Origin of the sequence: Pseudoxanthomonas sp. Root630 (assembly GCF_001427585.1) — a bacterium.
Lineage (GTDB): Bacteria > Pseudomonadota > Gammaproteobacteria > Xanthomonadales > Xanthomonadaceae > Pseudoxanthomonas_A.
Genome location: NZ_LMGY01000018.1, coordinates 172,744 through 226,073, shown reverse-complemented (window position 1 = coordinate 226,073; position 53,330 = coordinate 172,744). Strand labels below are relative to the sequence as shown.

At 66.6% G+C, this 53,330-nt stretch carries 43 protein-coding genes (1 of these 43 running past the window's edge); 16 read left to right on the top strand and 27 right to left on the bottom strand.

The annotated features are described in order from the left end of the window. Positions 1–481: 481 nt before the first annotated feature. From ASD72_RS17710 to ASD72_RS17690, 5 genes are all read right to left on the bottom strand, one after another. Positions 482–1,105 (bottom strand): hypothetical protein, encoded by a 624-nt coding sequence (locus ASD72_RS17710; protein ID WP_056881275.1) that lies wholly within the window; start codon positions 1,103–1,105, stop codon positions 482–484. A 266-nt stretch (positions 1,106–1,371) separates the two neighbouring features. Continuing rightward, entirely contained in the window at positions 1,372–2,094 is a 723-nt protein-coding gene (locus ASD72_RS20715) for an SH3 domain-containing protein (RefSeq protein ID WP_081420442.1), read from the bottom strand. Between the two features lie 296 nt (positions 2,095–2,390). Then, complete coding sequence (locus tag ASD72_RS17700) at positions 2,391–2,978, bottom strand: methyltransferase domain-containing protein (RefSeq protein WP_056881273.1); 588 nt, start codon at positions 2,976–2,978, stop codon at positions 2,391–2,393. Between the two features lie 14 nt (positions 2,979–2,992). After that, positions 2,993–3,997, bottom strand: coding sequence for an AraC family transcriptional regulator (locus ASD72_RS17695; RefSeq protein WP_056881272.1), 1,005 nt, complete (start codon positions 3,995–3,997; stop codon positions 2,993–2,995). 1 nt (position 3,998) lies between these two features. Beyond that, positions 3,999–4,796 (bottom strand): oxidoreductase, encoded by a 798-nt coding sequence (locus ASD72_RS17690; RefSeq protein ID WP_056881271.1) that lies wholly within the window; start codon positions 4,794–4,796, stop codon positions 3,999–4,001. A gap of 402 nt (positions 4,797–5,198) precedes the next feature. Between ASD72_RS17690 and ASD72_RS17685 the strand changes: the two genes are divergently transcribed. Continuing rightward, positions 5,199–7,526 (top strand): arylsulfatase, encoded by a 2,328-nt coding sequence (locus ASD72_RS17685; RefSeq protein ID WP_056881270.1) that lies wholly within the window; start codon positions 5,199–5,201, stop codon positions 7,524–7,526. Positions 7,527–7,638: 112 nt separating this feature from the next. Beyond that, positions 7,639–8,469: a hypothetical protein gene (locus ASD72_RS17680; protein WP_081420441.1), complete on the top strand. Its 831-nt coding sequence runs from the start codon at positions 7,639–7,641 to the stop codon at positions 8,467–8,469. A 346-nt stretch (positions 8,470–8,815) separates the two neighbouring features. Here the strand turns inward: ASD72_RS17680 and ASD72_RS17675 are convergent, their stop codons facing one another. The 8 genes from ASD72_RS17675 to ASD72_RS17640 form a co-directional block, all read right to left on the bottom strand. Next, on the bottom strand, positions 8,816–10,339 hold the full coding sequence (locus tag ASD72_RS17675; protein WP_056881268.1) for a tryptophan halogenase family protein: 1,524 nt from the start codon (positions 10,337–10,339) through the stop codon (positions 8,816–8,818). A 44-nt stretch (positions 10,340–10,383) separates the two neighbouring features. Then, on the bottom strand, positions 10,384–11,367 hold the full coding sequence (locus tag ASD72_RS17670) for a carbohydrate kinase (RefSeq protein ID WP_056881267.1): 984 nt from the start codon (positions 11,365–11,367) through the stop codon (positions 10,384–10,386). Between the two features lie 180 nt (positions 11,368–11,547). Continuing rightward, a complete protein-coding gene (locus tag ASD72_RS17665; RefSeq protein ID WP_081420440.1) occupies positions 11,548–12,690 on the bottom strand; it encodes a LacI family DNA-binding transcriptional regulator in 1,143 nt (380 codons plus the stop codon). A gap of 75 nt (positions 12,691–12,765) precedes the next feature. After that, on the bottom strand, positions 12,766–15,186 hold the full coding sequence (locus tag ASD72_RS17660; protein ID WP_235578055.1) for a GH92 family glycosyl hydrolase: 2,421 nt from the start codon (positions 15,184–15,186) through the stop codon (positions 12,766–12,768). Positions 15,187–15,373: 187 nt separating this feature from the next. Then, a complete protein-coding gene (locus ASD72_RS17655; RefSeq protein WP_056881266.1) occupies positions 15,374–18,478 on the bottom strand; it encodes a TonB-dependent receptor in 3,105 nt (1,034 codons plus the stop codon). A 288-nt stretch (positions 18,479–18,766) separates the two neighbouring features. After that, positions 18,767–22,120, bottom strand: coding sequence for a GH92 family glycosyl hydrolase (locus tag ASD72_RS17650; protein WP_056881295.1), 3,354 nt, complete (start codon positions 22,118–22,120; stop codon positions 18,767–18,769). Next, entirely contained in the window at positions 22,113–23,393 is a 1,281-nt protein-coding gene (locus ASD72_RS17645; protein ID WP_056881265.1) for an AGE family epimerase/isomerase, read from the bottom strand. Before ASD72_RS17645 ends, ASD72_RS17650 begins: the two co-directional genes overlap by 8 nt. After that, positions 23,390–26,098 carry a glycoside hydrolase family 2 protein gene (locus ASD72_RS17640; RefSeq protein ID WP_081420439.1) on the bottom strand — a complete coding sequence of 903 codons (2,709 nt, stop codon included), beginning with the start codon at positions 26,096–26,098 and terminating at the stop codon, positions 23,390–23,392. The genes ASD72_RS17645 and ASD72_RS17640 overlap by 4 nt, the downstream gene beginning before the upstream one ends. 268 nt (positions 26,099–26,366) lie before the next feature. Here ASD72_RS17640 and ASD72_RS17635 point away from each other — a divergent pair, with 268 nt between their 5' ends. After that, positions 26,367–28,715 carry a GH92 family glycosyl hydrolase gene (locus tag ASD72_RS17635; RefSeq protein WP_235578052.1) on the top strand — a complete coding sequence of 783 codons (2,349 nt, stop codon included), beginning with the start codon at positions 26,367–26,369 and terminating at the stop codon, positions 28,713–28,715. 14 nt (positions 28,716–28,729) lie between these two features. Here the strand turns inward: ASD72_RS17635 and ASD72_RS17630 are convergent, their stop codons facing one another. The 3 genes from ASD72_RS17630 to ASD72_RS17620 are packed head-to-tail and all read right to left on the bottom strand — an operon-like array spanning position 28,730 to position 31,496. After that, a complete protein-coding gene (locus ASD72_RS17630) occupies positions 28,730–29,470 on the bottom strand; it encodes a copper homeostasis protein CutC (RefSeq protein ID WP_056881264.1) in 741 nt (246 codons plus the stop codon). 5 nt (positions 29,471–29,475) lie between these two features. After that, positions 29,476–30,489, bottom strand: a complete 1,014-nt coding sequence (locus tag ASD72_RS17625; protein WP_056881263.1) for a N(4)-(beta-N-acetylglucosaminyl)-L-asparaginase — start codon at positions 30,487–30,489, stop codon at positions 29,476–29,478. Then, a complete protein-coding gene (locus ASD72_RS17620; RefSeq protein WP_056881262.1) occupies positions 30,486–31,496 on the bottom strand; it encodes a glucokinase in 1,011 nt (336 codons plus the stop codon). Before ASD72_RS17620 ends, ASD72_RS17625 begins: the two co-directional genes overlap by 4 nt. A 1,035-nt stretch (positions 31,497–32,531) precedes the next feature. On the opposite strand from ASD72_RS17620, the gene ASD72_RS17615 reads away from it, so the two are divergent. From ASD72_RS17615 to ASD72_RS17600, 4 genes are all read left to right on the top strand, one after another. Beyond that, positions 32,532–33,659, top strand: coding sequence for an MBL fold metallo-hydrolase (locus ASD72_RS17615; protein WP_162250407.1), 1,128 nt, complete (start codon positions 32,532–32,534; stop codon positions 33,657–33,659). Position 33,660: 1 nt separating this feature from the next. Then, complete coding sequence (locus ASD72_RS17610) at positions 33,661–34,719, top strand: hypothetical protein (protein ID WP_056881260.1); 1,059 nt, start codon at positions 33,661–33,663, stop codon at positions 34,717–34,719. 139 nt (positions 34,720–34,858) lie between these two features. Beyond that, positions 34,859–35,122 carry a hypothetical protein gene (locus tag ASD72_RS17605; protein WP_056881259.1) on the top strand — a complete coding sequence of 88 codons (264 nt, stop codon included), beginning with the start codon at positions 34,859–34,861 and terminating at the stop codon, positions 35,120–35,122. 149 nt (positions 35,123–35,271) lie between these two features. Beyond that, positions 35,272–37,047: an EAL domain-containing protein gene (locus ASD72_RS17600; RefSeq protein ID WP_081420437.1), complete on the top strand. Its 1,776-nt coding sequence runs from the start codon at positions 35,272–35,274 to the stop codon at positions 37,045–37,047. Between the two features lie 27 nt (positions 37,048–37,074). Here ASD72_RS17600 and ASD72_RS17595 read toward each other — a convergent pair whose 3' ends face one another. Next, complete coding sequence (locus ASD72_RS17595) at positions 37,075–37,563, bottom strand: hypothetical protein (protein ID WP_056881258.1); 489 nt, start codon at positions 37,561–37,563, stop codon at positions 37,075–37,077. A 64-nt stretch (positions 37,564–37,627) separates the two neighbouring features. After that, complete coding sequence (locus tag ASD72_RS17590) at positions 37,628–38,551, bottom strand: LysR family transcriptional regulator (protein WP_056881257.1); 924 nt, start codon at positions 38,549–38,551, stop codon at positions 37,628–37,630. A gap of 104 nt (positions 38,552–38,655) precedes the next feature. On the opposite strand from ASD72_RS17590, the gene ASD72_RS17585 reads away from it, so the two are divergent. The 6 genes from ASD72_RS17585 to ASD72_RS17560 all read left to right on the top strand — a co-directional run bounded on the left by ASD72_RS17585 (position 38,656) and on the right by ASD72_RS17560 (position 44,370). Beyond that, positions 38,656–39,405, top strand: coding sequence for an SDR family oxidoreductase (locus tag ASD72_RS17585; protein WP_056881256.1), 750 nt, complete (start codon positions 38,656–38,658; stop codon positions 39,403–39,405). Positions 39,406–39,499: 94 nt separating this feature from the next. Beyond that, complete coding sequence (locus tag ASD72_RS17580; protein ID WP_056881255.1) at positions 39,500–40,429, top strand: alpha/beta hydrolase; 930 nt, start codon at positions 39,500–39,502, stop codon at positions 40,427–40,429. A 112-nt stretch (positions 40,430–40,541) separates the two neighbouring features. Beyond that, positions 40,542–42,779, top strand: a complete 2,238-nt coding sequence (locus ASD72_RS17575) for a CocE/NonD family hydrolase (RefSeq protein ID WP_056881254.1) — start codon at positions 40,542–40,544, stop codon at positions 42,777–42,779. Positions 42,780–42,934: 155 nt separating this feature from the next. After that, positions 42,935–43,159 carry a hypothetical protein gene (locus ASD72_RS17570; RefSeq protein ID WP_056881253.1) on the top strand — a complete coding sequence of 75 codons (225 nt, stop codon included), beginning with the start codon at positions 42,935–42,937 and terminating at the stop codon, positions 43,157–43,159. After that, positions 43,156–43,689, top strand: coding sequence for a nuclear transport factor 2 family protein (locus tag ASD72_RS17565; protein ID WP_235578051.1), 534 nt, complete (start codon positions 43,156–43,158; stop codon positions 43,687–43,689). The genes ASD72_RS17570 and ASD72_RS17565 overlap by 4 nt, the downstream gene beginning before the upstream one ends. Positions 43,690–43,851: 162 nt before the next feature. Beyond that, the gene (locus tag ASD72_RS17560) at positions 43,852–44,370 is read left to right on the top strand and encodes a hypothetical protein (protein ID WP_056881251.1); all 519 of its coding nucleotides are present in this window, start codon (positions 43,852–43,854) and stop codon (positions 44,368–44,370) included. A gap of 15 nt (positions 44,371–44,385) precedes the next feature. Here ASD72_RS17560 and ASD72_RS17555 read toward each other — a convergent pair whose 3' ends face one another. The 3 genes from ASD72_RS17555 to ASD72_RS17545 all read right to left on the bottom strand — a co-directional run bounded on the left by ASD72_RS17555 (position 44,386) and on the right by ASD72_RS17545 (position 46,641). Further along, the gene (locus ASD72_RS17555) at positions 44,386–44,817 is read right to left on the bottom strand and encodes a nuclear transport factor 2 family protein (protein ID WP_056881250.1); all 432 of its coding nucleotides are present in this window, start codon (positions 44,815–44,817) and stop codon (positions 44,386–44,388) included. A gap of 140 nt (positions 44,818–44,957) precedes the next feature. Then, positions 44,958–45,329 carry a YciI family protein gene (locus ASD72_RS17550; protein ID WP_056881249.1) on the bottom strand — a complete coding sequence of 124 codons (372 nt, stop codon included), beginning with the start codon at positions 45,327–45,329 and terminating at the stop codon, positions 44,958–44,960. A gap of 76 nt (positions 45,330–45,405) precedes the next feature. Beyond that, positions 45,406–46,641, bottom strand: a complete 1,236-nt coding sequence (locus tag ASD72_RS17545) for an HD-GYP domain-containing protein (protein ID WP_056881248.1) — start codon at positions 46,639–46,641, stop codon at positions 45,406–45,408. A 102-nt stretch (positions 46,642–46,743) separates the two neighbouring features. On the opposite strand from ASD72_RS17545, the gene ASD72_RS17540 reads away from it, so the two are divergent. From ASD72_RS17540 to ASD72_RS17530, 3 genes are all read left to right on the top strand, one after another. After that, positions 46,744–47,148: a GFA family protein gene (locus ASD72_RS17540; RefSeq protein ID WP_056881247.1), complete on the top strand. Its 405-nt coding sequence runs from the start codon at positions 46,744–46,746 to the stop codon at positions 47,146–47,148. A gap of 126 nt (positions 47,149–47,274) precedes the next feature. Next, the gene (locus ASD72_RS17535) at positions 47,275–47,970 is read left to right on the top strand and encodes a TetR/AcrR family transcriptional regulator (RefSeq protein ID WP_056881246.1); all 696 of its coding nucleotides are present in this window, start codon (positions 47,275–47,277) and stop codon (positions 47,968–47,970) included. 84 nt (positions 47,971–48,054) lie between these two features. Beyond that, positions 48,055–49,266: an FAD-dependent oxidoreductase gene (locus ASD72_RS17530; RefSeq protein WP_056881245.1), complete on the top strand. Its 1,212-nt coding sequence runs from the start codon at positions 48,055–48,057 to the stop codon at positions 49,264–49,266. Positions 49,267–49,491: 225 nt separating this feature from the next. Here ASD72_RS17530 and ASD72_RS17525 read toward each other — a convergent pair whose 3' ends face one another. The 6 genes from ASD72_RS17525 to pssA form a co-directional block, all read right to left on the bottom strand. Further along, positions 49,492–49,926 carry a hypothetical protein gene (locus tag ASD72_RS17525; protein ID WP_056881244.1) on the bottom strand — a complete coding sequence of 145 codons (435 nt, stop codon included), beginning with the start codon at positions 49,924–49,926 and terminating at the stop codon, positions 49,492–49,494. A gap of 4 nt (positions 49,927–49,930) precedes the next feature. Continuing rightward, the gene (locus ASD72_RS17520) at positions 49,931–50,134 is read right to left on the bottom strand and encodes a PspC domain-containing protein (protein ID WP_056881243.1); all 204 of its coding nucleotides are present in this window, start codon (positions 50,132–50,134) and stop codon (positions 49,931–49,933) included. 39 nt (positions 50,135–50,173) lie between these two features. Next, positions 50,174–50,545, bottom strand: coding sequence for a DUF5329 domain-containing protein (locus ASD72_RS17515; protein WP_235578050.1), 372 nt, complete (start codon positions 50,543–50,545; stop codon positions 50,174–50,176). 8 nt (positions 50,546–50,553) lie between these two features. Next, a complete protein-coding gene (locus ASD72_RS17510; protein ID WP_056881241.1) occupies positions 50,554–51,624 on the bottom strand; it encodes a class III poly(R)-hydroxyalkanoic acid synthase subunit PhaC in 1,071 nt (356 codons plus the stop codon). Continuing rightward, the gene (gene phaE, locus ASD72_RS17505; RefSeq protein ID WP_056881240.1) at positions 51,621–53,042 is read right to left on the bottom strand and encodes a class III poly(R)-hydroxyalkanoic acid synthase subunit PhaE; all 1,422 of its coding nucleotides are present in this window, start codon (positions 53,040–53,042) and stop codon (positions 51,621–51,623) included. The genes ASD72_RS17510 and phaE overlap by 4 nt, the downstream gene beginning before the upstream one ends. Positions 53,043–53,112: 70 nt before the next feature. Beyond that, a protein-coding gene (gene pssA, locus ASD72_RS17500) for a CDP-diacylglycerol--serine O-phosphatidyltransferase (RefSeq protein ID WP_056881239.1) crosses the window boundary here: on the bottom strand, positions 53,113–53,330 show its 3' portion. It continues 397 nt past the right edge of the window; 218 of the gene's 615 nt are visible here — the last part of the coding sequence; the start codon falls outside the window, past its right edge — the gene reads right to left on this strand; its stop codon occupies positions 53,113–53,115.

Sequence of the window (53,330 nt, the reverse complement as noted above, 5' to 3'; positions counted from 1 at the left end):
CTGGCTGTCGGTGAAGCGGGACTTCTTCATGGAACCTCCTCGGGAAAGCGTACGAGAAAATTCCACTTCTGGCGTCAGCTAATGGGCGGGGGGATTACCGACCATGGCCACCGCATTCGGGACATTTCTAAGAGGAGAGCGTCGAAGGAACGGCAGATTGCTCAATGCACTTCTCCAAACTTGGCGTGGTTGGGTCATGTTGAAATTCTCAGCACTTCATATAGGCATAGCTGGGCCAACGGAAGAATCAGGACTGGTGGCGCCATGGGAAAGGTAGCACCGGAGGGCGCCAAGGCGAACATTTCCAGATCATTTCCGTGGTGGCACCGGCCGTGCCGGGGAGCCTTGCGTTCCGCAATCAGGCCAGCTGCGGCCAGCTCACCCAAGGACTGGCAGGCGGGTGCGGGCACCATACTCCAGCGCTTTCTTGACCCTGATGTCTGCTATCGGCCAGAAGCGGACGTTGGCAATGAGAAAATCGCTAAGGCAACGTCTCCGCCGATCCGGCCTCATTGTCTTGGCGCAATGAAATAGATTCGGCCTTGGTCAAGGGCAACGCAGTCATCCACGACCATGTCTTCGCTAAGTACTCTCGCTCACAGTCGAACTTGTCACTAATAGTCGCCGAACTTCCGTTCGCTTCGTCAATGTCGAATTCGCCGGCGTAGGTGATCTCATCCGCCCTGATCTCAATGGTGAATCGCTTCTCTTCCTGAGGTTTGTGGTTCTTTCCGACTGACCAGATTGGCCCGATCGTGAGTACAGCGCCATCGATCTTCCAAGGCCCAAGTTCGTAAGTGCCAGGGGGAAGGGAAATCGCAGTGACGCTTCCCACGCGCCCACAGCCGATTTCGTAGAAGCCGTTGGGGAATCTCACCTCACGTCCTGCAAGATATCTATACTTCTCGCTAGGCCTTCCGAACTGAAAGCCCCACAGCAGGTCCTTCTTGTTCGCTTTGATCTGGGAGAACAACAGCACTCCGTTGCCGAAGGGGGACTCTCCACCATCTGGTATTCGACTGAAACGCTCGCCGGCGGCACAGGAGTCGACGAAGGATATTGCAGACAGACTCATGAGTAGCCACACGGCAACCAGGCACTTCATCAAACATCCCCGTGGCGATAGTGGCTTCAGTCCCAACGCTATCCGGTGCAAGGCCTTCCAGCAAGCAGAACACGGGGGGGGCATATGCAGCGTCATTCTGCGCATGAGCTTTGTCCGTTCTGGATCGTAAGCGGACCTCTTTACTGGCCTGCAGTCTTCGCGAGCGGGCGCGCGCCGTCGGTGACGTGAAAGATGTCCATGGAGGTACTGTGCGATAGTGACATTACCCCGTCGGGTGAATCGGACTTCATGTAAGTCGATCAAGCTTACTGCACCGACTCCAGCTGCTTCCTGCGTACATATCCGACCTGGCCATCCTCGGTACGCACCTGTACCCACCTCCCTTCATCGGACAGCACCTGGACGGTGGATCCGCTATCGATCTTAGCCACATTCCTCGAGCTCATCTTGGGACCAGACTGCAGCACGATGCGATCGCGCGAATCCACGATTCGTGCACGGGAACCGATCAAGCCAGGTGCAACTTCCGGCGCCGCGGACCGGCTTGCCGCGTCCGCTATGGACTGGGCCTGCTCCGCCGAGAGCTGCTGCCGTGCCGTCGTGCTCATGCCGATCAGGCTCTCTTCACGCGCTGCGCCCTGGGGGGCGCCCTCTTTCAAGTTGGCTTCTGGGATGGAGGTAGTCGCAGGAGAGGAACTGGGATTTCCGCCCTTGTCGGAGCACTGGCTAACGATCAGAAAAACGATCAGCAGACCGACCAGCGTGATGCAGCCTTTGAGGATGCCGCTGCATCCCAGTAGGTCATCGCCCGAGGATGTTGAGCCTGATGAGTTCGAGCCCGACGCAGATGGTTCCTTTATTTCTTTGACTGCGTTGAACTTCGTTTCGTAGTGAGGGTTTTGTGCCTTGGCACTATCTTCAGCTTGATATGGGAGGTTCGCAATGACGCGGACTTTAATCGTCTGAGGATAGCCCTTCGGTGCATGGAACTTTTTGTGCAGCTCAACCTGATAGATCTTCTCACCCATTTTGAAGTTGCCTGCTTCATGCGAGCTGACTTGGGCAGCCTCTTCCCCTGGGCGGAATCCACCTGCGCCCAATGTGCGAAGTGTACGGATTATTGTCTCCCGCGGGAGGTCCGCAAATCTTCGCCGCCGCGCTCCACGGCAAGCGTCAGGATCTGGTCGCGACGGTACTAAACCAGCCCTTGCGTTCGCCGGCTCCGCGAAGCCCCAGTCGACATTCCGCCGCGGCAAACTACCATATTAGAGGTCCGCTTCCGGCCAGGAGCGAACATCCACAGAAGTCGTTCTTCCACTTCTTCTTAGCCAGTGCGGGTAGTCCAAGCTTGCCGCGAGATCCGGTACACACGGGCAGGCGGAACATTGGCTAGAGTCTTCCCCAGGTAGCGAGCCCTTAGGCCGAGACGCTCCAGCAGGGGACGTGACACCGGGCAGCCGGGGCCGTAAGTGAATTGGTAAAGCACGCCATCACGACGAAGATGGCGGAATGCCCCCCGAAGAATCCGAGCGACCTGCAGCTCGGACATCGACAATAGTGGCAAGCCACTGATCACCGCACCAGCCAAATGCGCAGTTGGCATGCGAAGCCTCAACAGCCTCTGTGCATCGATGCGGTGTACATGCGCTTGGGAGTACTTGCGGGAAAGTTGCCGAGCGAAGTCTTCGCCAAGTTCGACCAGGACCAGTTCCGATTCAGGCACACCGCGCGCAATCAGCTGACGCGTGAAGCTGCCCGTTCCTGCACCCAACTCGATGATGGGGGCGTCTTCCGGGCCGATCTCCGAGGTGATGAGCTCTCCCAGCGCCTGACTGGAAGGAAGGACCGCGCCCACGCGCCGAGGTGCGGTGACCCATTGGCAGAGGAAGTCGAGTCGTTCGCTGTTGATCATGGGACTGCCACACCTCAATGGATCAGCTTTCGGAACGCTTCCGGCGTCTTGCCCGTCCACCCATGGAAAGACCGAAAGAACAAGTTGGGGTCCTCGAATCCGAGCAGGAAGCCGATCTCGCCTACAGACAGTTCCGTCCGCAAGAGATAGTGCTTGGCCAGGTCCTCACGCGTCTTGTTGACCAGCACCCGATAGTTGCCTCCCTCCTCTTCCAGTCGCCGCTGCAGTGTCCGCTTGCTCATGGACAAGCGTGCCGCAACGGCGTCTATGCCTGACTGACCCCCAGGCAGCAGTTCGAGCAGGGCCGAGCGAGCGCGCTGCAAGGTGCTGGCATCGGGGCTCAGTTCGCCAAGACGCTGGCGCAGTTCGGGCTCGAACATCTTCCACATCGCATCGTTGGCGGTGAGGAAGGGCCGGTTCGCATCGAGCGCAGAGAAGGTGATGCGAGGGGCATCCCCCTGTTGCGGAGCGCTTCCGAAGAACGTTGCGTAGGCCTTGGTTTGTGCGGCGGGGGGGCGGTGCTGCATGGTCACCCGCATCGCCTTGACGGGCTCCCTCGTGGCCATGCGTAACAGGCGCAGGAGGAACGCGAGTTCGCTGGCCACCACGACGAACGGCACCTCTGCCTGCGCCTCCAACCAGCACGGCGACAGGGTCAGCGCTCCATCGGGACCGACGTCGACCTGAAGGCTCATCGGTGCGATGAGTTTTTTGTACGTGGACAGGCGCTGACCCGCCTGCACCATGTTCGAGCTGCATAGGGCGGCGAAGATCGGCGGGATGAAGGATTCCGCCTGGATCGCCTCGACCAGCCTCAGCGGCAGCAAGGGGTCTCCGGCTTCCGCCTGGAGGCATTCCCAGAACCGGAAATATTCGGCCGTAGTCAGGCCGTTACCCGGTCGCGTGAAGAGTTCCTGCGGCAGACCGGCTCGCCGCAGCAGCGTGTCGCTGCGGATGCCAAGATCCTTCAGCAGAGGGCGCCAGCCGGCATCTACCGGGAAGGTCGAACTACGTGTCATGTCAGGTGAACTGGCTCATGATCAGGCGATCATAGACGCGGTCGCCGAAATATTTGCGCACGAACATCAGCGGTCGCGCCAGGTTGCCGGCCACGTAGCGCGTCTTCGGGCGCCGCGACTGCACCGCACGGGCGATTGCTTTGGCTACGACGGTTGGCTTCGACATCGGCGCCTTGGACGCGGCGATCGCATGCGCCAGTCTGCCATAAGGGCCATTCCCGGACCGATCCAGCATGGGCTTGGTCATCACATCGCCGAACTCTGTTGCGATGATCCCAGGCTCGATCACCACCACATTGATGCCGAAGGGCTTCAGTTCGATCCGCAGCGCGTCGCTCCAGCCTTCCAGCGCGTGCTTCGTCGCGTGGTACCAGGCGCCCAGCGGGGTGTAGATCTTGCCGCCCATGGAGGAGACGTTGATGATCGTCCCGCGCCTGCGCTCGCGCATTGCGGGAATCAGCTGCTGGGTCAAGCGTGCCAGGCCGAACATGTTGACCTCAAACTGCGCGCGCGCATCGTCCAGCGAGGTGTCTTCTACAGAGCCATAAATGGCATAGCCGGCGTTGTTCACCAGCACATCCAGGGCGCCATGGTCTTGGGTGATGCGCTCTACCACTCCAGCCACATCCTCCTCCTTCGTGATGTCCATGCGGAGTGGAATGGCTCCTTCTGCCACCAAGTCTTCCATGGCCTCGGTACGCCTTGCGGCCACATAGACTGTGTGTCCCTGCTGGAGCAGGTTGCGCGCAGTGGCCTTTCCAATACCGGAAGATGCGCCGGTGACGAGAATGACGCTCATGACTAGGACCTGGGGCAAAGCCCGTTTTGAATGTGGTGCCACTTTGTTCCCGAAGGGGTGCCAGGAAACTAGCAGATCACGCCAATTCTCTGGCCAATCGCGCCAATACACTGTGCCGCGGGATCCTGGCTGCTATGGCCGCTTTGGGTCGAGAGAAGACCTGACCTACCCCCGATAAACATCCCTAGTCCCCTGTCCGCTGATATCCGCTTCCGGCCAGAAGCGGACATCGCCACCCTGACGGCCGACGCAGCGAACACAGCGATCTCCGCGCGACCTGGCATTTGCACTGCGCACCGCAGACGAACCGTATTTTTACTGGTCCCCGTGCAGCAAAGTTCCTGATTCGCGACGGCGAGTATCGGCACAGACTGGTACTTCCACTGGGCGAGGCAGAACACCATGGCCACCACGTCGTTCAAAGGCGTCATCAAGCTCGATATCCGCGACTCCAAGGCAGATTGGGAACCCTTTCTTCCGCCCAGGGCACCCGAAGGCGCCCCCAATGTGCTGATCGTCCTCTATGACGACACTGGTCAGGCCGCATGGCAGCCCTATGGTGGCGCCATCAACATGCCGACCCTCCAGAAGCTGGCGGACAACGGCCTGACCTATACGCAGTGGCATACCACCGCATTGTGCTCTCCGACGCGCTCGTGCTTCCTCACGGGCCGCAATCACCACCTCAACGGAATGTCCTGCATCACCGAGGGCGCCAATGGCTTCCCCGGCTGGAGCGGGCGACTGCCGCACAACTGCATGACGATCGGGAGCGTGTTGCAGGAGAACGGCTACAGCACGTACTGGTTGGGCAAGGAGCACAACATCCCGGAGCAGGATATCTGCTCGGGCGGGCCACGTTCCGAGTGGCCGCTGCAACAGGGCTTCGACCGTTTCTACGGATTCCTCGGTGGCGAAACCAACCAGTGGTATCCGGACTTGACCGAGGACAACAAGTTCATCGAACAGCCCTACGGCCCGGAAGAGGGTTACCACCTGTCGAAGGACCTGGTGGACCAGGCCATGCAGATGATCCGCGACCAGAAGGCCTCCAATCCTTCCAAGCCATGGTTCATGTGGCTGTGTCCCGGTGCCAACCACGCACCCCACCACGCGCCGAAGGAGTATGCGGATCGCTACAAGGGCAAGTTCGACGACGGCTACGACGCCTACCGCAAATGGGTCGTGCCGCGGATGGTCCAGAAGGGCATGCTGCCAGCGGGAACCAGGCTCGAAGATTTCAATCCGATCCCCGAAGACCAGGCCAATCCGGGCGACTATGTGCGCCCGTGGGATGAGTTGAGCGCCGCGGAGCGCAAGCTGTTCTCCCGCATGGCCGAAGTGTACGCCGGCTTCTCCGAGTACACCGATGAGCAGATAGGCCGTTTGATCGACTACCTGGAACGCAGCGGCCAGCTGGACAACACCATCGTCATGTACTGCGCGGACAACGGCGCGTCCGGCGAAGGCGGCCCGAACGGCTCCGTCAACGAAAACAAGTTCTTCAACAACTATCCCGACGAACTCAGCGAGAACATGAAGTACCTCGACGTACTCGGCGGCCCGGAGACCTACAACCACTACCCCACCGGCTGGGCCGCAGCGTTCTCTGCGCCTTACAAGATGTTCAAGCGCTACTCCGAGTACGCCGGCGGCACGGCTTGCCCGATGGTGATCCACTGGCCCAAGGGCATCAAGGCGAAAGGCGAAGTCCGCAACCAGTACCACCACGCCGTGGATCTCGTGCCGACCCTGCTGGAGTGCATCGGGCTCGAGATGCCCGACACGTTCCGCGGCGTGAAGCAGCATCCGCTGTCCGGGGTCTCGATGAAGTACAGCTTCGCCGCCGACGGGGCGACGAAGAAGAAGCGGCAGTACTACGCCATGCTGGGCACCCGCGGCATGTGGATGGACGGCTGGAAGGCCGCCGCGATCCACGCTCCACTCACCAGCAAGGGCCATTTCGACAAGGACGAGTGGGAGCTGTACCACGTCGAGGAGGATCGTTCGGAATCCATCAATCTCGCGAAACAGCATCCCGACAAGTTGAAGGCGCTGATCGATGCCTGGTTCGAGGAGGCGGATGCCAACAACATTCTGCCGCTGGATGATCGCAGCGCAGCCGAGCTTCTCGGTGTCGAGCGCCCCAGCACGGAGCCGCCGCGCGAGCGCTACATCTACTACCCCGGCACGTCGCCCGTCCCCGAAGGCGTCGCGGTCAATGTGCGGGGGCGCTCCTACAAGATCATCGCCGATGTCGACATCAAGGACGCCGATGCCTCCGGCGTGCTCTTCGCCCACGGCTCCCGGTTCGGTGGCCACAGCCTCTTCATCAAGGACAGGAAGTTCCACTACGTCTACAACTTCCTCGGCATCAAACCGGAGCAGAAATTCGTCTCCACGACGGAACTCAAGCCTGGCAAGTACTCGCTCGGCATCGAGTTCGAGCGCACCGGCGCGGGCGAACACGGCGAATCGCTCGGCAGGACCAAGCTCTACGTCAACGACAAGATGGAGGCCGAGGGCGACATGAAAACCCAGCTCGGGAAGTTCACGCTCTCCGGCGATGGCCTGTGCATCGGTCGCGACAGCGGCGATGCGGTCAGCGAGAACTACACCACGCCCGGCGAGTTCAAGGGCGGCGAGATCCTGGCGGTCGGCGTGACCGTCGAGAAAACGCAATACCTGGATCTCGAAAAGCTGGCCGCTTCAGCGTTCGCAACGGATTGAAGCCGGAGTTCCGCAGCGGGCGGCGGTCCGACCGCCGCTTCCGCTCCACTCGCTTCAGATCGGAGTGGGTTGTTTCCAGATCACTTGCTTCCGAGCCCCGGGGAGATTCGCCATGAAAGAACCCGCATGCGCGCAGACAGGCAGGCATCGAGGAAGCCGGGTTTCGGCTGATCGCGTGATGTTGGCGCTGTTGATCCTTCCTTCGAGCGCGGCTGCGCAGGAATCCGATGCCGATGCGCTGGCCAAGCAGCTGTCGAATCCGGTGGCAGCGCTCATCAGTGTTCCTGTTCAGTACAACTACGACGAAACGTGGGGTGAGAAGGGGTATCGACACCAGGTCAATGTGCAGCCAGTCGTACCGATCTCCATCTCGGAACACTGGAACATGATCTCGCGAACCATCCTGCCCATCGTCTATCAGGAAGACATTGTTGCAGGCACGGATCAGGCTGGCGTCGGCGACATCACGCAAAGCCTCTTCTTCTCGCCCAAGGCATCCACGAAATCAGGGGTGGTCTGGGGCGTGGGCCCTGCTTTCCTGATTCCGGTGGGCACAGACGACCTTGGGGCTGACACCTGGGGCCTGGGTCCCACAGCCGTTGTGCTCAAACAGGATGGAACGCTGACCTACGGCGCGCTGATCAACCACATCACCGACGTGGCGGGTGGAAGTCGCCGCACCAACATCAACTCCACGTTCTTCCAGCCGTTTGTTGCCAAGGGACTGGGCCAGGGTCGAACGTTGTCTTTCAATATCGAGTCTTCGTACGACTGGGAGAATGAACAATGGACCGTGCCGGTCAATGTCGGCTACAGCAAAGTCTCCAAGCTCGGAAACCAGATGATCAGCTATCAGGGTGGCGTACGCGCCTACCTCGACAAGCCGCGCGGCGGCCCTGATTGGGGCATTCGATTTGCAGTGACGCTTCTTTTCCCGAAGTAGTTCCCTGCTGGCGACGATAGTGGCCGGGTACCGTCCGCCCTGACGATCTCGTCGCCCTGCCTTCGTCCGTTGTGCAAGTCAAAGAATGCCGATACGTGCTTCCGGGAACGGGCACCGTCCCGATCGCCGGCGCTGTCGGCATCACTCTCCCACAACCGTTGGCCGCGCGTCGGCCCCAGGTCATCGAGGAAGGGGCCGCTCGTGGCTGCACCGGATGAACGGGACGCCGCGTGTTTCCGCCGCGGTGCCGTCGGCGACGGCCACTCGCCGACTACCGAGCCCCCGCCAACCGCTCCGGAGTATCTGAACCCGCAAGGCCGCTTTCGGCGAGCGGCAAACGCCTGCGTCACATCGCCGATGCCCTGCAATGACGGTCGATGAAAGCCTGGTGCGGGGGCATCGCTCCCACACTGTTTGCGATGGACTGGTGCACCCGCGCGACGTGTTCGATCAAGGCCTGTTCGGGCATGTCGTCGACGATGGGATGGTACCCGGTCGGCACGATGCCCTGGCCAAGCATCACCTGGACCCAGCTCGGCAGCGCGAAGAACTCGTCCCCCGTGCGGAAGTACCGGCCCCCATGACGGAACATCTCGATCTTGCGCTGCAAGGTGTCGGGGATCGGCATCGTGCGGCAATAGTCCCAGAACGCGCTGTCGCTGCGACGGGTGGCGCAGTAGTGGAGGATGAGGAAATCGCGCGTGCTCTCGTATTCGAACGCAGACTCCTCGTTGAACTGTCGCTCGAGCATGGGATCGAAGTCGCGATCCGGGAACAGGCCCAGCAGGCGCTGGATGCCCGATTGCACCAGATAGATGCTGGTCGATTCCAGCGGCTCCATGAAGCCGCTGGCCAGGCCGAGCGCGACGACGTTCTTGTTCCACAGCTTCCTGCGCATGCCGGTGGTGAACCGTAGCGGGCGTGGATCGGCGAGTGCGCGGCCGTCGAGGTTCGCCAGCAGCGTGGCGGCGGCTTCGTCGTCGCTGATGTACTCGCTGGAATAGACATAGCCGTTGCCGACCCGGCTCTGCAGGGGGATGCGCCATTGCCATCCCGCCGCGCGGGCGGTGGACCGGGTGTACGGTGTCGGCGGCTCCACGGTGGCGCATGGCACGGCCATGGCGCGGTTGCAGGGCAACCAGTGGGTCCAGTCGACATAACCGGTCTTCAGCGTCTGCTCGATCAGCAGGCCGCGGAAGCCGGAGCAATCGATGAACAGGTCTCCCGTGACCTGCTCCCCGCTGTCGAGGACGACGGCTTCGATGAAGCCGTCTTCGCTCCGCTGCTGCACGCCGGTGATCTTTCCTTCGATCCGCTGGACGCCCCTGCGCTCCGACACCTCGCGCAGGAAGCCCGCATACAGCGCAGCATCGAAGTGGTAGGCGTAGGCGATGTCGGCCAGAGGCGAATCCGGCGGGGCATTGGCCGGGCTGGCCATGAACTTCCCCAGAGGGGCCGCCAGTGTCGGCAGCGAGTACTCCCCGATCGGCCGCGCACGGCCGGCCAGGAAGAGCTTGAGCCAGAACTGGTGGAAAGGCAGCGGACCGATGCCCTGGCCGATCTTGCCGAAGCCGTGGACGTAACTCTCGCCGATGCTGCCCCAGTCGTTGAACTGGATGCCGAGCTTGAAGGTTCCCTGCGTGCGTGCGACGAACTCGAACTCGTCGATACCGAGCAGGCCGCTGTTGAACTGCTTCATGTAAGGCACGCTGGCCTCACCGACCCCGACGATCCCGATCTCTTCGGACTCGACGAGGCGGATCGATGCCTGCTTGCCGAGGTAGGTCGCCAACGCGGCGGCGGTCATCCAGCCCGCGCTGCCGCCACCGACGACGACGACGGACCTGATCCGGTTGGGGTGATCCGTCATGACGGCCCGTTCTCCTTGCTTCGACAAGCGTCTGTCGGGAGGTTCTAGGACAACAATGCGTTCACTTCATCGACGCTCGGCATGGCGGCGAATGCGCCTTTGCGCGTGACGGCCAGTGCACCCACGGCGGCGGCGAAGCGGATGGCGGCGGCGACATCGTCGGGACGGGAGATGAAGCGCGCGAAACTCTCGCGGTCCATATCGGCCTTGCTGAGGTGGAAAAGCAGGCCGCCCACGAAAGCATCCCCTGCCGCCGTGGTATCCAGCGCCGTGACGCGGAAGGTGTCCACCGTGCCCTGTGCCGAAGGCGTGTGCCAGGTGATCGGCTTGTCTCCGTCCGTCACCACCAGGATCTTCGCGTGGTGTTGCCAGAGGCGTTCCATCGCCGCCTTCTCTCCGCCCAGCGGACGCGCCAGATATTCCAGCTCTTCGCGCGACAGCTTCACCAGATCGGCCTCGGCCAGCGCCTGCCACAACCGCGGCGAGGGATCTTCGCCTTGCGGCCACAACGCAGGCCGCAGGTTCAGGTCCATGCTGACGATGGCCCCGCCGGCACGTGCGCGACGCATGCCCTCGTACGTGGCCTCGGCCACGCCGGCCTCGGTCAGGCTGTTGGAGCAGACGTGGAAAACGCGGGTGCCTTCGAAACACGCCGGTGTGAAATGCGCGGCGCGGAACAGCAGGTCGGCCGCAGGCGGGCGATAGAAACTGAAGCTGCGCTCGCCGTGCTCGTCCAGCGCCACGAAAGCCAGCGCGGTCTTCGCCTCGCTCGTGCGCACGATGCAGTCCGTGGCGACACCCGCCGATGCCAGGCTGTCGAACAGGAAATCGCCGAACATGTCTTCGCCCAGCATGCCCGCGAAATGCGTGTCTGCGCCCAACCGCGCCGCTGCCACCGCGACGTTCGCCGGCGCTCCCCCTGCGTACTGCAGGAAACTGCGTGGCGCGTCGGCCGAGGCTGGCGGTTGCGCCAGCATGTCGATCAGCGCCTCGCCGAAGCAGACGATCTTGCGCGCCGGAGAATTCATGCGGCGCCCCCTCGCGGACAGGCGTGCGAAGGCGCCGTGATGTCGGCGCGGCAAGGGAGTGAGGCGTATGGAGCGATCGGATTCATGGGGATCAGGACGATGGAAAGAGGGTCGGGGCGGGTCGTCGTCGTCCAGCGTCGCGTCGCAACGACGTGGAGGCGGAAGTGGGCGGACATGGATTCATTTCAGCCGTGCTCCACTGCTCTCTCGCACGGACAACGTCACCGGCGCGATGGTCTTCTGGGGCGAGGCGCCGTCTTCCAATTGCCTGAGCACCAGGTGCGCCGCCTGCCGTCCGCGCTCGCGCGGATGGGCGGCCAGCGTGGTCAGCGGCGGGGTCGTCACGGCGGCCTCGGGAATATCGTCGAAGCCGGTGACCGCGAAGCCCTTGCCGGGCTGGATGCCGCGTGCAAGCAGGCCCAGCATCAGGCCCAGTGCGACGGTATCGTTGTAGCAGACCGCCGCGGTGGGCACCGCATGCTCGCCGAACAGCTCGCCGGTCCGCGCGGCCGCTTCGAGGCGATTGGGCGCCGATTCGATCAGCCATGCCGCATCGACCGGCAGGCCCGCCTTCTTCATCGCCAGCGCATGCCCAGCGCGCCGCTGGCGGCACGAGCTCGAGTCGGCATGGCCGCCATAGAACGCGATGCGCCGGTGCCCAAGGGAAATCAGGTGTTCGGTGGCCAGTTGCGCGCCGTTCTGGTTGTCCAATCCCAGGAAGCCCCAATCGTCCGCGCCGGAGAGTTCGCGATTGAAGAGCAGCACATTGGCGCGCGCGTCCAGCGCCTTGTGGAGCTGTGCAGCATTGCTGCCCTCGGCCGGGGAAAGGATCACGCCTGCCGGTGTGTGCTCCATCAGCGACGTGAGCACCGCCTGCTGACGCTCGGGTGATTCGCCCGTGCTGCCGAGCAGCGTCACGTAGCCTTTCTCTCCTAGCGCTTCGTCGACGCCCGCCGCGAACTCGGCGAAGAAGGGGTTCGCCAGGTCGTTGATGACCAGCGCCACGCTGGACGACGTGCGTCGGCGCAGGTTCGCCGCGCCACGGTTGTAGACGTAGCGTTGCCGCTTGAGCTCGGCCTCCACCCTCGCCCGTGTGTCCACGTGCACGAGCGGGCTGCCGCGCAGTACCAGCGACACCGTCGCGCGCGAGACGCCGATGGCATTGGCGATATCGGTGACCGTGACCACGCGCTGCGGATCGCGCTTGCGCTCGGCCTCGGCCGGCGCGCCCCCCTTGGTCCGGGATGGCGTGCCTTTCGCCTTGGGCGCAGCGGCCTTGGGGGCACGTGCGGACCCTGGCCGGGGCGGGCGTTTCTGGCTCATATGGATCGATCCATCGCGATGGTGCGCCCAGCGTAAACCATCACGTTGGCCTCCACGCCATCGCGCCGCGCAGGCTCAACGGTTCGCCCCCGCTGCCGCGGCGGCCGTGGCCGTATCGGCGGCGCACGGCGACATCGGGAGGTCTTCCGGGCGCGTGCCCCACCCTTGCGGTTGCGGCGCATCGGCCAGATCGAAGCGCAGGCGACCACCCTGGCGCAGGCGTTCCCAGTCCAGCCACACCGCCGCATGGGCGGTGCCGTCCAGCGACACGCCGGTGACGTACCGGGCCTTGCCATCGCCTGCCTGCGGCGCCTCGATGCGCAAGGTGCGCCCCGGCGCCACGTCCACATCGACACGCGGGAAGCGGGGCGCGTGCAGCACGAACTGTCCCGTGCCGGGCACCACGGGATACAGGCCCATCGCACTGAACAGATACCAGGCCGACATGGTGCCCAGGTCGTCATTGCCGGTGACGCCGTTCGGCGCATTGGTGAACAACTGTTGCGCGGCATGCAGGACCGTGGAGGTTTTCCACGGCTGGCCGATCAACGTGTACATCCAGGGCACATGCAGGTCGGGCTCGTTGTTCGGGTTGTAGCGGAACTGGTTGTAGTAGCTGTAGGGCCCCACGACCCATTCCTTGCGGGCCGCGCCGACCGGGTCTGCCAGCAACGCGTCGTAGGCGAAGAAATCGTCCAGCCGGCGCGCGGCTTCCTCCGGCCCGTGCATGGCCTGCACCAGGCCCGGCACGTCCTGCTGCGCGAGCCACTGGTACTGCCACGCGGTGCCTTCGTGGAAGCCGTGGTGCGAACGCGGGCTGTAGTGGCCATCGGAGGGGGTGTACCACGCACCGTCGCCGGTGCGCGGGCGCGGGAAACCGCTGAAACCGGCATCCTCGTCACGCACCGAGGCGTCCCACAGCGTGCGCCAGTTCCGCCCACGGCGCTTCAACACGGCCGCATCGTCGCCATGCCCCAAGGCACCCGCCATCACCGACAACGAGCAATCCGCCAATGCGTACTCCAGCGTCGCCGAGCCGCCATGGTGCGGATCCACGTCCATCCCCTTGGAAGGGAATGCACGGTCGTACTGCACGAAACCCTCCGCCAGGTAGTGCGGATTGCCGGAGCGGCCGGCATGGCGCGAATTCAGCGGTGGCATGTCGAACGCGTTCTTGCGTAGCGCGGCATACGCTTCTGCTTCACGCCCCTTCAGTGCGCCGAAGCGCCACAGATCCACCAGGAAGGGGGTGACCGGATCGCCGGTCATGATGTTGGTCTCGAAGCTGGCATAGCCCCAGCGCGGCAGCCAGCCGCCCTGCTGGTCGATGGCCAGGACCGAACGCGCGATGTCGGCGGCCCGCTGCGGACGCAACAGCGCGATCAGCTGGTTCTGCGAACGGTAGGTGTCCCACAACGAGAAGTACTCGTAGTAGGTCCACCCGTCGGCGCGATGGATGAGGTCGTCGTAGCCGCGATAGCGGCCATCGGCGTCGCTGCCGGTCAACGGCTGCAACAGGGCGTGGTACAGCGCGGTGTAGAACACCGTCCTGTCGTCGCCGGTACCTCCCTGCACGCGCACGCTCGAGAGCTCGGCATCCCATGCCTTCTGCGCGCGCGCGCGCATCGCATCGAAGCCCAGCAACGTGCCGGCCGACATGCCGTCGCTGCGCAGGTTGTTGCGCGCACCCTCGGCATCGACATGCGAGATCGCCGAGATCGCCGTGACGGAACGCTGCTTGCCCAGATCGAAGGTCAGCCACGCGCCGCTGGGCTTGCCCTCGCCTTCCATGCCATGACGCGAGCCCGGCACGCCGCCACCTTCGCCCCACGTGCCGAAGGACTTGAAGGGGCGGTCGAACTCGATGCGGAACCACGTCGTGTACTGGTGTCCGCCGCAGAAACTCTTGGTCACCAGCTTGCCTTCCACCGCACGGTCACCGACGACCGTCATCGCGCTTCCCGTCACCGCATGGCGTTCGTTGGCCTGCCCGATGTTGACCAGTACGTGGCCCTCGCCCGTCGCCGTGAAGGTGTAGCGCTCGGCCGCCGCACGGGTCAGCGCGGTGGTTTCCGCATCGATGCCGCCGTAGTCGGTCAATCGCACCTTGTAGTAGCCGGCCTGGCCGCTTTCGCCGTCGTGCCGGTAGCGCGATCCGTAACGCTTGTGGTCGAACGTCTTGGCATCGGCCGTATCGAAATCGCCACCCGGGCCGATGCGTCCGGTCACCGGCAAGACCGACACCTGACCGCCCTGCTCCCAGCACCCGGCGCCCGAGAGGAAGGAATGGCCGAAGCCACGGATCTGCGGATCGTCGTAGCGCCAGCCCGAGTAGTGCGAACCGATCGGGCTGACCTGGATCATCCCGAACGGTGCGGACGCGCCCGGGAACGTGTTGCCGTCGTCCTTGCTGCCGATGAAGGTATTGACCTCGCTGCTGGGCCCCTGCGTGGCCGCGGTCGCCGGGGCCGCCAGGATGAGCAGGAGCGGCAGCATGCGGAACAGAGGAAGGAGCGAAGTCGGTTTCATGCGTTCTGGACCTGTCTTGATGCACCGCACGCGATCGTGGACCGATCGTCGCATGCGAAGGGAAAAGTGGCCCGGCCTGAGCCGGGCCGTCGGCCCCATGCCGCCCGTTGCCGGGCGGGAGAGAAAGCATGGGGCCAAAACACGGAGCACGACCTCAGAACTTGTAGGTCAGCCCCAGGTACGCCATGCGGCCCGCATAACTATTGGTGTAGAAGCGGTCCTTGGTGTCGTTGCCCAGGTGCGAGCGCGTCTCCTCTTCGGTCAGGTTCAGCACCGAGGCGCTGATGATGAGCGCCGGGGTGATGTTGTAGGCCGCATTGAGGTCGATCTGGTAGTACGGCTCGTCGTAGACGTTCAACCCGTTGACCAGCCCCTGCACCACTTCGCCGCGACGGTTGTACGAAGCGCGCAGCAGCAGGTCCTGCGTTTCGTAGAACACGGTGAAGTTGGTCTGGTTCTTGGCGCTGCCGGGCATCGAGGTCTTGCCGACTTCGGTGCCGTCTTCCAGCGACACGGCCGCCTTGCTGGCGTCGTTGTACGTGTAGTTGAACTGGAAGCCGAGGCCGAAATCCAGCGTGTGCTGCGCATACAGCTCGACGCCCTGCGACACCGCATCCTGGCCGCCGGCCTGGGTGCTGTAGTTCTGCACGGTGACGGTTTCGCCGCCGACGACCATGTTCACGTCGGTGATCACGTTCACGGCGAAGTTCTGCACGTTCTTGCGGAACAGGCCCACGCCTGCGACCGAGCCCGGCCGGAAGTACCACTCCAGGCCCAGGTCGAACTGGGTGGCCTTGTAGGGTTCGAGCCCCTTGTTGCTGCCCGAACCGTACCAGCCCAGTTCGCCCGCACCACCCGTCAGACGCCGGTCGTCGACGTATTCCTGGCTGTAGTACTCCAGGCTGCCGGGTGACGCGATGTCGCCGTAGCTCGGGCGCGAGATCACTTTCGACGCGGCCGCGCGCAGCAGCAGGTTGTCGGTCAGATCGTAGGCCAGGTTGAAGCTCGGCAGCACGTCGGTGTAGGTGCGGTCGAGTGCGGCGACCTCGTAGGTCTCCGGGCGCGCCACATCTTCATGGAGCCTCCAGTACCCTTCGCTGCCGCAGTACGTGTCGGCGGGCGCACCGGTCGGTGTCGCCGCGCCCTGCACGCACGCCAGCGGATTGCCGTCGGCGCCGTCGAAGAAGTAGTCGTCGTAGGAGGTGATCTTGTCCGTCGAATCGGCATGCTGCTTGGTGCGCGCGATGCGCACGCCGACGTTGCCGCGCAGGCGGTCGGTACGGAAGTTGGCCTGCAGGTACGTGGAGTAGATCTTCTCGTCGACGTTGTAGACGAAGTTTTCCTCCTCGCGGGTCTGCATCGCGCCGTAGGTGCTATTCAAGTACGCGATGTAGCCCGGGAAGTTGATCGCCGGGAACGCACTGGCGTTGATGCCCCCCGCCAGGTTGCCCAACTGGGTGATGAGACTGGGCGAGAACTGGGTGGCGACGCTGTTGCAGCGGCCCGCCCAGTAGCGATTGTCGTAGTCGCTGGGATCGGTGCCCGGGCACACCCAGTAGCTGTTGCCCGTGCTGCGGTGGATGCCACCGTCGCGGCCCTTGACGCCGAACTGCAGCGATTCGAAGAAGTCGCCGTCGAAGTGCCACGTGCCGTCGACCTGCGCGTAGTTCTGCTCAGTGTCGTTGCGCGTCCACGAGGAGCCGGTCGAACCGAGGTCGACCTGCAGGATGCCGTTCTGCAGGTTGCGCATCAGCTCCGGCGAGAACGTCATCGACGGAGTTCCGATCAGGCTCCACGAACTGGCGTAGTTGCCATTCGTCCAGCTGCCGTCCGCGTTCTGGAGACGCGGCTTGATGGGAAGGGAGAACTGCAGTTTCGGACCGCCCTCGGCCCAGGTCCGGCCGGCCTTGAAGGCGATGTCCATCTTCTCGCCGTTCCACTCGCCGCCGAAATCGACCGTCTGCGACAGCGACTTCTCGATGTTGTAGCTGCCGGTGATCTGCGGTGTCGGCACGGTGCAGTCATCCGACCCCCAACCGCCCGGCGCCATGCCGGCGGCCGCGGCCTCGGCCTCGCTGCAGTAATACGGCTTGTTCGGATGCAGGCTGTAGTCGGCACCGGTGACGATCGTGCCGCTGGGGTCGAAGGTCAGCCCGTCGAGCAGGCGACCGCCGCGCCAGTTCCCGTCGCCGTAGTAGCGGGCGATGTTCCATTCCGGAACCTTGAGGGTATTGGTCTGCGAGTCCTGCGACAGGTCGAACCGGAAGTAGTTCGCGGTCAGGGTCAGGTTGTCGGTCGGCTTGAACTGGAAGGTCAGCTGGCCGCCCTTTCGCTCGCGTTCTTCTTCCTTGACGTTCAGATTGACCGAGGTCGGCATCATGAAGCCGGTGTAATAGTTGCCGTTCTGGTCCCAGAAGCCGGTACCGCCCCACCAGTTCGAATTGAAGTCGGAAGGCCTGCCGTTCACGTCGACCGCCGTGCCGCCCTCGTCCCGGCCATACCACTGCCAACTCTCGGTGCTGGCACCCATCGTGCGCGTGGTGCGCTTCTGCTGGGTGTAGCCGACGAAGACGCCGAAGCGGTCCTCCTTGTCGTGCCAGGAATAGGAGCCCGAGAACTGCCCATCGGTCTTCTTGGTCGTGTCCGCCCACGTACCCTCGACCGAGGCGAAACCGGAGTTGGGCTCCAGTTCGAGCGGACGGCGCGTGCGCAGGATCACCGTGCCGCCGATGCCGCCTTCGTCGATGCGCGCCTCCGGCGTCTTGTACAGCTCGGCGCTGCCCAGCAGGTTCGAAGGCAGCAGCGTGTAGTTGAACGAACGGGTCGGATCGCCGTTGGATTCGGCGCTGGCGATGTAGTTGCCGTTCAACTGGGTCAGGACCAGCTCCGAGGACAGGCCGCGGACGCTGACGTTCTTGCCTTCGCCGCCATCGCGGCTGATGAGCACGCCCGGCACGCGCTGCAGCGCATCGGCCACGTTCTTGTCGGGGAACTTGCCGACGTCTTCCGCCGTGATCACTTCGACGACGGCGTTCGCGTTGCGCTTCTGCTCCAGGCTCTGCTCGATCGAGTAGCGATAGCCCTTCACCGTCACCGTATCCAGGTCGGTGGCCTGGACCGGCGCCTGGTCGGAAGCAGCGGCAGGTGCAGCCTCAGCCTGTTGGGCGAGCGCATTGCCGGATGCGACGGCGGTGGACAACGCGATGGCGATACCTACGTACAACGTGCTGCGGTTGCGTGCGTGTGGCGTGCATTTCATTTCAATCACCCTCTCCCAAGATTGATCGGCTGCTGACGCGAAGATTTGTATCGATCTAAATTTGCAGGAAATAAAAAAACCGAACTGACGAAACGGCCCAGGCGCCCTCCCGGCACCCCAGAACCCTTCCATGACGCTTCCCTCTCCCTGATCCGAATTAGATCGTTCTAATCCGGCGGAACGCATAATTAGCACAGCGCTCATCCAGTTGCATGCTGCCTCGCAGCAAGTCGCCGAACGGCGGCCCTGGTCCACGGGCGGGGTTTCCCCGCCCGTCACCCGCCCCTCTTACGGTGTGGCCTGTCGGGGCACCGGTTGCAGCAGCTCGATCTCCGCGAGGGCCGCACTTGAGCCTGCCTCGAACCGCACCCGGTACTCGGTGTAGTCGCCGGGATGCGCGATGCCGAACGGGCGCAACTGTCGGGCCCACGCGAATGCCTGCGCGCGCCTCTGGTCCAGCAGCGTCCAGGCGCCCTCGCCCGAACGCCCTTCAAGCACCCACGACAGCGCCGACAAAGGCGTGTCCGCGCTGGTCAGCGTGTAATAGCTTGCGCGCTCCGCCGCAGCGAAACGGAAACCAATGCCCTCTCCCGCGGGCAGCGCGAGCGAAGTGGAGGCATCGTCATCGACGAGCGCCCTAGGCTGACGCCGCGCACCGAGGGACACGCTGACCGCCTTCGATGTGATGTCGGCCAGGCCGCTCGGCGCCTCACCCGGCGGCGTCAGCGAGGGCGGCAATGCGTCGGCACCGCTGCCCCAGGTCGAAGGGGTATCGCCCATGACGAACTCCAGCGTCCCGCCGCCGGCGATATCCGCGTGACGAAGCCATGCCCGCGTCCATGGCGCTCCATTGACCTTGAGCGACTGCACGTACACGTTGCGGGCATTGTTGTTGTGGGCGGTCACGGTAAGCGTGCGCCCACCGCCCAGATCGACCTCGGCGCGCGGGAATGCCGGTGATCCGATGACATATTCCGGGGCTCCCATCCTCAGCGGATACAGGCCGAGCATGCCGAACAAGTACCAGGCCGACATCTCGCCATTGTCCTCGTCGCCCGGATAGCCCTGGCCGATCTCGCTGCCCAGGTAGAGCCGGCGCATGATGTCGCGGGTCACGCGCTGCGTTTTCCAGGGCTGCCCCGCCGCCACGTACATCCAGGGAATGTGGTGCGAAGGCTGATTGCTGTGCGCATACATGCCCATGCGCACGTCCCGCGCCTCGGTCATCTCGTGGATGACATCGCCATAGGCGCCGGAGAATCGCTTCTCCGCCGTTTCGGGCGTGGCGAAGAACGCGTCCAACCGCTTGGCCAGTGCGTCCTCGCCCCCGTACAGCGAGGCCAGGCCCGCCCCGTCATGGGGCACCGTGAAGGCGAAGGTCCATGCATTGGCTTCGGTGTAATCGCCGCCCCACACCCTGGGATCGAACCGGGCAGCGGGCGTGTGCCAGCCGCCGCCCGCCGTCCGGCCACGGAAGAAGCTCGTCGCCGGATCGAACAGATGCGTGTAATCGGTCGCGCGCGCCTGCAAGTACGCGGCCTCTTCACGGTAGCGCTGCGCGCGCGCCGCGTCCTTCTCCTCGGCCGCCAGTGCCAGGCCCAGTTGTGCGAGCCCGAAATCGTTGAGTGCGCCTTCCAGCGTCCAGGACAGCCCTTCATGCACGCTGCTGTCGGCGTAGCCTCGGTACATCGAACGCGCCAGGCCCTTCCGCCCCACATTCGACACCGGGGGCACCACCGTGGCATTGCGCAACGCGGCCTCGTAGGCTTCGTGCGCATCGAACCCGCGGACGCCTTTGAGCCAGGCATCGGCGAAGGCGACGTCGGAACTGGTGCCCACCATCAGGTCGGCGTAGCCGGGGGAGGACCAGCGCGCGATCCAGCCACCATCCCGGTACTGCTGCAGGAAGCCGTCGATCATTTCACCCGCGCGCTCGGGTGCGAACAGCGAGTACGCCGGCCATGTGGTGCGGAACGTGTCCCAGAACCCGTTGTTGACGTAGACCCTGCCCGCACGAACGGGCGCGGACGTACGAAGCGCGTCGCCGCCCGTATTGTCCTTGGACCAGCTGTTCTGGTCGGCATGCCGCCAGTCCGGCTGTTCGGGACTGCCCACGTTCTCATGCGCGATGTTCGGGTACAGGAACAACCGGTACAGGTTGGAATAGACCGTCACCCGCTGGTCTTCGCTGGCACCGTCCACCCGCACCCGGCCAAGCAGCTCGTCCCACGCAGTCTGCGCGCGCGACCGGATGTCCTCGAATCCGGCGGTGCCGATTTCCAGGTCGAGATTGCGACGCGCCTGCTCCACCGAGATCAACGAGGTGGCGATGCGCATGGACACCTCCCCGTCGCGGCCCGGCGAAAACTTCACGTAGCCGGTGGGCCGGCCTGTCGCGATCTGCCCGCTCTCCCGCCACGGCTGATCGAACCGCGCATAGACGAACATCCGCGTCGCACCGTTGGACAACCCGCTGCGCGTGTCGGTGTAGCCGTGCAAGCTCTGCGTGGCGTCGTCCAGCGTCAGTCCGCCGCGTGCATCGACATTGTCGAACAGCAGGTTGGCATCGCCGTCCTCCGGAAACCGGAAGCGGAAGATCGCAGCGCGTTCGCTCGGCGCGATCTCGGCGCGGATACCGTTGTCGAAGTCCACGCGGTAGGTGTGGGGACGCGCCTCCTCCCGGTCATGGGTGAACGACAGCGCCCGCTTCCCGCGATCGGCCTCCGGAATGCCTGACGCGGCCGATGGCATGACCTGGAAGGTCTGGCGATCGCCCATCCATGGGCTCGGCTGGTGACTGATCGACAGCGCCTGCAGGCGCGGCCGGTTGTCGGGTCCGTTCTGTTCGTTCCATCGATACAGCCAGCTCAGCGAACCCGCATCGGTGACCGGCACCCAGAAATTGAAGCCATGCGGCATCGCCGCGGCCGGAATATTGTTCCCCCGCGAGAACGTGCTGTTGGATTGCGTGCCGCGCGTGGTGAGCACGTAGTCGCTGGGCCGTCGCTTGTCCGCCGGAGCGCTGATGTCGATGGCGATGTCGTCGATCCAGCCGGCCGACGCGCCGTGCGCCCCCGGCTCGAGTTGCAGTTCGATCGCGCGGATGCGCTTGCCCCGCAACGCGGGCACCTCGCCCACGCGGACCTGCTTGCGCGCCCACTGCTGCGGATAGAGCGTCATCGACGCTGCCTGCCCCGCGGCCGTGACGGGCGCACCGTGCTGGTCGACAACGCCCAGCGCCGACAGCCGGCGGCCGTCGTCGAAGACCAGGTCCAACGACACGCCCGTGGATGCCGCCGCGTCGCCGGCGACAATCTCCGGCAACACCATCCATGACAGCGTCGTGTCCTTCTCCACGCCGATATCGACCGCGAACAACGACACGCGCCCGGCGGCGTCGGCGCGGTAGTTCAGCGCATGGTCGCCGGTGTAGCCCTTTCCGGCCTTGGCGGCATACGGCTGCGCAGGGCCGTCGCCGACCGCGATACGCGCGGTGCCGGCCGTTGCTCCCGCCGGCACCGGCTCACCCGCTTCGAACGATGTGGCGAAGCGGGCATCGCGCGCGGACGCGACGTGCGGCAACAACAGCATCGCCAATGCGATCGGGAGGATCCTCCCGCGAACAAGGGTCGACTCAGGCATGCGCGCGCAGTACGGCCAGGACGTCATGGCAGGCTCCCATGGTGTGATAGTCGGTCTTCCCTGCGGGGCTCTTGTCGTCGTCGTACTTGCGGTTCCGCCGGTCGAGAATGCGGAACCACGCGCCATGGACATGATCGACCATGTGCGTCCACGCGTAGTCCCACAACCGGTCGTACCACTGCCAGTAGCGATCCTCGCCGGTGGCGACGGCCAGCCTGGCGGCGCATGCCAGCGACTCGGCCTGCACCCAGAAATACTTGTCGTCGTCGCAGATGAAGTGGCGCCCATCGGGAAGCAGCGGGCCTTCGATGTCCTTGCGCAGGGCTTCCGGCGCGAAGCCGTAGACCAGTCCGCCGGACTCCGCATCCCAGGAAGCCTCCATCGACCGGTCGAACAGTTCCCTGGCTTTCGGTACCAGCCAGTCTGCGGGCGTCCCGGCACGACGCAGGTGCCCATCGAGGATCAGCAGCAGTTTGGACCACTCCGTCTGATGGCCGGGCTGGAACCCCCACGGGCGGAACAGGTGCTTCGGATCGTCGCGGTGGTAATCGGTATCCACGCGCCACTGCGCATCGTAGTGCTCCCAGACCAGGCCTTCGGTCTGGGCCGTCTGGCGGCGGGTCATGTTGTCCGCCAATTGCAGGGCGCGATCGAGGTACCGCGCCTCGTGGCTGGCCTCGTAGGCAGCCAGCATCGCTTCGCACATGTGCATGTTGGCGTTCTGCCCGCGATACTCGCTGAACCGCCAGTCGCGCGTGGCCTCGTCCCGGTACAGGCCATGCTCCGGTTCCCAATAGCGGGTTTCCAGCAGTTCCCAATGCGCGTCCATCCACGGACGGCAGGCGTCGACCCCTGCTTTCAGCGCGATGGAGTACGCCAGCAGCACGAAGGCCGCGCCATAGCAATGCTGGGTGGCGTCTTCCGGCAGCCCATCGCGCAACGTCCAGAAATAGCCGCCACTCACCGGATCCCGGTGCTTGTCGCGCAGGAACGCCAGGCCGTGGTGCACCGCGTCCATGTACACCTGGCGCAGCGCGGGATTCTCGTCGCCGAACTCGAGCGCCGCCGTCGCATAGTTGAAGACGAAGCGCGTGCTGCTGACCAGATGGCGATGCGATGCGTCGTAGACGCGCCCGTCATCCTTGAAGTAATGGAAGAATCCGCCCGCCAGATCGATGCAGCGCGGGTGGTAGAAGGCCATCGTGCGGCGTATGTGGTCGCGCAGGAAGGATTCGCTGCGGAAATCATCGTGTGCGGGTACGGTCGCGCTCATGGTGTTGCGGTGCTCCGGAGAGAAGAAGGTGCGGACAAGGCGTCCGCCAGGGTGCTGACATGCAGGGCATCGCGCAGGACGTCGGGCGCGGCGGCGGAAGAGATGCGCAGCGTGACGCGCTCGCCGGGCAGCAACGTCAGCGCGTTGTCGGCGATCTCGGCGTCCAGCGCGCCGAAGTCGACCCACACGGCGCGCGCCAGCGCGTCCGCGGTGAGATCGAGCGTCGGGCCTCGACGGTCATGGCCCAATCGGGCGCTCACAGGCGATGAAGGCCACGCAATATGCTTGGCTTCGGTGAAATAGACCACCTCGCGCGAGGCCGGTTCGCCGGCCACGTTCAGGTCGAACACCGCGACCGTCCGCGCCGGGTCGGCGCCGCCGAGCAGTTCCGCGTCCGCGTAGGTGCCCAGGCGCACGACCGAGAGCGGCGGCACATCGACCGGCTTGCGCTCATCGCGCAGCACGCGGCCGTGCAGGTCCATCACCCGCAGTCGCCATTCACCCCGGCGCGAGGTGGTGCGGTCCGACACCGAGCTGACCGTCGTGCGTCCCTCCTTGCGCAGGGCGGTAACGGCCACCGGCGCGAAAAACCGTCGCGCATGGAACTGCAGCGCTTTCCATCGCCCGAACCAGTCGATGCCCGACCACGACGCGCCCGGCCAGACATCGTTGAGCTGCCAGTAGAGCGAGCCCATCGTATGGGGCCGGCTGGTGCGATGGTGCCTGGCGGCCAGCCCGATCCCTTCCGCCTGCATGACCTGGCTCAGGTACACGAAATCGCCGAAGTCCTTCGGCTCGCCGAATTCCATGCGGATGTAGTGCAACAGCCGCTCGTTGCCCTTGCCTGCCAGGAATTTCTGGTGCGCCTCGACGGGCGCAGAATCGACGCGCTGATCGCCGCGGGCGATCACGCTATCGATCGTCCTGCGTACCGGCCACGCCTGCAGACCGTACTCGGACATGAAGCGCGGCGTGATGTCGAGGTAGGCCGACGGCGGTCGCGCCGGATTGCCCCAGACCTCCCAGTAATGCATGTCTCCGGCGGCGGTCGTGTTCGCCGCCTCCGCCATGTTGTCGCTGGGCGAGCTCGGCCAGTAAGCGATGCCGCCCGCTTCTTCGACCACGACGCGACGCAGGTCGCGATCGAACAGCTGCACGTAGCCGTCCCAGACCTTGGCGGCGAACACCGGGTCGGCGTCCTTCAGTGTCTTGCCGTGGCCCCAGTATTTCCAGGCGATTTCTTCCTCGTTGTTCCCGCACCACAGCACGATGCTGGGATGGTTGCGGAGGCGCTGCACCTGGTCGTGCGCCTCGGCGACCACGTTGGCGCGGAACTCCGGATCGTATGCCGGCTGCATGCCGCCACCGAACATGAAGTCCTGCCACACCAACAGTCCAAGTTCGTCGGCGATGTCGTAGAACGCGTCGCTCTCGTAGTATCCGCCGCCCCAACTGCGCACCATGTTCATGTTGGCGTCCACCGCGGACTGCAGCACGCGCCGCAGCTGGGCTGGCGTCACCCGCGAGGGGAACATGTCGAACGGAATGGAATTCGCGCCCTTGGCGAAGACCGGAATGTCGTTGACGACGAACGCGAAGCCCTGCCCGCCCACGTCGCGCTCACGCCGCAGCTCCACGCTGCGCAGGCCGGTACGGGTGCTGCGATGGTCTGCGATCCGCTCGTCCTTCAGGACCTCGGCCTCGAAGGTGTACAGCGGCTGCGCGCCATACCCGGCGGGATACCAGCGCGTCGGCCGCGTGATGCGGAAGGTCTGCGGAACGCGACTGATGCCCGCGGGCAGCGCGAGGCGGCGGACCGTGGCGACCGTCCTGCGGCCCTCGGGCGTGGTCCGCCATACGCGAATGCCGTATTCGCCCGGGGTGGCGACATCGACCGTCGCGATCGCCGTGATTTCGGCGACATCCTCGGTCACGCGATCCTGGCGTATCTGCAGATCCTGCAGGCTCGCGAGGTCCCAGCTGGACACCTGCACGGGTCGCCAGATGCCGGCCGTGACGTAGCGCGGGCCCCAGTCCCACCCATAGTGATAACCGGGCTTGCGAACGAAGTTCGCCGTCATGGCGTCCCTGGGTTCGTCGCCGTAGGGCGAGGGATAGTTGCCGGCGATGCGGTGCGGCATCCCCTGCACCTGCGGCAGCAGGCGACCGATGGGCGATCGCAATACCACGCGCAGTTCATTGGCCCCCTCGCGCAGGCGGCCTTGCACGGGTATCCGCCAGGTACGGAACGCGTTGTCGGCTTCCAGCACCTTCTCGCCGTTGAGGAACACGTCGGCGAAGGTATCCAGGCCGTCGAGCGTCAGCTCGCTGCGCACCGCGTCGCGCATCCCGGCGCTTGACGTGAAGGTGGTGCGGTACTCCCAGTCGGCCAGGCCGATCCACTGCAGGCCGGCCTCGGGCGCGCCGACGTAGGGATCCGGGATCAGACCGTGCGCCAGCAGATCGGTATGCACGGTGCCGGGCATTGAAGCGGCACGCCATGTCGCGAATCCGTTGGCCGAAGGATTGTCGGCCTGCGCCGTCGAAGGTACCTGGCGGAATTCCCATGCCTGGTCCAGGCGATGCCGGTCCACCGCGTGCGCTGCCGCCGCATTCGCCAGCAGCACGACAAGGCAGAGGGATCGCAGCCCTTTCAGGATGCGCAGCGCACGGAATGCGGCGAACGTCGTGGGCCTTGTCTGCATGCGGGTTCCAGTGTCGACGGCCAACCAGGGAGGTCGATGCGGCGCCCTGCGCGTCGCGTCCAGCGCGCCAGTGCATCCGGGTTTTGGATCGATCCAATTCATGGCTAGATTTACCATGCCCTCCCCGATCTTGCATGCTGCTCCGCAGCAGCCGACACCGCGTGCCGGGCCAGGACGATCGAGCGCACATTCCTCCTGCAGCCGGGCCATGGGCGCTCTGTCCCTGTGCTAGCTTTCCCGGGATTCAACCGATCCAAAAGGTACGGGAATGAAGCAGCTCGGCGCGATGGCGGCAATGCTGGTGGGAATCGCGGGCGCATCCGCCCTGGTCTCGGGCGGCGCCCTGGCGGCGCCGGCCAACGTGGGAGACGCGGCCTACCAGGCGGTCGACCCCTTCATCGGCACGGGAGGCGAAGGCCATACCTACCCCGGCGCGACGGTGCCGTACGGCATGGTCCAGCTCTCGCCGGACACGCGCATCCAGCCGCGCAAGAACGGCTACGGCTGGGCAGCGGGCTACCGCTACGACGACACGACCATCGTGGGGTTCTCGCACACGCACTTCTCCGGCACCGGCCATTCCGATCTCGGTGACCTGCTGTTGATGCCCACGACAGGCGACCTGAAACTGGAACGCGGCGACCCCGACAAACCCCGCAGCGGATACACCTCGCGCTTCCGCCACGCCACCGAAACCGCACAGCCCGGCTACTACGCCGTCACGCTGGACGATCACCAGGTACGTGCCGAGCTCACCGCCAGCCTGCGCGTGGGCATGCATCGCTACACCTTTCCGAAAGGCCAGCCTGCCCATGTGGTGCTGGATCTGCGCACCAGCATGTACGACTACCCGGGCAAGGTGTCCTGGTCGCGGGTACGCGTGCGTCCTGATGGCACGGTGACCGGCTTCCGCGAAACGCGCGGCTGGGCGCCGGGCAGGCAGCTCTACTTCGCTGTGCGCTTCTCCCAGCCGCTCGCCGGCCATCAGTTGCACGACACCGAACAGGACATCCCCTACAAGGGATTCCCGCCACCGGGCGACAAGGATCCCCGGCAGCGCGCGCAGATCGAAGGGCGCCAGCTCGTCGCCGCGTTCGACATCGCACCGCCCGCCGATCGGTCCGTGCTGGTGAAGGTGGCCATCTCGCCGGTCAGCGAAGAAGGCGCGATGGCGAACCTCGACGCGGAAGCGCCCGGCTGGGACTTCGATGGCATGCGCGCCGCCGCAAGGCAGCAATGGAGCGACGCCCTCGGTGCGGTCGAGGCACAGGGCACGCCCGCCCAACGCACCAGCTTCTACACGGCGCTGTACCACACGCTGCTGGGCCCCACCCTGTTCATGGACAGCGACGGGCGCTATCGCGGTCCTGACAATGCCGTGCACCAGGCCAAGGGATGGACGAACTACTCCACCTTCTCCCTCTGGGATACCTATCGGGCCCTGCATCCGTTGACCACCCTGGTGCAGCCCGAGCAACGCACCAACGACTTCGTCAATTCCCTGCTCGCTTCGCGCCGGGAAAGCGCGTACGGCGTGCTGCCCGTGTGGTCGTTCCACGGTCTGGAGACGTGGTGCATGATCGGCTACCACGCCGTCCCGGTGATCGCCGACGCCTACATGAAGGGGATCCGCGGCTACGACGCCGACGAAGCCCTGCAGGCCATGGTGGCCAGTGCGAACCATGGGCCCTACGACGGCATCGCGGCCTATCGCGAACTGGGTTACGTGCCGATCGACGAAGAAGGCGAAGCCGCCAGCAAGACGCTGGAGTACGCCTACGACGACTGGACCATCGCACAGATGGCGCAGGCGATGGGCAAGCACGAGGTCGCGGACACGTTCAACCGGCGTGCGGCCAACTGGAAGCATGCGTTCGACCCCGCCACCGGCTTCATGCGCGCACGCAAGCGGGATGGCGCGTTCCGCGAACCGTTCGACCCCGCCGCCAGCGGCTACGGCACCGACTACACCGAAGGCAACGCCTGGCAATACTCCTGGTACGTACCCCAGGACGTCGCAGGCCTGGCCGACGCACACGGCGGCAGCGACGCGTTGCTGCAGCGGCTCGACGCGGTGTTCGACGCCAAGGTCGACCCGGCCGTGTTCGAGCACATGGAAGACATCACCGGCCTGATCGGCTGGTACGCGCACGGCAACGAACCCAGCCACCACGTCGCCTACCTGTACGCGTACGCCGGCCAGCCCTGGCGCACCCAGGCGCGGCTGAAGCAGATCATGGACACCCAGTACGCGCCGCGCCCCGATGGCCTGGCCGGCAACGATGACCTGGGCCAGATGTCGGCCTGGTATGTATTCACTTCACTCGGCTTCTATCCCGTGACGCCGGGCAGCAACCAGTACGTGCTGGGCCGTCCTTTCCTGCCCCGCGCCACGCTGCACCTGCCCAACGGCAAGCGTTTCACCGTCGTCGCCGAAGGCCTGGACAACGCGCACACCTACGTGGGCGCCATCACGCTCAATGGCAAGCCGTTGGACCGCACGTATCTCGAGCACGCGGAGATCGTCGCCGGTGGCGAGCTCCGCTTCCGCATGCAGGCGACACCCGACCGGGATGGCACGAAGGGACTGAAACTGCCGTACTCGATGTCGAGATAAGACAGCCTGTCCCGCTACGCCGGCACGCGGGCATCCAGCGCGGCGCGCAACGCGTGGACGCGCCCGGCGTCGGTCTCCGTCCAGTCGGGCGACAGCCCTTCCAGCGGAGGAGCGCGGAAGCGCATGGCGGACGCGCGTGGCGCCTTGGCGGACGCATGGAACTCGTGGGCACCGGTGGCTGCGGCGAGTGTCGCGACGTTGTCGGCCGTGATGCCCGCGCCGGGCATCACGATGATTCTCCCCGCCGCCTGCCGCACTCGGGCAGCGATATGCCCGGCGCCCTCCACCGCGGTAGTGCACCCGCCCGACGTCAGCACGCGCGTGAAGCCCGCCTCGATCACCTGTTCCAGCGCGGTCGCCGGATCCCGCACGGCATCGAATGCCCGGTGGAACGTGACCGGCAGTGTGCCGGCGGCGGAAACGAGCTGGCGGCACAACGGCTGATCGACCTGGCCGTCGGCATCCAGCGCACCGACCACCACGCCATCGCATCCCAGCCGGACGCAGTACTCGATGTCGCGGAGCATCACCTCCACGTCCTGCGCGCTGTAGAGGAAGTCGCCCGCACGGGGACGCACCAGCACGAACAGGGGAATGCGCAGGCGCTCGCGCGCAAGGGACAAGGTGGCGGACGACGGTGTCGTGCCCCCGGATTCCAGCGCTTCGCACAACTCCACGCGATCCGCACCGGCCTGCTGCGCCGTCAGCGCGGAGGCGAGCGATCCCGCCGCGATCTCGAGGACACCCCGGCCCATGGCGCTCACGCACCCTCTCCATAGATCGAATCCGAGGCGCGCAGTACGTCCTGCTTCGCGGCATCGCAAACCGCGTACACGAAGCCGCCGTGCAGCGCGAAGGCGCCGACTTCACCGTGCTTGTCGATGGCCAGGAAGCACACCTGCAACGACTTGCTCGCTTCCGGCCGTTTGCGCACCACGCGCTCGATCGCTTCACGGCACGCCTCCATCGGCGTGCGCCCCTGCCGCATCAGCTCCACCACCAGGAAGCTCGCCGCGTTGCGGATCATCTCTTCGCCCACGCCCGACGCGGTCGCGGCACCCACCTCGTTGTCCACGTAAAGCCCCGCACCGATGATGGGGCTGTCGCCCACGCGCCCATGCATCTTCCACGCCATGCCGCTGGTCGTGCATGCGCCCGCCAGGCGACCATTCCGGTCGATCGCCAGCATGCCCAGGGTGTCGTGATTGTCCTTGTCGCCGGGCCGGAGGCGGCGTTCGGCATTGATCTGCGGTCGGTACTCGGCACGTTCGCGCCATGCGTGCCACGCCTTTTCGGCCTCGGGGGTCAGCAGCCGGCGCTTCTCGAAGCCCTGCGCCACCGCGAACTGCTGCGCGCCCTCGCCGACCAGCATCACGTGCGGCGTGTCCTCCATCACCCGACGCGCCACGCTGATCGGATGCGCGATGTCCTCCAGCGCCGCTACCGCACCGCAACGGCCGTCGCCATCCATGATGCTGGCGTCCAGCGTCAGCACGCCGTCCCGGTCGGGATTGCCGCAGCGACCGACGGTGGGATTGCAAAGGTCGCCCTCGGCCCAGCGCGCGCCCTGCTCCACGGCATCCAGCGCACTGCCTCCGGCCGACAGGCGCTTCCAGGCTGCCTGGTTGGCGCCCACACCGAAGTCCCACGTGGACACCACGCGTCCGCCCTGGGCGATGCCGCCCTCCGGAGACGCGGCAGCCAGCTTGCCGGACATCGCCATCGCGCCGGCCGAAGCGGCCATCTGCCCCAGGAATCTTCGCCTGCCTTTCATGTGTGCTCCTCAAGGAAACGCCCATCCCGGGACGCCGGATGCGTCCACCCGTACATGGCCGCGCCCGCCAGCCCCAGCTGACCATGATCGATGCGCCAGACCGGCGGCGGCGTCCGTGGCATCGCGAATTTCCCGGCATAACGTTGCTGGAACGGGCCGGCATGCAGGAAGGGGGCAATGTGCGCCGTCACGCCTCCTGCCAGGTAGACCTCACGTGCGCCCAAGGTGAGCGCCAGATCGGCCACCAGACTGCCCAGCCAACCGCAGAAGACATCGAGCGTTTCCCGCGCGTCCGCATCCCCGCCCAATGCGGCATCGACGATCTCCTCCGCCTGCTCATGCCGCGAGGACGCTCCCCGCACGCGCGCCAGGCTCGCGTGGAGGTGCACCATGCCGGTGCCCGAGAGCACGCGCTCGTTGTCCACATGGGGCCAGCGCTGGGCGAGGTCACGCAGCACATCCAGCTCCACCGCATTGTTCGCCGCCAGCGCCGCATGACCGGATTCGGTCAACAGCACGTCGGAGCCCCTGCAATCGAGGCACATCGCGGCACCGAGGCCGGTCCCGGGCCCCAGCACCAACGCCGGCGCCCGCATGCCGACGTCCTGCTGCCCCGGCAACAGCGGAACAAGCGCATGCCGTTGAACGCCGGGGATCGCATGAGCGACGGCACCGAAGTCATTGATCAGCGCGAGGGATGCCAGCCCCGTGGCTTCGGTGGTCCGGGCGACCGACACCGCCCAGGGCAGGTTGGCGTTGACCAGGCGGTCGCCGTGGAGATAGCCGGCGATGGCGACGACGGCGTCGCGCACCTGCATGCCCGCGCGATTCGATGCCAGCCAATGCAGATAGTCGTTCAGGACATCGGCCAGCGAGGCGTGCTCCCTGCAGCGATACGTCGCCACGTCGCATATTTCATGCCCGTCGGGACTCCAGCCCAGCCGCGCGTTCGTGCCACCGACATCCGCGACGAGACAGCCCTGGGCGCAATTCCGCACAACATCCATCGGTGGCTCTACCCGGCAAGGGCGCTTGAAGACCGACGGGAATCATCTCATTAAATCGATCCAGTGCCGTGGCCGGCACCCCGCCAACCACGCGTCGCCTGCCCTCTTTCCGGGCGTCCGGTGCGCGTGATGTGTCGCGCCATACGCGTGATCCTGGACGGCGATACCGACAGGGATCAACGTCGATACCGGTTGGTATCACCGGAGACCGGCAGACGTATCGACGACGATATCCGCTTGCGTCAACGGTCAGGCAGCGGTGTATCGCGCGGCATACCGATGGACATGGCGAACGATACTCACCGGCATGATCGGCGATACCACAGGGTATCGCGCGACCTGCCCTCGAGCATGTCGTGCCACATCGCTGCCTATGGCGCGCCATGTCCGCATGTATGCCGCGCCATATCGCCGCATATCGAACGCCATGTCCGGACCGGTCGCGGGCGATGGGCAAGGGGGCATCAAGCGCGAGGCTGCCTGGCATGGCGCAGGCCTGCACGGCCATCGGTCGCGATACCTGCAGCCAGGCAGGGACCTACGGGCCAGCGTGGTTGCCGGATGGCCGGTGCACGCTGCGCCATCAACTCCACGCCCCCATCGATGAACACGCGGATTCCCGGATAAGCCACTGCCATTCGCGCGGATGCCCCCGGCCCTGCCTCGCCCCACGTATCTGCATTTACGTTGACCGCCCGCCCCGCAGCGTCGCGTTCAACCAGCTGACCCTTCCCGTGCGGCCACCGACCGGCGTGGGTGAGGCCTGTACATCGGGACATTGACGGGCACAGCGTCGGCAGGACCACCCTTCGGAAGGGGACTCTCATGCAGCATGCGATCGCTTCGCGCCATCGGCTCTACGGCTTGTCTCTGGTTGTCGGCGTGTTGCTCGCGGGTTGCCAGAGCACATTGGCACCCCGCGCCGAGACGGGCGACGGTGGGACCCTGTTGCCGACCTCCTTGCCACAAGACACCGAGCACCCCGGCGATGGTCCACCACAGCAGGGACCGTCGCCGGGTACCCAGGTGACTCCCGTGGATACCCGCGCAACCCAGCGGTCGCCTGCGAGGGACGTCCCGATGGTGGACACCCCGATGCCCGCGGGCCTGCCGACGGCCACGGCCGACCCCACGACGATGGTCGCCCACTTCATCGATGTCGGGCAGGGCGACGCGACGTTGCTGGAATTCTCCTGCGCGGCGGTGCTCATCGATACGGGCGGGGAAAACACCGCGCGCGTGTCCGGCCGCGATCGGCTCAGCCGGTACCTGGAAGAATTCTTCGAGCGCCGTGCGGACCTGGCGCGCACCCTGCACCTGGTGGTGCTTTCGCACCCGCACAAGGACCACACCGATGGGGTTTCCGTGCTGCTCGAGGCGGAGCCGGCGATCGTCGTGATGAACGTCGTCGACAACGGCCCTCCCGCGCCCCGCGCCTCCGGCGGCAAGGGGCAACGCGATCTGCAGTCGTATGCTGCGGAGATCGAAGGCGTCGGCTACGTGGGCCTGGCCGAGTCCGACATCAAGACAGTGTCGGGAGCGACCAGCGACATCATCGATCCGGTCAACTGCAAGCGCGGCAACACCGGCGTGGACCCGAAGATCTCCGCACTGTGGGGCCGCGTGGACCTCGACACGACCTGGGCCAACGACGCCAACAACGACAGCGTCGTGTTGCGTGTCGCATTCGGCAAGGCGGTCTTCCTGTTCACCGGCGACCTGGAGTCGCAGGGCCTCTCCGCCATGCTCGAATCCTATGCGGCGGACCTCGGCGCGTTCGACGCGGACGTCCTCAAGGTCGGCCACCACGGTTCGCACAACGCCACCACCGCCGACTTCGTCACTGCGGTGACGCCCCGGATCGCGGTCATCCAATCGGGAGAATCCTCGCCGGACGACGAGACGTTCAGCGCCTACGCCTTCGGCCACCCGAATGCGAAGGCGTTGAAACTGCTGCTGGACACGGACAGCGGCGTCTCGCTCGACCGCAAGAGCCCCAAGCTCGTCCGGGTGGGCCTCAAGGGTCGCAGCCTCAACGGCAATACCCCGCCGGACTTCACCTACTGGACGATGAAGAAGGCGATCTACGCCAACGGTTGGGACGGCAACATCGCGATCAAGGCGACCTCGGACGGCCGGCTCAGCGTGGAAACCGAGTACTGACGTGTCGCGCGCTCCCCTCTGCGTCGCAGGCCTGCCCGAGGGCCTGCTTCTGGCGAAGCGCGAGATGGTCTCGCGCTGCCATGGTGCGGAACGGCCGATCGGTGGCGCCATCGCCACGCATTACCGGATCGCCGATCTCCGTCGCCAGGCGGGTCGCCTGGTGCATGCCATCGGGATCGGCCGCAAGCTGGTCGCGGGCAAGTCCACCTCCACGCTGTCCATCAGGCTGTACGTAACGCGCAAGCTGCCACGCAGCCTGATCGGCGCCGCCGAGCTGATTCCCGCCCTCGTCGATGGCATTCCGACCGACATCATCGAAGCACCACCGGCGTTCTTCGCGGCGCCGCCCGTCTTTCCCTGCACGCTCAAGCGACTGAAGCGCCAGCGCCCCCTGCACGCCGGCACCTCGTTCGGCCACGTTACCGTCGTCGGCGGCACGCTCGGCGCGAGCGTCCGATCGCGCCTTGCAGGCGAGGAAGCGCTGCACCTCGCGCTCAGCAACAACCACGTACTGGCCGACTTCGGTGCCGTCGGGCTGGGCACCGGCGTATGCCAACCCTCCGCGGGCGACGGCGGGATGGAGGCGGACACGGTGGGAAGACTGCTGCGCTTCGCCCCCATCGTGGCAGACGGCACGACGGAGAACCGGGTCGATGCCGCCGTCGCCGCGATGGACGACGCGATACGCATCTCGCCCGGCATCTGCGGCGTCGGTACCGTGCATGGAACGGCCGCAGCGAGCCTCGGCATGGCGGTGCACAAGCACGCCAGGACGACGGGCTACTCCCAGGGCGTCATCGACGACATCGATTGCGACGTGATGCTTCCCATCGACCGCAACGCGCCCAACCGCGTTGCGCGCTTCGTCCACCAGCTGCGCATCCGTTCGAAGAACGGGACGTCCCGGTTCGCCCAGAGTGGCGACAGCGGCGCCCTGATCGTCGCGAAGGCGTCGGGCGCGGCGACGGGCCTGCTGTTCGCCTGCCCCGACCACGGCGGCTACGCCTACGCCAATCCGATCCAGGCCGTTCTCGACGAACTGCGGGTGGATCTCGCCTAGCGGGGCACCGCCTGCGGGCGGTCGTCCGGCGAACGCCAGTCCGCCGTGATTCGCGCACGCCCATACTCCAACGCCTACGCGACGCCGCAGCATCCTCGCGCTACGCTGACCCTGTCATCCAGGTCTTCCAGAGCCCGCCATGTCGCATCCGTCAGATCCCTACACGCCGATCAACTGTGAGTTCCACGACGTGCTGGAAGCCACCGCGACGCGGCGGACGGAGGCCGTCATCCGGTTCCTCGATGACGACGGAGCAACGCAGGAACGCGAAACACGCATCGTCACCCTCTCCGCCCGCGACGGCGTCGAGTACGCCGAACTCGGCACCGGCGAACGCATCCGCCTGGATCGGCTGATCGCGGTCGGCGGCAGCGTGTTGGCGGATTTCGCGCCACCGGCCTGAGTGCCGGACCGCCTGCGCCACCCGGGCCTGGTTCGCATCCCGCATGCGCCGTTCTGGAATGCCGGTGGTGTACGCGCCGTGCGCTACAGCACGATGACGACGAGGAGTGACACGCGATTGTCATGCGATCGCGCTAGCGTCCCGGCCCCATGCCCGCACGCCCAATCTCCCTGCCTGCTGCCGACGTGCTGGACGCCGCGATGCGTCCAGGCGGTCTGCGCGCGGTGTTCCAGCCGATCATCCACCTGGAAGACCTGCGGGTCGTCGCCCATGAAGGGCTGATGCGCCCTGCGCATGGCCGCTTGACCCCCCTGCAGCTGCTGGACATCGCGCGCAACGCCGGCCGGCTGGGCGAGCTGGAAACACAGGCCGCGCGCACCCTGGTGCGTGCGTTCGACTTCGACCGCGGCGGTCGCCTGCTGCTCAACCTGAGCGCGCACGCGATCCTGCAGGGCGCCTTGCGCCCCCAGCAGATCATCGAGAGCCTGCAGTCGGCGGGCCGCGACCTGAGCCGCTTCGTCATCGAGATCACCGAGCGCGACATCGTCGAAGACGTGGGCCGCCTCGCCGATGCCCTCGGCTATCTGCGCGCCGCCGGCATCCGCATCGCCCTGGACGACTTCGGCAACGGCCACTCCAACTTCGAGCTGTGGCACGAGCTGGGGCCGGAGTACGTGAAGCTCGACCGCTACCTGATCCACGAGATCGCGCAGAGCCCCGGCCGGCTCAGCATCGTGCGCGCCCTGGTGCAGGTGGCCGACAGCCTGGGCACCGACCTCATCGCCGAGGGCGTGGAGCACGTGCAGGACCTGGCGATCATCCAGGACCTGGGCATCCGCTATGCGCAGGGATACCTGCTGGGCCGCCCCGCCGAGCGCGCCACGGAGGCGGTGCCGGACGACCTGCGCCTGGCCTCGCGCGAGAAACTGCCGGTGTGGCCGCGCAGCGGTCGTCGGTCGTCGTTCCCCAAGGTCACCGCGGCCCATCTGCTGATCGAGGCGCCCTTCATCACCGACGACGCCAGCAACTTCGATGCGGAGCAGTTGTTCCGCCAGCACCCGGACCTGCAGGCGTTGCCGGTGGTCGACGGCGACCAGCGGCCACTGGGCCTGATCAACCGGCGGGTGTTCAACGAACGCATGGCCGTGCCGTTCGCGCGCGAGCTGCTCGGCCGCAAGCCCTGCATCAAGCTGATGCATGCCTCGCCGATCATGGCCGACGTGGCGCAGAACATCGACGCGATGTCGGAAATCCTGCTGGGCGAGGACCAGCGCTACCTGTCCGACGGCTTCATCATCACCCGCGACGGGCGCTACGCCGGCGTCGGCACCGGCGAGGCGCTGGTGCGGCGCGTGACCGAGCTGCGCATCGAGGCCGCCCGCTACGCCAATCCGCTGACCCTGCTGCCGGGCAACATTCCGATCGCCGAACACATCGCGCGATTGATCGAGGCGCAGCAGCCGTTCATGGCGGCGTACTGCGATCTCAACCACTTCAAGCCGTACAACGACCAGTACGGCTATTTCCGCGGCGACCGCATGATCCGGCTGGTCGCGTCGACGCTGCTGCGCCATGCCGAACCGCAGTGGGATTTCGTCGGGCACGTGGGGGGCGACGACTTCGTGGTGCTGTTCCAGAGCGACGACTGGGAGCGCCGCTGCCGCGACATGGTCGGCGAGTTCAATGCCGCGAGCCTGGCGCTGTTCGACGAGTCCGACCGTACCCGCGGCGTGCTGGAGGGCGAAGACCGCGCCGGGCGCTACGCGACGTTCCCGCTGACCACGCTGACCATCGGCGTCGCGCCGGCATCACGCGGCCGCTTCACCACCGCCGAGGAAGTCGCCTCGCAGGCCGCCGCCGCCAAACGCCAGGCCAAGCGGCTCAACGTGGGGCTGCATGTGCTGGACGCCGATCCCGGTCACTGAGCGCACGCAGCGCGGACGTGCGCAGGGTCAGGGACGCAGCCACGCCAGCAGGTCGGGATAACCGCCCGCCGGCACGGCACCGGGCGCGCTGGCCATGGCGGCCATGCCGCACCGGACCAGGCCCGCGCTTCCCGGATAGACGCCGAGCGCGAACGTGGTGATCAATGCCTCGGAGCGCCCGTGATAGCCGCCGCGATGGAAGAGCACTTCCGCCGGCAGGCCGAGCTTCATGCAGGCGGCATAGGCCCATGCGGTCGCTTCCGCCTCGCCGCCGTCGGCGTGCTCTTCGTGCGCCTCCAGCGCGTCGGACAGCGACGCCCTCGCGGACGGCGGCGTGACCGCGATATGACCGGCTTCATGCAGCAGATCGCCCGGCCACGCCAGCCGATCGCGATCGAAGACCAGCGTGCCCCGCTCGATCCTGACGCCGGGAAGAAAACTGTCCTCGGGCACGATGCCCTCGGCGACGTCGATCCCTATTTCCCGCAGGAACGCGACGATCCTGTCCGTCGGCATTCGCCTTTCTCCCAGATTGACAGCCGTATCTCCAACCGCAGTACGCGCGGTGTTTCGCGTCCCGTCAGGTCGTCGCAGTGACATCGATGCCCTTCACCAGCCGCGAAGCCAGGCGCTTGTTCTGCAAGTGTGCCAGCCACCAGTCCAGGGCGCGCCCCTGGTGATCCCCACGCCAGGCGACGTAGAGCAGGTTGGGTTCGCGCGGATCCACCATCTTCTTCTCCACCAGGTCGCCGCGCTTGAGCAGTCCGGCCACGCGATCGCGCGGCAACCAGCCCACGCCCAGGCCTTCGCATTGGGCCTGGATCTTGGCGCGCATGCTGGGCACCGCCAGCGACGGCTGCCCGCCCAGCACGCCGTAGCCGCGCACATCCACCCTGCGCGACGTATCGGCCACCACCACCGCGCGGTGCTGGAGCACGGCGGCCCGCTCGACCGGTTCGCGCACCTTGGCCAATGGATGGCGCGGCGACACCGCGAACACCCAATCCATCACGCCCAGTTCGAACCAGCGCAACCCGGGGATCACCGGGGGTTCGTTCGTCGCACCCACGACCAGGTCGGCGCGCCCATCGCGCAGCGCATCCCATGTACCGGTAAGGACTTCGTGGGTGATGCGCAGCGTCACCCCCGACTTCAAGGCATCGAAGGCGCGGATCGCCGGCAGCAGTGTCTCGAATTCGAGGATCTCGTCGGTGACGATCCACAGGCGATCCTCCCATCCGCCCGCGATCTGCCTGACCCGCTGCGTCAGGCGGGAGACGTCCAGCATCAGGCGGGCGGCTTCCTGCGCCAGCAGGTGGCCTGCCGGGGTCAGCTGGAGGCGATAACGGCGGCGGTCGAACAACAGGGCGTCGAAGCGCGCTTCCAGCTGCCGCGCCGCATGCGACACGGTGGACGGCGCCTTGCCGAGCCGGGCCGCCGCCCGGGACAGGCTGCCGCTCTCGCGGATGGCTTCCAGCAGGGCCAATTCATCGGCTGACAACATGTTCGATACCTTCGAACGAGTCCGTCGCGATTGTGGCACGGAAAGCCGCCAGCCCTGCGCCAGGATGCGCTCACAGCATTGGGCTGGCATCGAAGGACTTCACCATGAACCGCTTCAACAACAAGACCATCCTCGTGACGGGCGGCAGCAGCGGCATCGGCCTGGCCGCTGCCAAGGCATTCGCGGCGGAAGGCGCCCGCGTCGTCATCACCGGCCGCGACGCGGTGTCGCTCGAACGAGCCGGAGCCGAGATCGGAACCGACACCCTCGCGCTGGTGAACGACGCCGGCCGCCTGGCCGACGCGAAGGCGCTCGCCGCAACGCTCGCCGCCGCCGACCTGCGTCTCGACGCCGTCTTCCTCAACGCGGGCACGGCGAAGTTCGCCGCATTCCCCGAGGTGGACGAAGCGCTGTGGGACCAGATCTTCAGCACCAACACGAAGGGCCCGTACTTCCAGGTGCAGGCGCTGTTGCCCCTGCTCAATCCGGGCGCGTCGATCGTCATCAACGGCTCCATCAATGCCCATATCGGCATGCCGAACAGCTCGGTGTATGCCGCCAGCAAGGCCGCGCTGATCTCGCTGGCGAAGACCCTGTCGGCCGAACTGCTGCCGCGCGGCGCGCGTGTCAACGTGCTCAGCCCGGGCCCGGTGGCGACGCCGCTCTACGGCAAGCTCGGCCTGGATGCCGCTTCGCTGGAGACGACGGCGGCGCAGATCCAGAACCAGATCCCGCTCGGCCGTTTCGGCACGCCGGAAGAGATCGCGTCGACCGTGCTGCACCTGTCGTCGCCCGAGTCGGCGTTCATCGTCGGCACCGAGATCATCGCCGACGGCGGCATGAGCCAGCTCTAGGCGCCTCGCACCCCGTCCTGGCCGACGGCAACGCGGTCCCGCGTTGCCACCGTGTAGCCGTCGGCCTTGCGACACCCACCCCAAGGAGATCGTCATGAACAGCTTGCTGCGTTCCTTCCAGCGCGCGACCACGGCGCTGCTGGCCGTCCTCGCCCTGCACCTGCCCGCCCACGCGGCGGGCACGGCGGCCATCCACGACCGCACCGCGACCGTCAACGGCGTCACCCTGCACTACCTGCAGGCCGGCGAAGGCGACGCCTCCCCCATCGTGCTGCTGCACGGCTACGCCGAGACCAGCCACATGTGGCGCCCGCTGATGCCGAAGCTCGCCGCGCGCCACGTGGTGATCGCGCCCGACCTGCGCGGCGCCGGCGCGTCGTCCAAACCGGAGAGCGGCTACGACAAGAAGACGCTCGCGCAGGACATCCATGCGCTGGTGGCGTCATTGGGCTACCGCAAGGTCAGGATCGTCGGCCACGACATCGGCCTGATGGTGGCGTACGCGTACGCGGCGCAGTACCCGGACGAGGTGGAGCGCATCGTGCTGATGGATGCCTTCATCCCCGGCATCGGCGACTGGACCAAGGTCTGGCTGCTGCGCGACCTGTGGCATTTCCATTTCTACGGCGAAACGCCGTTGAAGCTGGTCGATGGCCGTGAGCGCGTCTACTTCGAGCACTTCTGGAACGACTTCGCCGCCGACCGCACGCGCTCGATTCCCGAGGCCGACCGCCGGTTCTACGCGAAGGAGTACGCACGCCCGGGCGGCATGCGCGCCGGCTTCGAGTACTTCCGTAATTTCGAGCAGGACGCGAAGGACTTCGCGGGCTTCGCACAGACCCGACTGACGATGCCGATGCTGGTGCTGTCGGGCGAGAAGGCCGGCGGCCAGTTCCTGATCGACCAGGGCCGGATGGTGGACGACAACGTCGAGGGCATCATCATCCAGGGCTCGGGCCACTGGCTGATGGAAGAGGCGCCCGAGCAGACGATCCCGGCACTCGTCGCCTTCCTGGACCGGTAGCATCAGGCCCCGTGCCCGTTTCGTCGCGACGGGCACGGTTTCGTCGCATCGCCCTTCCCCCGCCACGGTCCCGCGTGCAAAGCTCCCGCGGCCCTCCCTGCCCCGGACCGACATGAGACTGCTGCTGGGACTTCTGCTGACGGCGTGTGCCCTCCCTTCCTTCGCACAGACGCAGGACATCCGCATCCCGGCGGGCCTGCAAGGCCGCCATGCCGATGCGGCGATGGCCACGTTGGCGCGCGATGCGCTGGCGGTCCATCGCGACGATGACCGGATACGCGAGCTCGGAACGCGCTTCCGTCTTCAGGTCGTCACCGGCCAGTACGCGCAGGCGCTCGACAGCATCGAGGCGCTGCGAGCCCTGCGCAATGACCCGCCGTCGCAACCGCCGGTATTCCTCCAGTACGAGATCCATGCACGCGCGAAGCTGCTTCAGCGGCAGCGCCGGATCCCGTTCGCACAGGCGTGGCGACAGAGCTTCGCCGAGCGCTTCGGCGCGCTCGACGACAGCACGGCGCTGCAGGCGGAATTCTCGTTCGGCACGTCCGTTGCCAGGGTGCGCGGCGATCTCGATGCGGCGCTGGCGAAGGTGGCCGACCGATCGCGGCTGCCGCTGCCCGAGGCCATCGACCTGGTCCGTGCGTACCAGGTGCATGCCGCGTACGCCGAGTTCCAGCCGCTGTTCGCGGCGGCGTTGAAGGACGACGACGCGCGCCGCTACCGGATCGACCGCGACGTACTGGTGCGGACGCCGGAGGGCATCGGTATCGCCGCACTGGTCGTGCGTCCCGCGAACGCACCGCGCTTGCCGACGCTGCTGCAGTTCACTGTCTACGCCAACGACGACGTGGCCTGGGGCGATGCCAAGACGATGGCCGCGCATGGCTACGTGGGCGCCGTGGCCTACAGCCGCGGCAAGGGCCGCAGTCCCGACGCCAACGCACCCTTCCGGCACGACGGCGTGGATGCGGCCGCCGTCATCGGCTGGATCGCGGCGCAGCCGTGGAGCGATGGCCGCGTGGGCATGTTCGGCGGCAGCTACAACAGCTTCGCCCAGTGGTCCGCGTTGAAACAGCGGCCGCCGGCGCTGAAGGCGATCGCCACATCGGCGTCGGCCGCACCCGGCATCGACATCCCGATGGAAGGCAATGTCTTCCTCAATTTCATGTATCCGTGGCCGCTGTACACGGCCAGCAGCCGTTGGCTGGATGATGCGCGCTACGACGACCGCACGCGCTGGGCGACGCTGGACCGCGATGCCTATGCGAGCGGTCGTGCCTACCGGGAGCGCCCGTTGATCGATGGCAGCGCGAACCCGCTGTTCGCCGAATGGCTGCAGCACCCCGCCTACGACGCGTATTGGCAGGCGATGATCCCGCAAGGCCAGGAGTTCGCCGGCATCGACATCCCGGTGCTGGCCACGACGGGGTATTTCGATGGTGCACAGGCTGGCGTATTGCATTACTTCCGCGAACACCTGCGCCACCGCCCGGACGCCGACCACACGCTGGTGATCGGCCCTTACGAACACATCACGATGCAGACCGGCGTGCCGCCGACCGTGCAAGGCTATGCGCCGGATGCCGCCGCGCGGATCAACCTGCAGGCCTTGCGGCTGGCGTGGTTCGATCATGTGCTCAAGGGCGCGCCGAAGCCGGCGCTGCTGGCCGACCGCGTGAACTGGCAAGCCATGGGCGCCGACACCTGGCGCCATGCGCACACGCTGGAGACGATGGCGACACGCCGCCAATCGCTGTGCCTGGCGCCGGGCCCGGCAGCCGGCACCTACGCGCTCTCCCCGCAACCGCAGTCCGGCGTGGTCGCCACGCAGCGCGTGGATTTCAGCGATCGCCGCGACGCCGACTGGACGCCGCCGCAGAACGTGCTCAACCCGCAACTGGACCCGCACGCAGGCTTGGCCTTCACTGGCGAGGCGCTGGCGCAGGACACCGAACTGGCGGGACCGTTCGAGGGCGCGCTCGATTTCACCCTCAACAAGCGCGATGTCGATATCGCGATCGGCGTGTACGAGCTCACCGCCGAAGGCCAGTACTTCGACCTGGCCTGGTGGCTGCAGCGCGCGAGCTACGGCGCGGATCGCCGCGCGCGCCGCCTGCTCGACCCCGGCATTCCGCAACGCCTTGCCGTGAAGGACACGCGCCTGATCGGGCGCAGGTTGGCGGCCGGCAGCCGCCTGGTGGTGACGGTGGGCGTGAGCAAGCAGCCGGACCGCCAGCTCAACCTGGGTAGCGGCAAGGACCCCTCGGAGGAAACCGTGGCCGATGCCGGCGCCCCGCTCGAGATCCAGTGGCAGGGCAGCAGCTGCCTGTCGTTCGGCGTGCGCGAATGACGGGCGCGGGCGCATCGAGGCGATCGGTTCGGACCGGCTGAGCCGGCTTCCGTCGCCGACGGAGGCATTTCGTCGCGGGCCGGTTGTCGGCGGCGACGATGCGGCACGAGGATGGCGACGTACCGATGACCGGTGCCCTGCCCCTAGGAGCCTCCATGAAGACCCTCGTCGCGCTTGCCGCCTGGTGCATCCTGTTCGTGCTGTGCTGGCCGCTGGCCCTGCTGGTGCTGGTGTTGTGGCCCGTGGCCTGGTTGTTGTCGCTGCCCTTCCGGCTGGTAGGCGTGACCTTCTCCGCGCTGTTCGCGTTCCTGCATGCGCTGCTGATGTTGCCGGCGCGACTGCTCGGCGCGCGTCCGCGCACCGTGGCCACGCCGGCATGACCGCCGCGCGCGCGCCGGGGTATCACCCGATGAAGAAGCTCGTACCCGTGCTGCTCGGGCTTGGGCTGTTCGCGTTCGCCGGCCGCACGGCGGCCGCGACCCCATCGCCCGAGCGCACGCCGGAGGCGCTCTCGCAGCTCGTCGGTACGCTCGACAGCGCGGTGTTCGACGCGTTCAACCAGTGCGCCGATCCGGCGCAGCTGGCGCGCCACGCGGACTACTTCGACAGCGGCGTGGAGTTCTATCACGACAACGGTGGCGTCACCTGGACGCGCGACGAGATGATCGGCCGCACCCGCGAGAACGTCTGCGGCAAGTACCAGCGCCGGCTGGTGCCGGGTTCGCTGAAGGTGTATCCGATCCGCGGCTACGGCGCGATCGCCCAGGGCGAACACACGTTCTGTTCGACCGGGGGCGGCGATTGCGGCGGCTTGGCCGATTTCACGATGGTCTGGCGCGAACAGGACGGCCGCTGGCAGATCACCCGCGTACTGAGCTACGGCCATCGCCCCGCGCCGGCCGCGCCCTGAGCCGGCCATGCCCTCAACCGGCAACTTCGCACTCGCTTCACATAAGCCCCCTCGCCCGCCCATGCCCCGCACGGACCCTACGCCTGCACTCCTGCAGGCTCAGGGAACATGACGATGGCGAGCATGCCGCTTCCTTCCACCACGACCCGATGGATCCGCCGAATGCGCCCGCTCGCCTGGGGCGGCGCCGCGGCGTTGCTGCTGGCGCCCTGGGTGGCGATGCGGTTCACGTCCGAAGTGGCGTGGACGGGATCGGATTTCGCCGTGTTCGGCGCGATGCTGCTCGCCGGCTGCGCGGCCTTCGAACTCGCGGCACGCGCGGCGCGCACACCGGCCTATCTCGGCGCCAGCGTGATCGCGCTGGGGGCGGCCTTCCTGCTGGTGTGGGCGAACCTGGCCGTCGGGATCATCGGCGAGCCTTCTCATCCGCTCAATCTGGCGTTCATGGCCATTCCCTTGGCAGGCGTCGCAGGCGCCCTGCTCAGCCATCGGCGGGCGCGCGGCATGGCGCGCACCCTGCGGGTGATGGCAGGCCTGCAGATCGTTGCAGGCGGCCTGGCACTGCAAACCGCCACGCAGGAGCCGCGCGCGTTCCTGCTGGGCTTCACCGCTGCGTATGTCGCCGTGTGGCTGCTGTGCGCGGTGCTGTTCCGCGCGGCGGCGGACACGGCACCGCGATAGTCGGCGTATCCGGGATCAACGCGGTTTGCTGTGCCACAGCGCGTTGACGATGATCCAGCGCCCGTCGAAGCGCCCCATGTGGAAGTGATCCACAAACCACGACGTCTCCAGGCGCACGGCCGCGGTTTCGGCGGTGACGTCGAGCACGCGGCAGCTGCGGCTCCACTGCGCCTTCGGCGTCTTCAGCGCACCCTGGCGGGTCAGTTCGACCAGTTCGTCCTTCGACATGCGACGCAGGCCCAGGCGCTCGTAGGGGGTATCGCCGACCACGGCGCGCTTGGCCAGGTCAGGATGCAGCGCGCGCGATACGCGCGCCGGGTCGCCTTCGAGCTGGCCATCGATGTAGTCCAGGCAGGTGGCTTCGATCGCGGCCAGGGTGGCCGCATCGGCTGCGGGGGCGGGCGTGGTGGCAGCGGCCGCCGCCATGACCAGGGAAAGCATCGACATCGAGGACTCCTTCGCGTCTGTTCGGGGGAATGGCCTGCAGGCCTTGCCCGGTCACACGGGAATGACGCGACGGGCGGGCCATGCTGGCGCATGCGTCCGCCGCCTCCACGTGCCGGAAGTTGGCGGGCGGCCGGTGACCTTCAGGCGCCGGACATGCCGCAGTCGGGCGCCTCCTCGATGGCACGTACTTCGCACTCGATGTCCCATTCGTCCCCATGCACCTGCAGGAAGCGGCGGGTGTGGCCGACGGCCTCTTCCAGCGAATCGGCCTTGAGGATGGCGTAGCCGCCGACGACTTCCTTGGCCTCGGTGAAGGGGCCGTCGGTCACCCGGATCTCGCCGAAGCGCGAGCGGATGCGCGCGCCCTGCGCGGTGGGCATCAGCCCCGCGGTATCGAGCAGCACGCCGGCCGCGGACATCTCGCCGATGAGCGCCATCATCTCGGTCATCAGGCGTTCGCTGGGTTGCTGGCCGGTGGTCTCGTCGACCCGGATCATCGAAAGGAACCGCATGGTCTGCCTCCTGGGGCATGGGAACTGCCCCAGCGACGGATGGCGGCGGCGGGAATCGACATTCCCCAAGGGAGGCTCAGGGCAGCCAGAGCTTCTCGAGTTCGCGGAAACCCCACGTGGCCGGGGATTCCACGCTGACGATGCGCTCGCGGTCCCCGCTGGTGGCCAGGTCGATGTCGGTCATCAGCACGTGGGTGCGCGACTTGGCCGAGTAGAAAACGCGTACGCGCGGGGCCAGCAGGGTGGCCGGGTTCTGTTCCACCACCACCGCCAGGCGGTCGCTGGACAGCCGCACCAGCGCCCCGATGGGGTAAATGCCCACGCTGCGCACGAAGGCCTTCAGCAGGGTGTCGTCGAAGTGGCCCTGCCAGCCCGCCATGCGACGCAGGGATTCGGCCGGGTCCCAGCCGGCCTTGTACGGCCGGTTGGAGGTGATGGCGTCATAGACATCGCAGATCGCGCTCATGCGCGTCAGCAGCGGCAGTTCGGTACCGGACAGCCGCTGCGGATAGCCGGCACCATTGACCTTCTCGTGGTGGTGTCGGGCGATGTGGAGGATGGCCTCCTGGGTGATGCCACCGTCGCGCAGCAGGCGCTCGCCGTGCACCGGATGCTGGCGGACGATGTCGAATTCCTCGTCGGTCAGTTTGCCGGGCTTGTTGAGCACATCCTGCGGCAGCAGCGCCTTGCCCATGTCGTGCAGGAGTCCGCCGAGCGCGGCATCGCGCACCTGGTCTTCGGGCAGCTGCAACTGGCGCGCCAGCATCGCCATCAGCGCGCCCACGGCGACCGAATGCAGGTAGGTGTAGCTGTCGGCGTCCTTCAGCCGCGCCACGCTGACCAGCGCGGTGGGATGGCGGTCGACCGAACCGGTGATCTCGTCCAGCAGCGGCAGCACGTGCCCGGCATCCACGCCGCGGCCCAGCCGCACTTCGCGGAACATGGCTTCGACCGCCTCCCGGCCGTCATCGCAGATGCGGCGGGCGCGGGCCAGCTCGGCGCCCAGGCTGACGTGCCCGTCGGGGACGATGACACGGCGCCGGTCGGGTACAGGGAGGTCTTCCGGCTCGGATGCCGCGCCGGCCTCCAGCGCGGGATCGGCCGCGCCCGGGTCGTCGGCCGCGCCATCCTCGACCTCGCTGCGCGCCAGGTCCACGATCACCTGCTCCACGCCGCTGTCCTGCAATTCGGCCAGGCGCGCATCGTCCAGCAGGAAGGAGGTTCGCCAGAACGGATGCTGCATCCACGGGCCGACCAGCTTCTGCACGAACATGCCGGGGCGGAGGTCGGCGACGTCGAGGGTCCTCAGCATGCATGGCTCCGGCGGGCTGGGGTCCAGTATTCTCCCGGACGGCGACCGGAAACAGCGGGGGAACCCCTACACCCCGGAACCGATATCGGCACGGGAGGCCGCATGCTGAAGACCTATACCGGCAGCTGCCATTGCGGCGCGGTCCGCTTCGAGGCGGACATCGACCTGACCCAGCCCACCTATCGCTGCAACTGCTCGGTCTGCCGGCGCAACCGCTTCTGGCCGGCCATCGTCGCGCCGGACCGGTTCCGCCTGCTGGCCGGCGCGGACGCACTGGTCGAGTACCGGTTCAACCGCCTGCGCAACTCGCACCACTTCTGCCGGACCTGCGGGGTGCGGCCGTTCGGCATCGGGAACAACGTCCCCGACGGCGACCGGATCTACGGTATCAACCTGGGCTGCCTGGAAAACGCGACGCCCGAGGAGCTGGCCGCCGCGCCGATTACCTACGTGGACGGCGCGCACGACCGTTGGCAGGACGCGCCCGCGCTGACCGGCTATCTGTAGTACCTCTCACAACGGCCGAAAAAGCCCCCACCCGTCGCGGTAAAGCATGTCATGTGATTGCCACACTCACGCGCCCTTTTGCTAGGCTGGACGCAGTCACCCACCGGTCGCGCGCAGGGACTTTCCGTGAGCATTTCCTCCGATTACCTGGAAAACGTTTTCAGCGACCCGCACGCCGCCAGCGAGTCGCCGCTGCGCCCGCGTCCCCAGGTCGAGCTGTGCCGTCGCGGTGAAATCCGCGCGGAGAAATTCCTCGACGCGGCCACCGAAGTGTTCGCCGAGAAGGGCTACCAGCACGCGCGGCTGAGCGAGATCGTCGCCCGCGCCGGCGGATCGCTGGCCACGCTGTACCGCATCTTCGGCGACAAGGAAGGCCTGGCCAGCGCCATCCTCGAGCGCCGGCTGGACATGCATACGCACCTGCTGCGCGACCTCAACCTGACCGAGCTGCCCCCGGAACAGGCATTGCGGCGTGTGGCCATCCGCATGGCGCAGGTGATGGCGCGTACCGATTCGCAAGTGGTGTACCGCATCGTGATCGGCGAAGGCCAGTCGTTCCCGGCGCTGCGCGACTGGTTCTTCGACCATGCCGTCGCCTCCATCCGCGCCACCCTCGCCGACTACTTCGAGCAACAGGTGGCGGCCGGACGCATGCAGCTGGCCTCACCGAAAGCCGCCGCTGCACAGTTCTACATGAGCCTGTTCGGCGACCAGATCGTCCGGCTCGCCGCAGGCAGCAACCAGTTGCCCGGCGTCGATACGCTGGAAGCGCAGGCGCTGGCCGCGGTGGAGCTGTTCCTGCAAGGCACCCTGCCGCGCTGATCCGGGCGGAGGGCTGCACGCCCTCTTCACCCGGGCCTGAACATCGCGATGCCAGCATGGGGCATCGCGATGCATGGGCACGGCATGGATCTCAAGAGCGGCTACCCCTACTGGGCCGTCAAGAACGGGTTGATGCACGCCTTCCCGGCGCTGCCGTCCGACCACCGCTGCGACGTGGCGATCATCGGCGGCGGCATCACCGGCGCACTGATCGCGAACCGATTGGCGGCGGAGGGATTCGAGGTCGCCGTGCTGGAACAACGCGACATCGGCTGGGGCAGCACGGCCGCCAGTACGGCGCTGCTGCAGTACGAGATCGACACCCCCCTGGTGGAGCTGGCACGCCGATATGGCGAAGCCGACGCCGCGCTCGCCTATCGCGCCTGCGCGGACGCCATCGACCACCTGCGCGAGATCGCCGCGCCGTGGCGCGACGTGGAGTTCGCGCGTGCCGACAGCCTCTACTACGCGAGCCGCCGCCGCGACGTGACCGCGTTGAAGGACGAATACGAGGCGCGGCGGCGGCATGGGCTCGACGTAACATTCCTGGACACCCAGCGCATCCGTGACGACTACGGCTTCGACGCACCCGCCGCTCTGCTCAGCACGCAGGCTGCACGCGTGGATCCGTACCGGCTGACGCATCGTCTGCTGTCGCGTCTTCAGCGCCAGGGCGCCGGCATCTTCGACCGTACCTGCGTGGTCGAACTGAAAGCGACCTCCCGCGGCGTCGCGTTGCAGACCACCTCCGGGGCCTGCGTGCGCGCCGCGCATGTCGTTCTTGCTGCGGGCTACGCCAGCCAGCGCTGGTTGCATCGCCGGGTCGCGCGCAACCGCAGCAGCTACGCGCTGATCACCGATCCCCTGCCCGCCGATCGCTTGGGCTTCCTGCAGGACACCCTGCTGTGGGAGACCGCGCGCCCCTATCTGTATGCGCGCAGCACCTCCGACGGCCGGCTGCTGCTCGGAGGCGAGGACGATGCGATCGATGTACCCGTTCGCCGCGACGCGCGCGTGCAGAAGAAGGCCCGCACGCTGGTGAAGCGGCTGCAACGCTTGTTCCCGGGGCTGGCCGTCACGCCCGCGTTCTCGTGGGCAGGCACGTTCGCGGAAACCGCCGACGGCCTGCCGTTCTTTGGCGCGCATCCGCAATGGGGGCCGCGTGTCCACTTCGCGATGGCATACGGCGGCAATGGCATCACTTACAGCGTGCTGGGCGCCGACCTGCTGAGCGCCCGCCTGCAGCGGCGGCGCCATGCGCTGTGGCCGCTGTTCTCGTTCGAGCGACTGCGCTGACGGCGCCGCAACGTCGACATCGGCCATCGCGCGCAAAGGGCGATGAAGAAAACCACGCGCAGCGGATGACGGATATGAGAAGGCCCAGTCACGTCGGGGGTATCCCGGGTGGCTGGGCCCTCCTTGCCGATCCGCATCGAACGGGTTCTTTGCGGGCTCCGGACAATGGCTACATTACGCGCACCGACGTGTTCGCCTGGTTAAGACGGGCACACCGTTCGTCGGTCAACCGGGCCACCAGCCCCTGCCCGTCAGCGCATAGCGATCGGCGGCGCGCTCGAACGGATTGCGTACGCTGACACCGCCGCACAGCAGGTAGACCGGCAGGAACAGCGGGCCCAGCACCATGTACTGGTACACGTGCGCGCGCTCGTGGTCGCCCAGGCGGATGCGCGGATGCTGCGTGCGGCCGGCGCGATGCTCGTAGGTGATGCATTCCGACTCCAGCGTGTCGCCGGTATGCAGGATGCTGTTGCCGAAGGTGATGGCGCCGCCGGGTCCCCAGGGCCAGCGATGGAACACGAGTGCGAAATCGCGGCGACTCCATTCCGCGCGCGCGCCGAACGCCATGCCAACGACGCCGGCGAGCACGCCGAGCAGGGTATTGGGCACCGCCCACACGATGCCGAGCACGCGCGCGACCCACAGCGCGGGCGACATGGGCTCAGTCCTGCTCGGTCGGCATCAGCAGCCAGAGGATCAGGTAGACGAGGATGCCGGGGAACGCCGCCGACGCGATCGAGACGATCACGAAGATCACCCGCAGCAGCGTGGAGCTCCAGCCGTAACGGTGGGCGATGCCGCCCATCACGCCCGCGATCATGCGGTCGTTCAGCGACCTGGCAAACGGCTTGGATGCGGTACTCATCGCCAACTCCCCACGGTTGTCCGCGGCCAGTCTAGCGCGTCAGCGTGCCGGCGCGGCTGAACCGCGCAGCGCGGCCAGCGCCGCCTTGAACCAGGCGGCGGCGGGCTGAACGGGCTGTCCCGGACAACGCACCTGGTAGGCGCGCCCGCTGATGCTGCTCTTGCTGGCGGCGCGCTCGATGAACTGCTCGGCGGTGTCGGCCAGGTCGCGTTTCAGCAGGTAGTCGTACTTGCGTTGCAGGTGCTTGCGCGCCTCCTCGCGACCATGCCACGTGCCGTTGCGCTGGAACTCGCAGGACGACGCCGAAAGCGCATCCATCAGCCCCTGGATCTCGCGCTTCGCCGTTGGCGAAGGCGCCGCCGGCGCTGCGAACGGCAACAGCAGCACGCACAGCACTGTCCAGCGGCGCAACGGCGTCCTCATCGTGCGCGCTGGCCCAGCCAGTGGTGGATGGCGGCAGGCACCTCGCGCTGGGCGCGGCTGGAGACGTAGATGCCGATGTGGCCGCCCTTGAAGCTCAGCTCGGTGTAGTCGGCCGTGCCCACGACATCCTTCAACGCACGCGACGCATCCGGCGGCACCAGATGGTCCTGCTCGGCGTAGATGTTGAGCACCGGCATATCCACGAAGCCCAGGTCGACCGCTTCGCCGCCGATCCGGATGCCGCCCTTGATGAAGCCGTTGCGCTGGTAGAACTGGGTGATGAACTGCTTGAACGCCTCGCCCGCCAGGTCCGGCGAATCGAAGATCCACTTCTCCATCCGCAGGAAGTCCTCGATGGCGCGCTTGTCGTCGAGGATATCGACCAGGCCCACGTACTTCTGCAGGTTCAGCCGGAACGGCTTCAGCATCAGGTAGCAGGCATTCATCATGTCGGCGGGCACGTTGCCCAGCGCCTCGACGAACAGGTCCACGTCCAGCTCGCGCGTCCAGTGCGACAGCATGTTGTCCGGTGTGTGGAAATCCACCGGCGTCACCATGGTGATGAGGTTCTTGACCTTCTCCGGGTGCAGCGAGGCGTAGCACAAGGAGAACGCGCCTCCCTGACAGATGCCCAGCACGTTGACCGCATCGCGGCCGCTGCTGTCGCACAGGTGGTCTACCGCGCCATCGATGAAACGATTGATGTAGTCATCGAGTTCGAGGAAGCGGTCCGACCGGTCCGGATAACCCCAGTCGATCACGTAGACATCCTCGCCCTGCGCCAGCAGGCCCTTCACCAGCGAGCGGTCGTGCTGCAGGTCGACCATGTAGGGCCGGTTGACCAGCGCATAGACGATCAGCAGCGGCACCTTCGCCGTCGGCGCCTTTTCGCCGACGAAGCGGTACAGCACCACCTTGCCGTCGCGCCAGACTTCCTGCTTCTGGGTGGCGCCATAGTGGACGTCCTCCACCTCCGGCAACGTATGCAGGCCGGCGGAGAGTTTCTGCGTCAGCGTGGTGGCCTCGTGGGCCAGCGCTTCGGCGGTGAAATTGAGCGGTCCGTTCACTTGCCTTTACCCCGCTTCGCCTTCTTGACGGCCTTCGGCGCCTCGGCTGTCGCGGCACGGGTGGCATTGCGTGCCACCCAGTCCTTCATCGATACCACCGATGCCGGCTTGGTCGTCATCGACGGCGCAGGCTTGGAGCGCGCGGTCGCAACCTTCTTGGGGGATGCCTTCGTCCTGGCAACCGGCTTCTTCGACACCGCCGGGGCGGTCGCCTTCTTCGCCGCGACCTTCCGTGTGGCGGTGCGGGGCTTCGCCGGCGCGGGTTCCTGCCGTGTGGCGACCGGCGCGACGGCGGCGATGGCACGACGGGTGCGCTTCTTGGGTGTCGCTTTCTTCGCGACGGGCCGCGTCTTCTTCGGGACCTTGGACGCTGGCGCGCGGCGGGCCGGCGCGCGCTTCCTGGTGGCCTTGGGTTTCACGGGCGCGGCTGCCTTGACCGCTGACTTCGCCTCGACGGGCGCCGGGGCTTCGACGGGCGCCGCAGGACGTTGTACCGGCTCACGCCGCACGGGCGCCGTTTGCGCGCGTGCCAGCTTGCGGAGCGCGCGCTCCAGCTCAACGATCTTGCGATGCGCGGAATCGACCTCGGTGCGCGTGGGCATGCCGAACAAGCTGCACACCTGTTCGACCTCGCGCTGCACGCCCAGGCGCAGGCGCGCCTGCGCATTGGCCAATCCACCGTAGGCGTGGCGGAAATCGTCGGACATCGCGACCTTCGCGTACGCTTCTTCGGCGGCATCGATCCACAGGTCGAACAGCGCGCGCGCGCTCTGCAGCTGACGCCCGGGTTCGGCATGCTCTTCCAGCTTGTGCTCGAAGCGCACGAACGCATCCTGCGCCACCTGCAGCATCAGCTGGTCGTACTGGCCGACTTGGCGCTGATAGTCCTGGTAGGCCTGCGCGAGATGCTGCCAGCGCTCCTGGTGCTCGCGCGACAGGCCGAACGTGGGCAGGTGCATCCAGCGATCGCCGTCCCGTTGCAGGCTGTCCAGCCACGGACGCACCTGCTGCATCCAGCCGTCCATCCCATGCGCGCCACCCTGCATGCTGCGGAAGATGTCGGCGAAGGGATTGTGAGCGGGCATGGGGTCGGCCATCCCGAGCGCGGAGCGCCAGGCACGGCCGATGTCGCCAGCGTCGTGGTCGCGGCCGGTGAACTGCGCGGCGACCTGCTGCATCTGGCCGAACCACTGACTGGCCTGCCGCTGGAAGCGGCCGACGGCCTCGTCGACCTGCGGCTGGCCGCCAGGCACCAGTTTCGACCACCAATCGACCGTCTGCTGCCAGCCGGGCACGGCGCCCGGCATGGACATCGTCGGCGCTGCGCCCGCCTGCCGCAGGGCATCGCCCCACAAGCTCCAGTACTGCTGGGCCACCGATTCGAAATCGCCCGGCCACGGTGGAACGTTTGTTGCCATGTGCCCTCCCTTCCCGACCGATTCTAGCCGCGGCCGGCGGCGCGTGCATGACGCGCCTTCACCTCACGGTTCAGGGCTTCGGGATACGTAGCGTCTTGCTGATCATCAGCGTGCCCGACACCGCATACAGCAGCACCAGCGGATGCAGCAGCCAGGGGCCGAGCTTCACCGCGCCCAGCCACAGCTGCGGGCCCACGTGGCCGAGATAGGCCGCGATGGCCAGCAGCACCACGAGCAGCAGGCTGGTGGGGATCGGCGTGCCTTCGAAGTACTTCACCTTGTCCCCGC

Excerpts from the sequence above, each read along its gene's own strand:
- ASD72_RS17565 (WP_235578051.1), top strand. The coding sequence starts at position 43,156 with ATGACCGCCGCGCGCGCGCCGGGGTATCACCCGATGAAGAAGCTCGTA.
- ASD72_RS17700 (WP_056881273.1), bottom strand. The coding sequence starts at position 2,978 with ATGATCAACAGCGAACGACTCGACTTCCTCTGCCAATGGGTCACCGCA.
- ASD72_RS17590 (WP_056881257.1), bottom strand. The coding sequence starts at position 38,551 with ATGTTGTCAGCCGATGAATTGGCCCTGCTGGAAGCCATCCGCGAGAGC.
- ASD72_RS17660 (WP_235578055.1), bottom strand. The coding sequence starts at position 15,186 with ATGCTGCCGCTCCTGCTCATCCTGGCGGCCCCGGCGACCGCGGCCACG.
- ASD72_RS17675 (WP_056881268.1), bottom strand. The coding sequence starts at position 10,339 with ATGACGGATCACCCCAACCGGATCAGGTCCGTCGTCGTCGTCGGTGGC.
- ASD72_RS17620 (WP_056881262.1), bottom strand. The coding sequence starts at position 31,496 with ATGGATGTTGTGCGGAATTGCGCCCAGGGCTGTCTCGTCGCGGATGTC.
- ASD72_RS17520 (WP_056881243.1), bottom strand. The coding sequence starts at position 50,134 with ATGAGTACCGCATCCAAGCCGTTTGCCAGGTCGCTGAACGACCGCATG.
- ASD72_RS17680 (WP_081420441.1), top strand. The coding sequence starts at position 7,639 with ATGAAAGAACCCGCATGCGCGCAGACAGGCAGGCATCGAGGAAGCCGG.
- ASD72_RS17595 (WP_056881258.1), bottom strand. The coding sequence starts at position 37,563 with ATGCCGACGGACAGGATCGTCGCGTTCCTGCGGGAAATAGGGATCGAC.
- ASD72_RS17570 (WP_056881253.1), top strand. The coding sequence starts at position 42,935 with ATGAAGACCCTCGTCGCGCTTGCCGCCTGGTGCATCCTGTTCGTGCTG.
- ASD72_RS17550 (WP_056881249.1), bottom strand. The coding sequence starts at position 45,329 with ATGCGGTTCCTTTCGATGATCCGGGTCGACGAGACCACCGGCCAGCAA.
- ASD72_RS17555 (WP_056881250.1), bottom strand. The coding sequence starts at position 44,817 with ATGTCGATGCTTTCCCTGGTCATGGCGGCGGCCGCTGCCACCACGCCC.
- ASD72_RS17540 (WP_056881247.1), top strand. The coding sequence starts at position 46,744 with ATGCTGAAGACCTATACCGGCAGCTGCCATTGCGGCGCGGTCCGCTTC.
- ASD72_RS17625 (WP_056881263.1), bottom strand. The coding sequence starts at position 30,489 with ATGAAAGGCAGGCGAAGATTCCTGGGGCAGATGGCCGCTTCGGCCGGC.
- ASD72_RS17635 (WP_235578052.1), top strand. The coding sequence starts at position 26,367 with ATGAAGCAGCTCGGCGCGATGGCGGCAATGCTGGTGGGAATCGCGGGC.
- ASD72_RS17545 (WP_056881248.1), bottom strand. The coding sequence starts at position 46,641 with ATGCTGAGGACCCTCGACGTCGCCGACCTCCGCCCCGGCATGTTCGTG.
- ASD72_RS17525 (WP_056881244.1), bottom strand. The coding sequence starts at position 49,926 with ATGTCGCCCGCGCTGTGGGTCGCGCGCGTGCTCGGCATCGTGTGGGCG.
- ASD72_RS17670 (WP_056881267.1), bottom strand. The coding sequence starts at position 11,367 with ATGAATTCTCCGGCGCGCAAGATCGTCTGCTTCGGCGAGGCGCTGATC.
- ASD72_RS17690 (WP_056881271.1), bottom strand. The coding sequence starts at position 4,796 with ATGAGCGTCATTCTCGTCACCGGCGCATCTTCCGGTATTGGAAAGGCC.
- ASD72_RS17530 (WP_056881245.1), top strand. The coding sequence starts at position 48,055 with ATGGATCTCAAGAGCGGCTACCCCTACTGGGCCGTCAAGAACGGGTTG.
- ASD72_RS17645 (WP_056881265.1), bottom strand. The coding sequence starts at position 23,393 with ATGAGCGCGACCGTACCCGCACACGATGATTTCCGCAGCGAATCCTTC.
- phaE (WP_056881240.1), bottom strand. The coding sequence starts at position 53,042 with ATGGCAACAAACGTTCCACCGTGGCCGGGCGATTTCGAATCGGTGGCC.
- ASD72_RS17600 (WP_081420437.1), top strand. The coding sequence starts at position 35,272 with ATGCCCGCACGCCCAATCTCCCTGCCTGCTGCCGACGTGCTGGACGCC.
- ASD72_RS17640 (WP_081420439.1), bottom strand. The coding sequence starts at position 26,098 with ATGCAGACAAGGCCCACGACGTTCGCCGCATTCCGTGCGCTGCGCATC.
- ASD72_RS17575 (WP_056881254.1), top strand. The coding sequence starts at position 40,542 with ATGAGACTGCTGCTGGGACTTCTGCTGACGGCGTGTGCCCTCCCTTCC.
- ASD72_RS17685 (WP_056881270.1), top strand. The coding sequence starts at position 5,199 with ATGGCCACCACGTCGTTCAAAGGCGTCATCAAGCTCGATATCCGCGAC.
- ASD72_RS17695 (WP_056881272.1), bottom strand. The coding sequence starts at position 3,997 with ATGACACGTAGTTCGACCTTCCCGGTAGATGCCGGCTGGCGCCCTCTG.
- ASD72_RS20715 (WP_081420442.1), bottom strand. The coding sequence starts at position 2,094 with ATGGGTGAGAAGATCTATCAGGTTGAGCTGCACAAAAAGTTCCATGCA.
- ASD72_RS17710 (WP_056881275.1), bottom strand. The coding sequence starts at position 1,105 with ATGAAGTGCCTGGTTGCCGTGTGGCTACTCATGAGTCTGTCTGCAATA.
- ASD72_RS17650 (WP_056881295.1), bottom strand. The coding sequence starts at position 22,120 with ATGCCTGAGTCGACCCTTGTTCGCGGGAGGATCCTCCCGATCGCATTG.
- ASD72_RS17580 (WP_056881255.1), top strand. The coding sequence starts at position 39,500 with ATGAACAGCTTGCTGCGTTCCTTCCAGCGCGCGACCACGGCGCTGCTG.
- ASD72_RS17585 (WP_056881256.1), top strand. The coding sequence starts at position 38,656 with ATGAACCGCTTCAACAACAAGACCATCCTCGTGACGGGCGGCAGCAGC.
- ASD72_RS17655 (WP_056881266.1), bottom strand. The coding sequence starts at position 18,478 with ATGAAATGCACGCCACACGCACGCAACCGCAGCACGTTGTACGTAGGT.
- ASD72_RS17560 (WP_056881251.1), top strand. The coding sequence starts at position 43,852 with ATGCGCCCGCTCGCCTGGGGCGGCGCCGCGGCGTTGCTGCTGGCGCCC.
- ASD72_RS17665 (WP_081420440.1), bottom strand. The coding sequence starts at position 12,690 with ATGAGCCAGAAACGCCCGCCCCGGCCAGGGTCCGCACGTGCCCCCAAG.
- ASD72_RS17605 (WP_056881259.1), top strand. The coding sequence starts at position 34,859 with ATGTCGCATCCGTCAGATCCCTACACGCCGATCAACTGTGAGTTCCAC.
- ASD72_RS17630 (WP_056881264.1), bottom strand. The coding sequence starts at position 29,470 with ATGGGCCGGGGTGTCCTCGAGATCGCGGCGGGATCGCTCGCCTCCGCG.